This window comes from Caballeronia sordidicola, from assembly GCF_001544455.2.
Lineage (GTDB): Bacteria > Pseudomonadota > Gammaproteobacteria > Burkholderiales > Burkholderiaceae > Caballeronia > Caballeronia sordidicola.
The window spans coordinates 1-49,649 of record NZ_FCOC02000033.1; the positions used below are offsets into that span (position 1 = coordinate 1).

Annotated in this window: 52 protein-coding genes; 32 read left to right on the forward strand and 20 right to left on the reverse strand. The window is 59.6% G+C overall.

What is annotated here, in order from left to right; all coding sequences use genetic code 11:
• The coding region (locus AWB64_RS32105; protein WP_208603333.1) for a hypothetical protein at positions 1 to 295 on the forward strand (295 nt) is incomplete at its 5' end.
• Here AWB64_RS32105 and AWB64_RS29085 read toward each other — a convergent pair.
• The gene (locus tag AWB64_RS29085) at positions 282 to 1,058 is read right to left on the reverse strand and encodes an enoyl-CoA hydratase (protein WP_060858879.1); all 777 of its coding nucleotides are present in this window, start codon (positions 1,056 to 1,058) and stop codon (positions 282 to 284) included. The two genes, AWB64_RS32105 and AWB64_RS29085, sit on opposite strands and share 14 nt — an antisense overlap.
• Positions 1,059 to 1,188: 130 nt before the next feature.
• Between AWB64_RS29085 and paaN the strand changes: the two genes are divergently transcribed.
• From paaN to paaK, 4 genes are all read left to right on the forward strand, one after another.
• Entirely contained in the window at positions 1,189 to 2,898 is a 1,710-nt protein-coding gene (gene paaN / locus AWB64_RS29090) for a phenylacetic acid degradation protein PaaN (protein WP_060858880.1), read from the forward strand.
• Between the two features lie 118 nt (positions 2,899 to 3,016).
• Positions 3,017 to 3,814, forward strand: a complete 798-nt coding sequence (paaG, locus tag AWB64_RS29095; RefSeq protein ID WP_060858881.1) for a 2-(1,2-epoxy-1,2-dihydrophenyl)acetyl-CoA isomerase PaaG — start codon at positions 3,017 to 3,019, stop codon at positions 3,812 to 3,814.
• A 34-nt stretch (positions 3,815 to 3,848) separates the two neighbouring features.
• A complete protein-coding gene (gene paaI, locus AWB64_RS29100; RefSeq protein ID WP_060858882.1) occupies positions 3,849 to 4,280 on the forward strand; it encodes a hydroxyphenylacetyl-CoA thioesterase PaaI in 432 nt (143 codons plus the stop codon).
• Between the two features lie 90 nt (positions 4,281 to 4,370).
• Positions 4,371 to 5,675, forward strand: a complete 1,305-nt coding sequence (gene paaK, locus AWB64_RS29105; RefSeq protein WP_060858883.1) for a phenylacetate--CoA ligase PaaK — start codon at positions 4,371 to 4,373, stop codon at positions 5,673 to 5,675.
• A 54-nt stretch (positions 5,676 to 5,729) separates the two neighbouring features.
• Here paaK and mltA read toward each other — a convergent pair whose 3' ends face one another.
• The gene (mltA, locus tag AWB64_RS29110) at positions 5,730 to 6,896 is read right to left on the reverse strand and encodes a murein transglycosylase A (RefSeq protein WP_060858884.1); all 1,167 of its coding nucleotides are present in this window, start codon (positions 6,894 to 6,896) and stop codon (positions 5,730 to 5,732) included.
• Here mltA and AWB64_RS32580 point away from each other — a divergent pair.
• Positions 6,895 to 7,017, forward strand: coding sequence for a hypothetical protein (locus AWB64_RS32580; RefSeq protein WP_279616273.1), 123 nt, complete (start codon positions 6,895 to 6,897; stop codon positions 7,015 to 7,017). The genes mltA and AWB64_RS32580 overlap by 2 nt on opposite strands.
• Before the next feature lie 16 nt (positions 7,018 to 7,033).
• On the opposite strand, the gene apaG is transcribed toward AWB64_RS32580, so the two are convergent.
• On the reverse strand, positions 7,034 to 7,408 hold the full coding sequence (gene apaG, locus AWB64_RS29115; RefSeq protein WP_060858885.1) for a Co2+/Mg2+ efflux facilitator ApaG/CorD: 375 nt from the start codon (positions 7,406 to 7,408) through the stop codon (positions 7,034 to 7,036).
• A gap of 290 nt (positions 7,409 to 7,698) precedes the next feature.
• Between apaG and rpe the strand changes: the two genes are divergently transcribed.
• The 8 genes from rpe to AWB64_RS29155 all read left to right on the forward strand — a co-directional run bounded on the left by rpe (position 7,699) and on the right by AWB64_RS29155 (position 14,941).
• Positions 7,699 to 8,394 carry a ribulose-phosphate 3-epimerase gene (rpe, locus tag AWB64_RS29120; RefSeq protein WP_060858886.1) on the forward strand — a complete coding sequence of 232 codons (696 nt, stop codon included), beginning with the start codon at positions 7,699 to 7,701 and terminating at the stop codon, positions 8,392 to 8,394.
• Positions 8,391 to 9,140, forward strand: coding sequence for a phosphoglycolate phosphatase (locus tag AWB64_RS29125; RefSeq protein ID WP_060858887.1), 750 nt, complete (start codon positions 8,391 to 8,393; stop codon positions 9,138 to 9,140). Before rpe ends, AWB64_RS29125 begins: the two co-directional genes overlap by 4 nt.
• A 411-nt stretch (positions 9,141 to 9,551) precedes the next feature.
• Positions 9,552 to 11,048, forward strand: coding sequence for an anthranilate synthase component I (trpE, locus tag AWB64_RS29130; RefSeq protein WP_060858888.1), 1,497 nt, complete (start codon positions 9,552 to 9,554; stop codon positions 11,046 to 11,048).
• A gap of 14 nt (positions 11,049 to 11,062) precedes the next feature.
• Positions 11,063 to 11,647, forward strand: coding sequence for an aminodeoxychorismate/anthranilate synthase component II (locus AWB64_RS29135; protein WP_060858889.1), 585 nt, complete (start codon positions 11,063 to 11,065; stop codon positions 11,645 to 11,647).
• Positions 11,648 to 11,661: 14 nt separating this feature from the next.
• Complete coding sequence (trpD, locus tag AWB64_RS29140) at positions 11,662 to 12,693, forward strand: anthranilate phosphoribosyltransferase (protein ID WP_060858924.1); 1,032 nt, start codon at positions 11,662 to 11,664, stop codon at positions 12,691 to 12,693.
• Between the two features lie 11 nt (positions 12,694 to 12,704).
• Positions 12,705 to 13,490, forward strand: a complete 786-nt coding sequence (gene trpC, locus AWB64_RS29145; RefSeq protein WP_060858890.1) for an indole-3-glycerol phosphate synthase TrpC — start codon at positions 12,705 to 12,707, stop codon at positions 13,488 to 13,490.
• Positions 13,491 to 13,511: 21 nt separating this feature from the next.
• A complete protein-coding gene (locus AWB64_RS29150) occupies positions 13,512 to 14,168 on the forward strand; it encodes a CYTH domain-containing protein (protein ID WP_060858891.1) in 657 nt (218 codons plus the stop codon).
• Positions 14,165 to 14,941 carry a uracil-DNA glycosylase gene (locus AWB64_RS29155; protein WP_060858892.1) on the forward strand — a complete coding sequence of 259 codons (777 nt, stop codon included), beginning with the start codon at positions 14,165 to 14,167 and terminating at the stop codon, positions 14,939 to 14,941. The genes AWB64_RS29150 and AWB64_RS29155 overlap by 4 nt, the downstream gene beginning before the upstream one ends.
• 73 nt (positions 14,942 to 15,014) lie before the next feature.
• Here the strand turns inward: AWB64_RS29155 and AWB64_RS29160 are convergent, their stop codons facing one another.
• The 5 genes from AWB64_RS29160 to AWB64_RS29180 all read right to left on the reverse strand — a co-directional run bounded on the left by AWB64_RS29160 (position 15,015) and on the right by AWB64_RS29180 (position 19,840).
• Complete coding sequence (locus AWB64_RS29160; protein WP_060858893.1) at positions 15,015 to 15,611, reverse strand: FMN-dependent NADH-azoreductase; 597 nt, start codon at positions 15,609 to 15,611, stop codon at positions 15,015 to 15,017.
• Positions 15,612 to 15,757: 146 nt separating this feature from the next.
• Positions 15,758 to 17,557: a M61 family metallopeptidase gene (locus AWB64_RS29165; RefSeq protein WP_060858925.1), complete on the reverse strand. Its 1,800-nt coding sequence runs from the start codon at positions 17,555 to 17,557 to the stop codon at positions 15,758 to 15,760.
• Positions 17,558 to 17,672: 115 nt separating this feature from the next.
• Positions 17,673 to 18,404: a DsbC family protein gene (locus AWB64_RS29170; RefSeq protein WP_060858894.1), complete on the reverse strand. Its 732-nt coding sequence runs from the start codon at positions 18,402 to 18,404 to the stop codon at positions 17,673 to 17,675.
• 48 nt (positions 18,405 to 18,452) lie between these two features.
• Positions 18,453 to 19,625, reverse strand: a complete 1,173-nt coding sequence (locus AWB64_RS29175; RefSeq protein ID WP_060858895.1) for a UbiH/UbiF family hydroxylase — start codon at positions 19,623 to 19,625, stop codon at positions 18,453 to 18,455.
• A complete protein-coding gene (locus AWB64_RS29180) occupies positions 19,622 to 19,840 on the reverse strand; it encodes a hypothetical protein (RefSeq protein ID WP_060858896.1) in 219 nt (72 codons plus the stop codon). The genes AWB64_RS29175 and AWB64_RS29180 overlap by 4 nt, the downstream gene beginning before the upstream one ends.
• On the opposite strand from AWB64_RS29180, the gene ychF reads away from it, so the two are divergent.
• Entirely contained in the window at positions 19,839 to 20,933 is a 1,095-nt protein-coding gene (ychF, locus tag AWB64_RS29185; protein ID WP_060858897.1) for a redox-regulated ATPase YchF, read from the forward strand. The two genes, AWB64_RS29180 and ychF, sit on opposite strands and share 2 nt — an antisense overlap.
• A gap of 93 nt (positions 20,934 to 21,026) precedes the next feature.
• Here ychF and AWB64_RS29190 read toward each other — a convergent pair whose 3' ends face one another.
• Positions 21,027 to 21,428, reverse strand: a complete 402-nt coding sequence (locus AWB64_RS29190; RefSeq protein ID WP_060858898.1) for a type II toxin-antitoxin system death-on-curing family toxin — start codon at positions 21,426 to 21,428, stop codon at positions 21,027 to 21,029.
• A gap of 3 nt (positions 21,429 to 21,431) precedes the next feature.
• On the reverse strand, positions 21,432 to 21,602 hold the full coding sequence (locus AWB64_RS31780) for a hypothetical protein (protein WP_157766726.1): 171 nt from the start codon (positions 21,600 to 21,602) through the stop codon (positions 21,432 to 21,434).
• 216 nt (positions 21,603 to 21,818) lie between these two features.
• Between AWB64_RS31780 and AWB64_RS31200 the strand changes: the two genes are divergently transcribed.
• From AWB64_RS31200 to AWB64_RS29210, 3 genes are all read left to right on the forward strand, one after another.
• Positions 21,819 to 22,112 carry a DUF3761 domain-containing protein gene (locus AWB64_RS31200; RefSeq protein ID WP_075643371.1) on the forward strand — a complete coding sequence of 98 codons (294 nt, stop codon included), beginning with the start codon at positions 21,819 to 21,821 and terminating at the stop codon, positions 22,110 to 22,112.
• A 197-nt stretch (positions 22,113 to 22,309) separates the two neighbouring features.
• Positions 22,310 to 23,977 carry an energy-dependent translational throttle protein EttA gene (gene ettA, locus AWB64_RS29205; protein WP_060858901.1) on the forward strand — a complete coding sequence of 556 codons (1,668 nt, stop codon included), beginning with the start codon at positions 22,310 to 22,312 and terminating at the stop codon, positions 23,975 to 23,977.
• 70 nt (positions 23,978 to 24,047) lie between these two features.
• Positions 24,048 to 25,166, forward strand: a complete 1,119-nt coding sequence (locus AWB64_RS29210) for a DUF748 domain-containing protein (RefSeq protein WP_060858902.1) — start codon at positions 24,048 to 24,050, stop codon at positions 25,164 to 25,166.
• Here the strand turns inward: AWB64_RS29210 and AWB64_RS29215 are convergent, their stop codons facing one another.
• The 3 genes from AWB64_RS29215 to AWB64_RS29225 are packed head-to-tail and all read right to left on the reverse strand — an operon-like array spanning position 25,167 to position 27,933.
• Positions 25,167 to 25,790, reverse strand: a complete 624-nt coding sequence (locus AWB64_RS29215; protein ID WP_060858903.1) for an HAD family hydrolase — start codon at positions 25,788 to 25,790, stop codon at positions 25,167 to 25,169. It abuts the gene before it with no gap.
• Between the two features lie 18 nt (positions 25,791 to 25,808).
• Complete coding sequence (locus AWB64_RS29220) at positions 25,809 to 27,629, reverse strand: aminopeptidase P family protein (protein ID WP_060858904.1); 1,821 nt, start codon at positions 27,627 to 27,629, stop codon at positions 25,809 to 25,811.
• 40 nt (positions 27,630 to 27,669) lie between these two features.
• Complete coding sequence (locus tag AWB64_RS29225; RefSeq protein WP_060858905.1) at positions 27,670 to 27,933, reverse strand: hypothetical protein; 264 nt, start codon at positions 27,931 to 27,933, stop codon at positions 27,670 to 27,672.
• 203 nt (positions 27,934 to 28,136) lie between these two features.
• Between AWB64_RS29225 and AWB64_RS29230 the strand changes: the two genes are divergently transcribed.
• The 7 genes from AWB64_RS29230 (at position 28,137) to AWB64_RS29260 (ending at position 34,283) form a co-directional block, all read left to right on the forward strand.
• Entirely contained in the window at positions 28,137 to 28,898 is a 762-nt protein-coding gene (locus AWB64_RS29230) for a response regulator transcription factor (protein ID WP_060858906.1), read from the forward strand.
• A 52-nt stretch (positions 28,899 to 28,950) separates the two neighbouring features.
• Entirely contained in the window at positions 28,951 to 30,255 is a 1,305-nt protein-coding gene (gene hemA / locus AWB64_RS29235; protein ID WP_060858907.1) for a glutamyl-tRNA reductase, read from the forward strand.
• 100 nt (positions 30,256 to 30,355) lie between these two features.
• Positions 30,356 to 31,438: a peptide chain release factor 1 gene (gene prfA / locus AWB64_RS29240; RefSeq protein WP_060858908.1), complete on the forward strand. Its 1,083-nt coding sequence runs from the start codon at positions 30,356 to 30,358 to the stop codon at positions 31,436 to 31,438.
• Complete coding sequence (gene prmC / locus AWB64_RS29245) at positions 31,435 to 32,262, forward strand: peptide chain release factor N(5)-glutamine methyltransferase (RefSeq protein WP_060858909.1); 828 nt, start codon at positions 31,435 to 31,437, stop codon at positions 32,260 to 32,262. The genes prfA and prmC overlap by 4 nt, the downstream gene beginning before the upstream one ends.
• A gap of 154 nt (positions 32,263 to 32,416) precedes the next feature.
• Positions 32,417 to 32,728 (forward strand): Grx4 family monothiol glutaredoxin, encoded by a 312-nt coding sequence (gene grxD, locus AWB64_RS29250; protein WP_060858910.1) that lies wholly within the window; start codon positions 32,417 to 32,419, stop codon positions 32,726 to 32,728.
• A 28-nt stretch (positions 32,729 to 32,756) separates the two neighbouring features.
• Positions 32,757 to 33,353: a UbiX family flavin prenyltransferase gene (locus AWB64_RS29255; RefSeq protein ID WP_060858926.1), complete on the forward strand. Its 597-nt coding sequence runs from the start codon at positions 32,757 to 32,759 to the stop codon at positions 33,351 to 33,353.
• 96 nt (positions 33,354 to 33,449) lie between these two features.
• Entirely contained in the window at positions 33,450 to 34,283 is an 834-nt protein-coding gene (locus AWB64_RS29260) for a DODA-type extradiol aromatic ring-opening family dioxygenase (RefSeq protein ID WP_060858911.1), read from the forward strand.
• A gap of 42 nt (positions 34,284 to 34,325) precedes the next feature.
• Here the strand turns inward: AWB64_RS29260 and AWB64_RS29265 are convergent, their stop codons facing one another.
• The gene (locus AWB64_RS29265; protein WP_060858912.1) at positions 34,326 to 35,918 is read right to left on the reverse strand and encodes an APC family permease; all 1,593 of its coding nucleotides are present in this window, start codon (positions 35,916 to 35,918) and stop codon (positions 34,326 to 34,328) included.
• Between the two features lie 459 nt (positions 35,919 to 36,377).
• Between AWB64_RS29265 and AWB64_RS29270 the strand changes: the two genes are divergently transcribed.
• Positions 36,378 to 36,581 carry a cold-shock protein gene (locus AWB64_RS29270; RefSeq protein WP_060858913.1) on the forward strand — a complete coding sequence of 68 codons (204 nt, stop codon included), beginning with the start codon at positions 36,378 to 36,380 and terminating at the stop codon, positions 36,579 to 36,581.
• 139 nt (positions 36,582 to 36,720) lie between these two features.
• Here the strand turns inward: AWB64_RS29270 and AWB64_RS29275 are convergent, their stop codons facing one another.
• Entirely contained in the window at positions 36,721 to 37,971 is a 1,251-nt protein-coding gene (locus AWB64_RS29275) for an Hsp70 family protein (RefSeq protein WP_060858927.1), read from the reverse strand.
• A gap of 196 nt (positions 37,972 to 38,167) precedes the next feature.
• Here AWB64_RS29275 and AWB64_RS29280 point away from each other — a divergent pair, with 196 nt between their 5' ends.
• Entirely contained in the window at positions 38,168 to 39,646 is a 1,479-nt protein-coding gene (locus AWB64_RS29280) for an MFS transporter (protein WP_060858914.1), read from the forward strand.
• Positions 39,647 to 39,688: 42 nt separating this feature from the next.
• Here AWB64_RS29280 and AWB64_RS29285 read toward each other — a convergent pair whose 3' ends face one another.
• The gene (locus tag AWB64_RS29285) at positions 39,689 to 40,285 is read right to left on the reverse strand and encodes a nitroreductase family protein (protein ID WP_060858915.1); all 597 of its coding nucleotides are present in this window, start codon (positions 40,283 to 40,285) and stop codon (positions 39,689 to 39,691) included.
• A gap of 127 nt (positions 40,286 to 40,412) precedes the next feature.
• Positions 40,413 to 41,696: an MFS transporter gene (locus AWB64_RS29290; RefSeq protein ID WP_060858916.1), complete on the reverse strand. Its 1,284-nt coding sequence runs from the start codon at positions 41,694 to 41,696 to the stop codon at positions 40,413 to 40,415.
• A gap of 138 nt (positions 41,697 to 41,834) precedes the next feature.
• Here AWB64_RS29290 and AWB64_RS29295 point away from each other — a divergent pair, with 138 nt between their 5' ends.
• Both AWB64_RS29295 and AWB64_RS29300 read left to right on the forward strand, forming a co-directional pair.
• Positions 41,835 to 42,485 carry a TetR/AcrR family transcriptional regulator gene (locus tag AWB64_RS29295; protein WP_060858917.1) on the forward strand — a complete coding sequence of 217 codons (651 nt, stop codon included), beginning with the start codon at positions 41,835 to 41,837 and terminating at the stop codon, positions 42,483 to 42,485.
• Positions 42,482 to 43,036, forward strand: coding sequence for a DUF1415 domain-containing protein (locus AWB64_RS29300; protein ID WP_060858918.1), 555 nt, complete (start codon positions 42,482 to 42,484; stop codon positions 43,034 to 43,036). The genes AWB64_RS29295 and AWB64_RS29300 overlap by 4 nt, the downstream gene beginning before the upstream one ends.
• On the opposite strand, the gene AWB64_RS29305 is transcribed toward AWB64_RS29300, so the two are convergent.
• Positions 43,026 to 43,931: a class I SAM-dependent methyltransferase gene (locus AWB64_RS29305; RefSeq protein WP_082850677.1), complete on the reverse strand. Its 906-nt coding sequence runs from the start codon at positions 43,929 to 43,931 to the stop codon at positions 43,026 to 43,028. The two genes, AWB64_RS29300 and AWB64_RS29305, sit on opposite strands and share 11 nt — an antisense overlap.
• A gap of 452 nt (positions 43,932 to 44,383) precedes the next feature.
• Here AWB64_RS29305 and AWB64_RS29310 point away from each other — a divergent pair, with 452 nt between their 5' ends.
• Positions 44,384 to 44,704: a hypothetical protein gene (locus AWB64_RS29310; RefSeq protein ID WP_060858919.1), complete on the forward strand. Its 321-nt coding sequence runs from the start codon at positions 44,384 to 44,386 to the stop codon at positions 44,702 to 44,704.
• Positions 44,705 to 44,768: 64 nt separating this feature from the next.
• Here AWB64_RS29310 and AWB64_RS29315 read toward each other — a convergent pair whose 3' ends face one another.
• A complete protein-coding gene (locus AWB64_RS29315; protein WP_060858920.1) occupies positions 44,769 to 45,476 on the reverse strand; it encodes a FadR/GntR family transcriptional regulator in 708 nt (235 codons plus the stop codon).
• Positions 45,477 to 45,650: 174 nt separating this feature from the next.
• Between AWB64_RS29315 and AWB64_RS29320 the strand changes: the two genes are divergently transcribed.
• A complete protein-coding gene (locus AWB64_RS29320; protein WP_060858921.1) occupies positions 45,651 to 46,673 on the forward strand; it encodes a zinc-binding alcohol dehydrogenase family protein in 1,023 nt (340 codons plus the stop codon).
• A gap of 8 nt (positions 46,674 to 46,681) precedes the next feature.
• Positions 46,682 to 47,800 carry a mannitol dehydrogenase family protein gene (locus AWB64_RS29325; protein ID WP_060858922.1) on the forward strand — a complete coding sequence of 373 codons (1,119 nt, stop codon included), beginning with the start codon at positions 46,682 to 46,684 and terminating at the stop codon, positions 47,798 to 47,800.
• A 12-nt stretch (positions 47,801 to 47,812) separates the two neighbouring features.
• On the opposite strand, the gene AWB64_RS29330 is transcribed toward AWB64_RS29325, so the two are convergent.
• Entirely contained in the window at positions 47,813 to 49,426 is a 1,614-nt protein-coding gene (locus AWB64_RS29330; protein ID WP_060858923.1) for an NAD(P)/FAD-dependent oxidoreductase, read from the reverse strand.
• Positions 49,427 to 49,649 lie beyond the last annotated feature (223 nt).

A 49,649-nucleotide genomic window follows, 5' to 3' on the forward strand; every position in this document is an offset into this window, starting at 1 on the left:
AACACCAGCATTCCAACCCTCGGAACACCGCCGCTTTCGCGTCGCTGCGTTTGCAGCACAGAAACGAGATTATGTAGAACTCTTCGCTTTACGTCAACAGGTTTCTTACTCAACCCCTGACTTCCGATTTTGCTGCAACGCCCGTCCTGCTTGGCTCTGCGGCATCCTCTGTTACGCTGCGGCTCCTGCACTTTCTCGCTTCCCTTCGCCTCGTCGTGAAGCGAAGGAACGGAATTCTAGTGCCCGTTTCAACTCAGCGCAAGTCCTTCAGCAAAAGAATTTTAACGATGCTTAAAAGCGGGTTTCCGCTTCTCGACAAACGCAGCCATTCCTTCCTTTTGATCTTCGGTTGCAAACAGCGAATGGAACATCCGGCGCTCAAAATGAACCCCTTCCGCCAATGTCGATTCATAAGCGCGATTGACTGATTCCTTCGCCATCATCACTGCTGGGAGAGAGAAACCCGCTATTGTCGATGCCGCCTGCATGGCTTCGTCCAACAAGGCCGCCGCGGGAACGACGCGCGACACCAATCCCGCCCGCTCGGCTTCTTCAGCGTCCATCATCCGCGCCGTCAGACACATGTCCATTGCCTTCGCCTTCGATACAGCGCGCGGCAGCCGCTGCGTGCCCCCAGCGCCCGGAATCACGCCAAGCTTGATTTCGGGTTGGCCGAACTTGGCGGTATCCGCGGCGATGATGATGTCGCACATCATTGCCAGTTCACAGCCGCCACCAAGCGCGAATCCGGCAACAGCCGCGATGATCGGCTTGCGGACAGTGCGCACAGCTTCCCAATTGCGTGTGATGTAGTCACCTTTGAATGTATCCATGTAGGTGTAGTTCGCCATCATGCCGATGTCCGCGCCCGCTGCGAACGCCTTTTCGCTGCCGGTCAGCACAATGGCGCCGATGTTCTCGTCGGCATCGAATTGCTTGAGTACGGCGCCGAGTTCATCCATCAGCGCGTCATTGAGTGCATTGAGCGCTTTCGGTCGGTTCAATGTGATCAGGCCGACACGCCCGCGCACCTCGGTCAACAGATTCTCGTAAGACATTCACCTCTCCTGTTTGAAGTCGCGCGAAATCGCTTCGCGCACGCGTCTTGAAAATGCTAACATTCGCAAACCAACCGGTCGGTTAATTAATTATCCGAGCGTCCCTACCGCCACTGATCCCTTTGCCGCCATGACCCATCCGCTCTTCACGAAGCACGAAGCAACGCTTGATCAAGCGCTTGCCGCTATTGCAACGCGAGGCTATTGGAGCCCGTTTTCCGAAATGCCGAGTCCCAAAGTGTACGGTGAAACAGCGAATTCCGACGGCGAGGCGGCCTTCAAGGCGCACCTGAACCGGCCTTTCGAGCTGGATCAGCCCTTCAGTGGTGAAACGGTGGGTAACGAACGGTCTCCTTTTGGATTCGAGCTGGGGATTCGATATCCGAAAATGGACATCGACACATTGCTTGCTGCCTCCACTGCCGCGCAACGTCAATGGCGAGCCGCCGGCCCCACAGCCTGGGTTGGCGTGAGCCTCGAGATTCTGTCGCGGCTGAACAAGGCCAGTTTCGAGATCGGTTACAGCGTGATGCACACGACCGGCCAGGCATTCATGATGGCGTTCCAGGCAGGTGGACCGCACGCGCAAGACCGGGCGCTGGAAGCGGTGACCTACGCGTGGGATCAGCTTCGCCGGATTCCTGCCGATGCTCACTGGGAAAAGCCCCAGGGCAAGAATCCTCCGCTCGCAATGCATAAGCAATTTACTGTAGTACCGCGCGGCACCGGTCTCGTACTCGGATGCTGCACGTTCCCAACCTGGAACGGTTATCCCGGCATGTTCGCCGACCTGGCCACGGGAAATACTGTAATCGTCAAGCCGCATCCGGGTGCAATCTTGCCTCTCGCCATCACTGTCCGCATTGCACGCGAAGTTTTGCGTGAGGCCGGATTCGACCCCAACGTGATCACGCTTCTGGCCACGGGAGGGAACGACGGTCCCCTCGTGCAGGATCTTGCTCTGCGTCCGGAGATCAAGATCATCGACTTCACTGGCAGCACGCAAAACGGCAACTGGCTCGAATGCAACGCGCATCAGGCCCAGGTCTATACGGAAAAGGCCGGCGTGAACCAGATCGTGATTGATTCCGTCGACAACATCAAAGCCGTTGCCAGCAACATCGCCTTCTCCCTTGCGCTTTACTCCGGGCAGATGTGCACGGCGCCGCAAAACATCTACGTCCCTCGTGACGGCATTCGCACGAGCGAAGGCCAGATGAGCTTTGACGAAGTTGCGAAGGCGCTCGCGGCCGCCGTCGAAAAGCTGGTTGCGGATCCCGCCCGCGCTGTTGAATTGACCGGCGCGATACAAAACGAAGGCGTGATGAGCCGTATTGCCGAAGCCCGGCAACTGGGCGAAGTGCTTACCGATACTCAATCGCTTGCTCATCCTGTATTCCCCGATGCCCGAGTGCGCTCGCCCCTGATGCTGAAGCTCGACGTGCACGCTGACGCCAAGAACTTTACCCGCGAGTGGTTCGGTCCAATTTCGTTTGTCATTGCCACGGATTCGACAGCGCAATCGCTCGAACTGGCCGGATCCATTGCCGCCGAACATGGCGCCTTGACTTTTTCCATTTACAGCACGGACGATGCAGTCGTAGAAGCGGCCTACGCCACTGCCATTCATGGCGGCGTTGCCTTGTCGATCAACCTGACGAGCGGCGTCTTCGTGAATCAGACGGCAGCGTATTCGGACTTCCACGGCACGGGCGCCAATCCTGCAGCGAACGCGGCACTGTCGGACGCCGCGTTTGTCGCCAATCGCTTCCGCGTCGTTCAAAGCAGAGCCCATGTTGCGCCAAAGGCCGCAGCGCCAACAGTCGGCCAAACGGCCTAGTCCCGGCGGTTCCCGGAGCCGCGTCAACTCATAGGCCATTCGGCCGAATGGAAACCGGCGCCGGGCGCGATTAGTATCGAAGGCATGGGTATTCACACAGGCAGCCAAAGGAGACTTCATGTCCGACCACAACAACTCGATTGTCATCGACATAGACGACAACACGCACGTGGCCACGTTGACCTTGAATCGTCCTGAGAAACTGAATAGCTTCACGCGGACCATGCACGAGGCATTGAGCCGGGCGCTCGATGAAATTGAAGGAAGTCACGCCCGTGCGCTCGTGATCACCGGCGCGGGCCGTGGTTTTTGCGCGGGACAGGATCTTGCCGACCTGGACTTCACGCCCGGCGCAATGACAAATCTGGGTGCGCTGATCAATCAGTATTTCAATCCGCTCGTGCGTCGTCTGCAGGCGTCACGTCTGCCGGTCATTGCTGCAGTGAATGGAACGGCGGCGGGCGCAGGCGCCAATCTGGCGATGGCTTGCGACCTGATCGTAGCAGCACGTTCCGCGAGCTTCGTCCAGGCTTTCGTGAAGATTGGCCTGGTGCCGGATTCCGGCGGCACGTGGCTGCTGCCAAGACGCGTGGGCGAAGCGCGCGCCATGGGCCTTGCGCTGACTGGCGACAAGCTGGGCGCGGAGCAAGCGCACGCATGGGGTCTGGTCTGGAAGGTTGTGGACGACGCCGATCTGCCGAGCGCCGCGCAGGCACTCGCAGCGCAGCTCGCGCAGCAACCGGCAAAGGCGATCGCGGCGATCAAACACGCAATCCGTGCCGCCGCCAACAACACGCTGGATCAGCAGCTTGACCTCGAACGCGACGTTCAGCGCGAACTCGGCGACTCGCACGATTACGCAGAGGGTGTCGCTGCATTCAAGGAAAAGCGCCCACCACGATTCGAAGGTCTTTGAAAAACCAATCGCATTGATTTTGGAGAGGGCAGCCATGACGCCTCAGGAACTTGCCGATGCATCCGCGCAAGCCATGTACGAAGCGGACGCATGTAGTCGCGCGCTCGGCCTCGAACTGAAAGAAGTGCGCCCAGGCTACGCGCGCATGCAAATGAACGTGCGAGATGACTTTCTCAACGGTCACGGCATTTGTCACGGCGGACTGATTTTCACGCTGGCCGATTCAACATTTGCTTTCGCTTGCAACTCATACAACATCAACACGGTTGCAGCCGGCTGCTCAATCGAATTCTTGCGGGCTGTCAAGAGCGGCGACATGTTGACTGCTGAGGCAATCGAACAATCGCTCACGGGAAGGACGGGAATCTACGACATCCGGGTGACGAATCGTGACGAAGAAACAGTCGCCATGTTCCGGGGCAAGTCGTCCCAGATCAAGGGCAACCTCGTTCCCGTAAAACCCTGAACTGCGGCATAACCACTCAAACAACATAGCGCCCGGCAAATTCCATTCGGGTTGCAAATAGACGACTAGAAAACTGGAAGGAGACATTCCATGACCGCCCCGCTTCCACTGGACCCAATAGAGACAGCAAGCCGCGACGAACTTACCGCGTTGCAGCTTGAACGACTCAAATGGTCGATCGCGCACGCGTACGAGAATTCGCCGGTATATAGGCGCAAGTTCGACGAGGCGGGCGTGCATCCGGATGACGTCAAGAGTCTCGCCGACATCGCGCGCTTTCCCTTCACGACAAAAAAGGATCTCCGCGATAACTATCCGTACGGCATGTTCGCCGTCCCGCATGATCAAATTTCACGGATTCACGCTTCGTCGGGAACAACGGGAAAGCCAACGGTCGTGGGCTATACGGCAAAGGACATCGACACATGGTCAGATCTTGTCGCTCGCTCCATTCGCGCAGCCGGCGCGAGACGTGGCGACAAGGTGCATGTCAGTTATGGATACGGCCTCTTTACCGGCGGCCTCGGCGCCCATTACGGCGCCGAGCGGGCCGGCCTGACCGTCATTCCGTTCGGCGGCGGCCAGACCGAGAAGCAAGTTCAGCTCATTCAGGATTTCCGCCCCGACATCATCATGGTGACGCCCAGCTACATGCTGTCCATTGCCGACGAACTCGAGCGCCAGGGCGTTCATCCGGCCGACTGTTCGCTGCGAATCGGAATTTTCGGCGCTGAACCGTGGACCAACGATATGCGCGCCGCCATAGAGAAACGCATGGGCATAGATGCAGTGGACATCTACGGACTGTCGGAAGTCATGGGACCGGGCGTAGCATCGGAATGCGTAGAAACGAAGGATGGTCCAACGATCTGGGAAGATCACTTCTATCCGGAAATCATCGATCCGGATACGGGCGAAGTACTGCCGGACGGCGAGTTGGGCGAACTCGTATTCACGTCGCTGACAAAGGAAGCGTTACCGATCATCCGCTACCGGACGCGCGATCTCACCCGCCTTCTGCCTGGAACCGCGCGGACCATGCGGCGAATGGAAAAAATCACTGGCCGCTCGGACGACATGATGATCGTGAGAGGCGTGAATGTTTTCCCGACGCAGATCGAGGAGCTATTACTCAGGCAACACGCGCTGGCGCCGCACTATCAAATCGTGCTGACCAAGGAAGGACCGCTCGACGTGCTCACGCTGAATATCGAACCTTGTCCCGAGACAGCACCTGACGCCGTCTTGCTCAATCAAGCCAGCGCTGCGCTTGCTTGCGACATAAAAGCGTTGATTGGTGTGAGCGCAGTGATCCGGTTGCTGGATGTGAACGGGATCGAACGCTCGGTCGGAAAGGCGCGACGGGTGATCGACCGGCGCAACGCTGTAACCTGATCTTCGAATCCGCATCAGCAAGCAGCCGTTCACCAAGGAACGGCTGCGCAATTCCTAAGAATTCGGCAGCAGCAACCACATGCGGCCACCTTGCTTCATCCGGCCGGCGAGATCTCCCGCATCATCGCCCAGCCCCCAGAAATAGTCCGCGCGCACGCCGCCTTTGATCGCGCTGCCGGTGTCCTGGGCAAACACGAGCCGGTTCATCGGGGAGTTGCTCAAAGGACGCGTGGTCTGAAGGAAAACCGGCGTTCCCAACGGGATCGACGATGGATCGACTGCAATCGACCGCTCCGGCGTGAGCGGAACGCCCAATGCGCCAACTGGCCCGGTCCCCACGCCCGCGGCGAGCGTTTCCGTTCCCGGCATCTCGCGGAAAAACACGAAGCGCGGATTCACGTCGAGCAACGCATCGACGCGCGCGGGATTCGCTTTCGCCCAGGCCTTGATGCCCTGCATCGTGGCCTGCGCAGGCGTCAGTTCGCGCCGATCCAGCAGTTCGCGGCCAATTGATTTGTACGGCTGGTTGTTTGTTCCACCGAAACCGACGCGCATTGTCGTGCCATCTTCCATCACAACCTGTCCCGAGCCCTGGACCTGGAGGAAAAACGCCTCGATCGGGTCATCGACCCACACCAGCTCATTGCCGTTCAACACGCCCGAGCTTTCGAGTTGGGCGCGCGTCGGCAATGATGTGCCCGCTTTGAATCGATAAGGCCAACGATACAACGCGTATTGATACGGCCCATGCCGCGTGCGCGAACCCCGCAGCAACGGCTCGTAATAACCGGTCACGAGGCCATCCAGCGTACCGTCGGTGTTGGCCAACTGGAACGGTGTGAAGTAAGCCTCGAAGAATTCCCGGGCGGCATTCATGTCGAGATCGTCGAGCCGTTGGGCCGCTGCGCACGCGCGCCGCCATGTAGGCTGTTGCGCAAGCCGGCTGCAGTTCTGACGCATCGCCGCGGTTGCGCCCAGCAGGGAATCGTCTTGCCAGCCAGGAACCTGCTGCCAGCTCACGGCGGTCAGCCGGTTGGCCGCTCGCTGCCCCGTGATGATCGGCGCGCCGGTTGGCGGGGCTTGATATCCGGATTTGATCGCGCCGCCTCCACCGCATGACGCGAGCAAAACGGCCGTGGTGATGGAGAGGGCCCAAGCCGCCAATCCGGCGGCCGAGAAGGTGAAACGCTTACAATGTTCGTTCTTGATGGGAACCGCCATGTCAGATCTATTCGACGAATATCCAATGCTTGTTTTTGCGCTCGAGTCACTCGTGGCGCTGCTTTTGCTGGTTTTTATCGTCGCGTGGACGGCGTCCGGCAAAAAGAAAAACAGGCGCTAGGAGCGCGCAACGCTTTTCAATGCAGCGTGCGCGGCATGTGCAGCGCGAACTCGGCAATAGGCGCCTCGAAACGCTCGCCGTCCTCGGCCACACAAAAATACGAACCGCGCATGGTGCCAACTGGCGTCGCGATCACGGCCCAGCTTGTGTACTCGAATTTTTCGCCCGGCGGCAATAACGGCTGATTGCCCACCACGCCCAGCCCTTTCACTTCCTGAACCACGTTTTCACTATCCGTGATTATCCAGTGCCGCGAGATCAACTGCGCGGCAACCTGACCGGTATTCCGGATGGTCAGCGTGTACGCGAACGCAAACTGGTGAGCATCCGGTTCTGATTGGTCAGGAAGATATTGCGTCTGGACCGATACACTGAATTCATACTGGCTCATCGCTTTTCCAATTCAAGATGTGCTGAGCGCGGTGCGGCCTGAAGGCCGGCGACCGCGCGGTTACGCGAATTTGCGTGAACGTCAGGTGACGCATTCTGCTTCATGCAGCCAGCGCCCGCAACAGAACGCGGCGCTTCGCAAGGGCTTTGTCATGCCTTTGAAACCCCGCCGGAGTAGTACCGTGACGGGGAAAAGCGCAGGCGCGGGCCGCACGCGTTAGCCATTCGGTCAGCGGTCAAAAACGTCGCGTCGCGGTAAAATGCGTTTCCCGCTCGCAACCGGCCGACGTCATGACGCAATTCCGCTTGTCCCCCAGTATCTTGTCCGCCGACTTCGCCATTCTCGGTGAAGAGGTGCGCAATGTGGTCGCCGCCGGCGCGGACTGGATCCATTTCGACGTAATGGACAACCATTACGTGCCGAATCTGACAATCGGGCCCATGGTCTGCAAGGCGCTGCGGCCGCACACGACCGTGCCTATCGACGTGCATTTGATGGTGCGTCCGGTGGATCGTATCGTGCCGGACTTCGCCGAAGCCGGTGCGAATGTGATCAGTTTTCACCCGCAAGGTTCGGATCATATTGACCGGACGCTTTCGCTGATCCGCGATCACGGCTGTAAAGCTGGCCTGGTTTTCAACCCGGCGACCTCGCTGAGTCATCTTGATTACGTGATGGACAAGGTCGATCTGGTGCTGATCATGTCGGTGAATCCGGGTTTCGGCGGCCAGTCCTTCATTCCCGAAGCGCTCACCAAGCTGCGCGAAGCGCGCCGGCGAATCGACGAATATCGCGAGCGGACCGGAAGGGAAATCCATCTCGAAGTAGACGGCGGAGTAAAGATCGAGAACATCCGCGAAATCGCCGAAGCCGGTGCGGACACGTTCGTGGCGGGATCGGCAATCTTCGGCCACCATGACTACAGCGAAATCATCGGCAAGATGCGCGCGGAATTGGCGAAAGTGAACACCGGGGATGCACGATGAGCGAACTTACCGCCGAGCTTCCGGCATTTACCAACAAGACGTTGCGGGCGGCGATCATCGACCTGGACGGCACCATGGTCGATACCGCAGACGATTTCACCGCGGCGCTCAACGGCATGCTCGCGCGCATCGGCACGAAAGCGACTGACCGGGACGAAGTGACCGCGTATATTGGCAAGGGTTCGGAGAATCTGATCCGCAGCGTCTTGGCCGTGCGCTTTTCCGCGCTGGAAGCAAACACCAGATTCGACGACGCCCTCGCGATCTATCAGACGGAATACGCGCGCATCAACGGACAGCGCGCGACGCTGTTTCCGGAGGTGACGGAAGGGCTGAAGGCGCTGCGAAATCTCGGCTTGCCGCTCGCGTGCGTGACCAACAAGCCGCACCGGTTCGCGGTGGAACTGCTCACCAAATTCGGCCTGGCAGAATACTTCAAGGTCGTGCTTGGTGGCGACTCGGTCCCGCAGAAGAAACCCGATCCCGCGCCCATGCTGATTGCCTGCGAACGTCTTGACGTTCTGCCGCGGGAAGCGGTTGCTATCGGGGATTCGGAGAACGACGCGCTGGCGGGCCGTGCAGCCGGTATGGCGACGCTTACGGTGCCTTACGGATACAACCACGGCAAACCCGTGCACCTCATAAAATCCGATGGTATAGTTTCTTCCCTGCTGGCTGCCGCACAGGCAATAGCAGCAACCATGGCCGCGCCCGATGCATCCGGCGCGACAATACAGACTGAATAGTTCATTCCCTCATGTTTCTGAACAAAAAACGGCGTCTGAGCAGCATCGACCGGGGAGCCTGGCCCTGGCGTCGCTGGTCGCGCTAACCTCGCCCGAGGTCCGCTGAAGCGTGTCTTCGGCAACCGTTTTTTGTTTCGCTGCGCACTCCGCGCGCCGATCCCGCTGACTTGTTTTACCTTTTGATGCCCGGCTCAATGCGCATCACCCGCCGCGCCCGATTTTTCTCTTGCCTCTCGCGCCTCACGGTTTCGTGAACGGCCTTGAGACCTGATAATCGGACATGCAGCGCGTGAGGCCCCCAGCCGACGCACCAATCCAAGCGGGTTCGCGCCGCGCGGCAGAGTTTCCGCAGCGCCCCAATAAGTGCCCGATGTCGCAAAAACCAACGAGCGACACGCAAAGGATCAGAACATGACCGAACTCGAATTCCAATCGCTGGCGAATGAAGGTTTCAACCGTATTCCGATGAGCGCCGAGGCGCTTGCCGACCTCGAAACGCCGCTTTCGCTTTATCTCAAGCTCGCGCAGTCCGAGCGCAATGGCGCTAACTCGTTCCTGCTGGAATCCGTGGTGGGCGGCGAGCGCTTCGGCCGCTATTCGTTCATCGGCCTGCCGGCGCGCACGATGATCCGCGTGCAGAACGGCGTGTCGGAAGTAGTGAAAGATGGGCAGGTCATCGAAACGAGCGAAGTTGATCCGCTGACGTTTATCGAAACATTCCAGAAGCGGTTCAAGATCGCCCAACGTCCGGGATTACCGCGTTTTTGCGGCGGTCTGGCAGGGTATTTCGGCTATGACGCCGTGCGTTATATCGAGAAAAAGCTGGCGCACTCGGCCCCGCGTGACGATCTCGGCTTGCCGGATATCCAGTTGCTGCTGACCGAGGAAATGGCGGTTATCGACAACCTCGCCGGCAAGCTGTATCTCATTGTCTACGCCGATCCCACCGCGCCCGAGGCCTATACCAGGGCCAAGCAGCGCCTGCGCGAGTTGCGTGCGCGTTTGCGTACGACCGTGCAGCCGCCGGTAACGTCGGCGAGCGTGCGGACGGAGACGTATCGCGAGTTTGCGAAAGACGATTATCTGAACGCCGTGAGGAAAGCGAAGGAATATATCGCGGCGGGCGAGTTGATGCAGGTTCAGGTCGGCCAGCGCCTCGTCAAGCCGTTCCGCGATAACCCGCTTTCGCTGTATCGCGCGTTGCGTTCGCTGAATCCGTCGCCGTATATGTACTACTACAACTTCGGCGGCGAATTTCACGTGGTTGGAGCGTCGCCGGAAATTCTGGTGCGCCAGGAAAAGCGCGGCGAAGAACGCATTGTCACCATCCGTCCGCTCGCCGGCACGCGGCCGCGCGGCAATACGCCCGAGCGCGACGCCGAACTCGCAACCGAGTTGCTGAACGACCCGAAGGAAGTGGCCGAGCACGTCATGCTGATCGATCTGGCACGAAACGACGTCGGCCGGATTGCACAGACCGGCTCGGTGATCGTGACGGACAAGCTGGCGATCGAAAAATATTCGCATGTTCAGCACATCGTGAGTTCGGTGGAAGGCAAGCTGAAACCCGGTACGACGAACTTCGACGTGCTGCGCGCGACCTTCCCCGCCGGCACGCTTTCGGGCGCGCCGAAAGTGCGGGCGATGGAAATCATCGACGAACTGGAGCCGGTGAAACGCGGCCTGTATGGCGGCGCTTGCGGTTATCTGTCGTTCACGGGCGAAATGGACCTGGCCATCGCAATTCGCACAGGCCTGATCCACAAGGGCAATTTGTACGTGCAGGCCGCCGCCGGCGTGGTCGCGGATTCGGTGCCCGAATCCGAATGGCAGGAAACGGAGAACAAGGCGCGTGCGGTTTTGCGCGCCGCCGAGCAAGTGCAAGACGGCCTCGATAGCGACTTCTGATCCGGAGAAAGACCATGCTGCTGATGATCGACAACTACGATTCGTTCACCTATAACCTGGTCCAGTATTTCGGCGAACTGGGCGAGGACGTGCGGACGTTCCGCAACGACGAAATTACCCTCAGTGAAATCGCGAAACTGAATCCCGAGCGGATTTGCCTTTCGCCTGGACCGAGCAATCCCCAACACGCTGGCATTACGCTCGACGTGCTGCGCGAGTTTTCCGGCCAGATTCCCATTCTTGGCGTGTGCCTGGGTCATCAGGCCATTGGCGAAGCATTCGGCGGCCGCGTGGTCCGCGCGCAAACCATCATGCACGGCAAGGTCAGCACGATCGAAACGGACTGCCGCGGCGTGTTTGCCGACTTGCCGAAACATTTTAGTGTGACGCGTTATCACTCGCTCGCGATCGAGCGCGAATCGCTGCCGGATTGCCTGGAAGTATCGGCGTGGACGCCCGACGGCGAAATCATGGGCGTGCGTCACAAGGAACTCGCGGTCGAAGGCGTCCAGTTCCACCCGGAATCGATCCTGTCCGAACACGGTCACGCGCTGCTCGAAAACTTCATCAAGCACGCGAAGCAAGGCGAACGCACGTGAACCGGGATCAGAACATGACCATTACGGCCCAGGAAGCGCTGCAACGGACCATTGAGCATCGCGAGATTTTTCACGATGAAATGCTTCATCTGATGCGCACGATCATGCGCGGCGAGATGTCGCCGGTGATGTCCGCCGCGATCATCACGGGATTGCGCGTGAAGAAGGAAACCATCGGCGAGATTGCTGCGGCGGCGACCGTGATGCGCGAATTTGCGAATCACGTGACCGTGCCGGACAGCGAGAATCTCGTGGATATAGTGGGCACGGGCGGCGACGGATCACACACCTTCAACATCTCGACGGCCACCATGTTCGTGACGGCAGCAGCCGGTGCGAAGGTCGCGAAGCACGGAAATCGCGGGGTATCGAGTAAATCGGGCAGCGCGGACGTGCTCGAGGCGCTCGGCGTGAATATCGATCTGCAGCCGGAGCACGTGGCGCAATCCATCGCTGAAACAGGCATGGGGTTCATGTTCGCGCCGAACCATCATCCGGCCATGAAGAACATTGCGCCGGTGCGTCGGGAACTCGGCGTTCGGACCATCTTCAACATTCTCGGGCCGCTGACCAATCCGGCGGGCGCACCGAATCAGTTGATGGGCGTGTTTCACGAGGATCTCGTCGGCATCCAGGTTCGCGTGATGCAGCGTCTCGGGGCCAAGCACGTGCTGGTCGTGTACGGTAAGGACGGCATGGATGAGGTCTCGCTGGGCGCGGCGACGGTCGTGGGCGAACTGCGCGACGGCGAAGTGCGCGAGTACGAGATTCATCCCGAGGATTTCGGCTTGCAGATGGTGTCGAACCGGACGCTTAAAGTAGCCGATGCGCAGGAATCGAAAGCCATGCTGCTTGGCGCGCTCAACAACAAGCCTTGCGTTGCGCGCGAAATCGTCACGCTGAACGCGGGCACGGCGCTGTATGCCGCGAACGTGGCGGAATCGATTGAAGATGGCATGCGGCTCGCGAAGGAAGTGATCGCGAACGGTCGGGCGCGTGAAAAAGTCGATGAACTCGTGCGATTCACACAGCAGTTCGCCAAATAACGGAACCCAACATGAGTGACATTCTCGATCGCATCATCCAGGTCAAGCGCGACGAAATCCGGCTTTCGCAAGAAAGCGTTTCGGTTGAAGAGTTGCGTTTGCAGGCGAGTGCGCGCGACTCGCGCGACTTTGTCGGTGCCTTGCGCGCCAGGCACGCAGAGGGCAAAGCCGCGGTTATCGCCGAAGTGAAGAAAGCGAGCCCGTCAAAGGGCGTGCTGCGCGAAAATTTCATCCCCGCCGATATCGCGAAATCATACGAACGGGGCGGCGCCGCGTGTTTGTCGGTGCTGACAGACGTGCAGTTCTTCAAGGGCAGCGTGGCGTATCTGGAAGAAGCGCGCGCCGCGTGCAGCTTGCCGGTTCTGCGCAAGGACTTCATTGTGGATCCGTATCAAATCCTCGAAGCCCGCGCGATGGGCGCCGATTGCATCTTGTTGATTGCAGCCGCCCTGCAGCCGGCGCAAATGAGCGATCTCGAAGCGTACGCCCATTCGCTGGGTCTGGCTGTGCTCGTGGAAGTCCACGATCAGGGCGAGCTCATGCAGGCGCTCACGTTGAAAACACCGCTGATTGGCATAAATAACCGGAACCTCCGCACCTTTGAAACGTCGATAGAAACAACCATCGGCATGCTGGAAATGGTGCCGCAAGAGCGTATTGTGGTGACCGAATCCGGCATTTTGTCGCGCGCGGATGTAGAGCGGCTGCAATCAATGGACGTGCAGACGTTCCTGGTCGGCGAAGCGTTCATGCGCGCCGACGACCCCGGTACCGAACTGGCGCGAATGTTCTTCTGACGCTGTTGCACGGAGTTTATTTTGAGTATCGAACGCGAGATCAAGCTGGCGCTGCCAACGTCGAACCATGATGAAATTGCTAAGGATCTGACGAAACGAACCGGTCAGGAAGGTCAAAAAATCCATCTGACAAACGTTTATTTCGATACCGCCAATCGCGCGCTCGCCAAGGCGAAAAGCGCACTGCGTTTGCGAGGTGCGCCGGGTCAATGGCTGCAGACGTACAAGACGGCGGGGGAATCGGCGGATGGAATGCATAGCCGGCACGAATGGGAAATGCCCGTCGCGGGCGAAGCGCTCGAAGTGGACAAGCTGCTCGAACATTGCGACGACGAGCACGCGCGCAACGCACTCCGTAATGCGGCGCCGGAATTGACGGCACTTTTCCGGACCGATTTCGACCGTGTGATCTGGAACGTCGAAATCGACGGCGCGAGAATCGAAGCGGTCCTGGATCTCGGGGAAGTCATCACGGATATCAATGGCGCACGCCGCACCACGCCAATCAGCGAACTCGAACTCGAACTCAAGTCCGGCGAAGAAGCCGGCCTGACGAACCTCGCCGCCCAGATGCGCGGCGCATTCCTCTACCTCCAGCCCGAAAACGCGAGCAAGGCGCAACGTGGCTACGAATTGTGCAATCCGAAAGCGGAAGGTTCGAACGGTGGCGTGAAATGAATCAGGCGTCGTTGTTCGAGGCAGAAGACGCTTCGAAAAATCACCCGTTCACATCGCTCGAAAGCCAGTTCGCCGCGTTGCCGGCTGATTGGCGCAAGCATCTGAAGGCGTTTATCGGCAGCCCGCATTACGCCGCGTTATGCGCGTTCGTTGACAATGAACGCGCCGCCGGCAAGACCGTGTATCCCGCCGATGTCTTTCGTGCGCTGCGCCTGACGAGTCCCGCCGACGTGAAAGTCGTGATCCTCGGACAAGATCCGTATCACGGCGAAGATCGGGGCGCGCCGCAAGCGCATGGTCTGGCGTTTTCCGTGCCGGCGCCGGTTCGGCCGCCGCCTTCGCTGCGCAATATCTTCAAGGAAATCAGCGCCAGCCTTGGCTTCGCCGCGCCCAATCACGGTTGCCTCGATGCCTGGGCGCAGCAAGGCGTGCTGCTGCTGAACACGTCGCTGACCGTGGAACGCGATAAAGCCGGCAGCCACGCCAAACGCGGCTGGGAACATTGCACCGACACGCTGATTCACGAACTCGCGATGCGCCACGAGCATCTCGTGTTCATGCTCTGGGGCGCGCATGCGCAGGCGAAGCGCGGGTTGATTGCGTCGGCGGTGACGGCGGGAAAAGCGCATTGCGTGCTTGAGGCGCCGCATCCGTCGCCGTTATCGGCGCATCGCGGCTTTTTGGGCTGCGGGCATTTCGCTTCGGCGAATGCTTATCTGGAAGAACATGGACGGCCGGTTATCGACTGGCGTTTGCCTGATTTGCCAGACTGAAGCGTCAACAAAAAAGCCCGCTATGTCATGAAGACGCGGCGGGCTTTCCAGATTTTCAGCAGCTTAAAACAACTTACAGCGCTGCGATCGAATCCCGCGCCGTAGCCAACGCAGCGCCAGCGGCGTCCGGGCCCATTGCCAGGCCTTCTGCATACACGAAGCTGACATCGGTCATGCCGAGGAAACCCAGGAACGTCTTCAGATACGGCGTTTGCGAATCGTTCGGCGTGCCGCTGTACTTGCCGCCGCGAGCCGTCACCACAATCACCTTCTTGCCCGTCACAAGGCCTTCAGCACCGTTCGCACCGTACTTGAACGTAATGCCGGCGCGTGCAATCCAATCGAAATACGTCTTCAGTTGCGACGAAATGCCGAAGTTGTACATCGGCGCGGCGATTACAACAATGTCAGCCGCCTGCAATTCGGCGATCAGTGCTTCACTCTTCGCGTGGATCGCGTTTTGTTCGGCGGTGCGTGCTTCGGCGGGCGTGAAGAACGCGCCCAGCGTGGCGTCATCCAGATGCGGCAGGTTATCCGTGAGAAGGTTGCGAACCACGAGCTTCGCGCCCGCGTGCGATTGCAGCAGCTTCGCCGATACTTCGTCGGCCAGCAATGTGGATTGAGCGCCTTGCGAGCGGGCAGCGGAATTGATTTGAAGAATGGTCGTCATGACGACTCCTGTCCCTTGTTGAGTGTGAGCGCGGACGCGCTCTGACAGGACGCATTCTTCGTTTTTAATCGATCGGGAAAAAGCTGTGCACTCAAGACGGATCGTTGCACTGGTGAAACAATCCGCTTTTTGGTGTCGTCGCCGGGTCAACCTTTCAACCAGCGTTCACGCCGTTGCTTCGTTTGGGCGCTGGAATCGGTGGTTGAAAGGACGTAGCGCGAAACATCCGGCGCGTCGAGTTTGACCTGCGCCACGCGCAATTCGTCGCGACGAAACGCGTGCACTTCGACCTTTGCGCCCGGCAAATACCGCGAAAGCAGCGAATCGAGATTCGATCCGGTGACGCGCAAGCCATCGATTGCGACCAGCACATCTCCCGCCGATAAACCCGCCTTCTGCGCCGCGCTGTTCTCGTGAACGGCCGTGAGCACGCAATCCGCGCCAGTGCGAACCCGCGCGCCAAGCGACGGTTTGCCTGTCGTGCCATTCGTGGCGATATCGGCGGCGAGTTTGATGCCGAACGGTTCCAGCAGTGTCTCCAGCGGCAAGTCGCGCGTGCCATGGACGCCTTCGCGGAACAGCTTTTTCAGATCGGCGCCGGTGGCTTCGGCGAACAGCGCTTCAACCTCGCTCTCCTCTATGCCGCGCGCCTTTCCATGATAAAAATCGCGGCCATAGCGCTGCCACAAAAGACGCATGACGTCGTCAAGCGACTTCCTGCCCGCGGTTTGCGCGCGAATCGACAGGTCAAAGGCAAGCGCGACAAGCGAGCCTTTCTGGTAATAACTGACGATGGCGTTCGCCGCGTTCTCATCCTGCCGATAGTATTTGACCCATGCGTCGAACGAGCTTTCCGCGACGGTTTGCTTCAATCGCCCCGAACCGCGCAACACGCCGCCGATGGTTTTACCCAGCATCGCGAAATAATCGCTCGCGCTGATCGTGCCGCTGCGCACGAGCATCAGGTCGTCGTAATACGACGTGAATCCTTCGAACAGCCACAGCAGCGACGTGTAATTTTCCTGCGACAGATCGTATGGCGCGAACGCCACCGGTTTGATGCGCTTTACGTTCCACGTATGGAAATATTCGTGGCTGCACAAACCCAGATACGTCTTGTATCCCTCCGTCATCTCCGGCCGTCCGGTAACAGGAAGGTCCGAGCGATTGCAGATCAGCGCCGTCGATGCACGATGTTCCAGGCCGCCGTACCCATCGCCAACAGCAACGGTCATGAACACATAGCGATCAACGGGCGCCTTCTTCGTGCGCGGTTCGAACAGCGCGATCTGCGATTCGCAAATGCGCTTGAGATCGGTTTCGAGACGCCGCATGTCGAGCGCGGCCACGCGGCCCGAAATCACGATGTCGTGCTTCGCGCCGTGGGCACTGAACGAACCGAGCGCGAACTCGCCGAGCGTCACGGGATGATCGATCAGCGCATCGTAGTTCGGCGCTTCGTACGCACCGAAGCCAAGGCGTTTCGTGCCTCGCGCTTCGGGCAGCGCCGTGGCCACGCGCCAGTTTGCATATTGCGCGCCCGAAGGCTTTTGAATATCGACAATGCACGGCGCTTCTGCCTGCCCTTCCACGGCCAGGAAAACGCTCGTGCCGTTGAAAAAGCCGATGGTGTCATCCAGATGCGCCGCCCGCACCGACAAATCCCAGCCGTAGACCTCGTAACGCAGCGTGATCGGACCGTCGTGCGGCGCGGTTTGCCACGCATGCTTGTCGGTTTTATCGATGGCGATCTTTCGGCCGGCCGCGTTGAACGCCTGCAGCGTCACAATGTTGCGCGCGAACTCGCGGATCATGTAGCTGCCTGGAATCCATACCGGCAGCACGAAGCGCTGGCCGGACGGATCCGGCTCGCTCACGGTCAGCGTCACTTCGAACAGATGCGCGGCGGGATTTTTCGGGACGATGGTGTATCGGATGGCGTTCATGCGTCGAAGTCCTTTGTTCTTATCGCCGGCTTGGAGCCGGGCGCGGGCGGCGATGCCTGCTTGAAAGCGAAAGAGGCGCATCGCGCGCCTCCTTGGTCTGGATCGGCCGCTGATTTCAGCGAACCGCCGAGATTTCCTTTTCCAGCCGGTCAGCCGGAACGGCGCCCGGCAAACGGCGTCCGTCGGCCAGGAACACCGTGGGCGTGCCGGTGACGTTCATCGACTGGCCGAGCTTCAGGTTTTTATCGATAGCCGTTGTGTCGCAACTCGCTGCGGCAGTCGGCGCGGTGTGGTCGAGCATCCAGCCTTCCCAGGCGTTGGAGCGGTCCTTCGAGCACCAGATCGACTTGGACTTCGAGGCCGAATCCGGCGACAGGACCGGATACAGGAAGGTGTAGACGGTGACGTTATCGACGGACTTGAGCGTGGTTTCGAGCTGCTTGCAGTACGGGCAATTCGGGTCCGAAAACACCGCGATCTTGCGCGCGCCCGTGCCCTTCACGACCTTCACCGCGTTTTCGAACGGCAACTTGGCGAAGTCGATCTTGTTGGTTTCGGCCAGACGCGCTTCGGTGAGATTCGTGCGCGTGCGGGTATCGACGAGATCGCCCATCAGCAGATAGTTGCCGGTCGCGTCCGCGTAGACGATCTGCGAGCCGAGATTCACTTCGTACAGCCCCGCAATCGGCGATTTCTGGATGCTCTTGATGTCGGCGTCGCCAATGCGCGATTGCAGCGTGGACTTGATCTTGTCAGTGGTTTGATCGGCCTGGGCAGCAATGCCGATGCCAAACACCGCTGCCAGCGTGGCGGCAGCGACCAAAGCGCGGCGAAGAGTGATTTTCATTCGGATTCCTGTGATGCTGAAAGTATGTGGGTAGTTGCGCGCGTCTTCTTAACCGAGCGCCGCCGAAACAAGCCAGCGCTTGATGTGCGGCTGCGCGCCCACGAGCGCCATGCCGGTATTGCGCACCGCTCGGGCAAGCGTGCCGGGCATGGAGAAAAGTCTCTGCAGACCATCGCACGCAATGGTCAATTTCTGGATGTCCTCGCGGCGAGCGCGTTCGTATCGGCGAAGCAGGACTGGATCGCCCGCCGACCGGAAGGCTTCCTTGCCCGCGAGCGTTTCGGCAAGCGCGGCGACGTCGCGCAGGCCGAGATTCATGCCCTGACCCGCAAGCGGATGAATCAGATGCGCGGCGTCGCCGACCAGCGCCACGCGTGGCCCGATGAGCCGATCGACCGTTTGCAGCGCAAGCGGAAAACCTTGGGCCGGTGTCACACATTCCAGCGTGCCGAGCATGTTTTGCGTGGCTTTCTCGACTTCCGCCGCGAGTTGCGCCGGATCGAGTTTGAGGAGCGCGTCGGCATGATCGGTTTTCGCGGACCACACGAGCGACACGTAATCACCCGGCAGCGGCAGCAACGCGATGATCTCGCCATCGCGGAACCATTGATACGCCGTTTCGGCGTGCGGCTTTTCGCACTTGAAATTCGCGACTACGCCGGTCTGCCGATATTCCCGCCGATGCATCTTCGCACCCGTCTGCGCCCGCACCCACGAATGCGCGCCGTCCGCGCCGACCACGAGATCGGCTTCAAGCGTTTCGCCGTTGGCGAGCGTGAGATGCGCGGCGTCGTCGTGAATCACGAGACCTTGGGCACGAGACTCGATCCACGTGAGGTTCGGCTGGAAACGCAGTGCGGCATCGAGCGATCGCTCGATCAGCGACGACTCCACGATCCACGCCAGTTGCGGCACGGCAGCCTGGAATGCGGAAAAATGCAGCTCGGCGAAAGCGTCGCCGAAAACACGCATGTCCAGCACCGGTCCGAGCTTTTCGCGCTCGAGCGCCTGCCAGACGCGCAACCGTTCAAGCAACGCCTGCGAACTCGACGAAAGCGCGTAGATCCGTGAATCGAAGCTGCCGGCGGCGGGCGGCGGAGCAGCGGGCGATGCGAGCAACGCCGTGCGCAGGCCGGATTGCGTCAGCGCGAGCGCCGCCGTCTTGCCGACCAGGCCACCGCCAACCACGGCCGCGTGAAAATTTCGAGAGTGGAAAGTCATGCGGGCATTATAGCCGCCGGGGTATTTCGAGATTCGATGTACAACACGGTGTTTCGGCCGCAGATCCGGCGCTGCCCCGCCGCGCCCAGCGTACCGGGCCGCAGCGGTACAATATCGTTTTTTCCGGCCCGCCATGACGTGGCCGCCCGCTGCACCGCGACATGCAGCGTTGACCCACGCGGCGCACGCCGTTTCACCAGTTCGAAGGATTCCATGAGCCTCCAATGCGGCATCGTCGGCTTGCCTAACGTCGGCAAGTCCACACTGTTCAATGCACTGACCAAGGCTGGCATCGCCGCCGAAAACTATCCGTTTTGCACAATCGAGCCGAACGTCGGCGTGGTCGAAGTGCCCGATCCGCGTCTTGCGGCGCTTTCCGAAATCGTCAAGCCCGAGCGTGTGGTGCCGGCGATTGTGGAATTCGTCGATATCGCCGGCCTCGTCGCCGGCGCGAGCAAGGGCGAAGGCCTTGGCAACAAGTTCCTCGCGAACATCCGCGAAACCGATGCCATTACGCACGTCGTGCGCTGTTTCGAAGATGAGAACGTGATTCACGTCGCGAACAAGATCGACCCGCTGGCAGATATTGAAGTGATCAATACCGAACTGGCGCTCGCGGATTTGTCGACGGTTGAAAAAGCGCATCATCGTTACGCCAAATCCGCGCGCTCGGGAAACGACAAGGAAGCGGCGAAACTCGTGCCCGTGCTCGAAAAAATCCAGGCGCAACTCGATCAGGCGAAGCCGGTGCGCGGTCTCGACCTGAGCGAAGACGAACTCCTGCTGATCAAGCCGCTGTGCCTGATCACCGCCAAGCCGACCATGTACGTGGCGAACGTGAAGGACGACGGCTTCGAAAACAATCCGCATCTGGACGCGGTGCGCAAGTACGCTGAAGCTGAGAAAGCGCCGGTGGTTGCGGTGTGCGCGGCGATCGAAGCGGAAATCGCGGATCTGGACGACGCCGACAAGCAGGAGTTTCTAGCCGATATCGGCATGGACGAGCCGGGGCTAGATCGCGTGATTCGCGCGGGTTACAAGCTGCTGGGATTGCAGACGTATTTCACGGCGGGCGTGAAGGAAGTGCGGGCGTGGACCATTCACATTGGCGACACTGCGCCTCAGGCTGCCGGCGCGATCCACACAGACTTCGAGCGCGGCTTTATCCGCGCGCAGACAATCGCCTTCGATGACTTCATTACATTCAAAGGCGAGCACGGCGCGAAGGAAGCCGGGAAGATGCGGGCCGAAGGGAAGGAATATGTGGTCCACGACGGGGATGTGATGAATTTCTTGTTTAACGTGTAGCAAAACACGAGCGTCAGGGCCAACCGTCTAAATCGCAAACCCCGCGTTACGCGGGGTTTTTTTTGAACATCACAATAAACGTCGCGTGGCCCGTCATTGCTTTAACGTTTCAAGGTCATCGAGGCCAAGAGCAAGGGAGGCCAGTCGATTTGCGAAAGTTGCTGCATCCGTCGCACCCTCGGCAACCGCAACCATTTCGTCTTCCAGGCTCGCGTCGCGGGGCACAGTAATATCTTGAAGCTTTAAGTAAGTTAATGCCGCAACAAGAGCCGTGCGCTTATTTCCGTCGTTAAAGATGTGCCCCCGGGCGATCGCAACCGCATACATAGATGCGATACCAAACACGTCGTTGAGATTGCCGTATGTGGACCAGTTCTCGATTCGAAGGAGCGCGCTTTCAAGGCCCGCGAATCCTGGACCGGCGAAGCCCGGCAAGCCCGGCTCCTCAATCAGGATTTCGTCGTGGATTTGAAGAACAAAGGCGGCATCCAGCATTCATCAGCGCTTTGCCAGCGCCTTGATTACATCACGATGTTCGGAGATAACCGCCCGAGCGGCAGCAACGACGATTTGTCGGTCTGATTCATTTGCCACGCGCACCGGATTTTTGGGTGCGATCATCGGCCGATCCTTTGCGCCGGGCTTGCTTCCCTTTTTGTCGGTGATCATTTCGTCGACTCCTGGAACTGCGCAGTATCTAAAGTAGGTGTATGGATTATACGCGCCTGCTGGACGTGTCAACGGACTGCTTCGGATGCCGAAAGCCCCGTTCCTCAAACGCTGTCCGGCACGATCCAATCACACGTTTAGGAACAATCGGATCGCATGAATCACGAACTGAGAGTAAAAACGGCAAACGTCAAGCGTGCGAGGCAAGCCTAAAACATGAGCAACAACGTCGTCCTTCGCCGTATCACACCAATCCTTCTCGTCACTCTTTTCATTCTGCATTCCCCCGCCGCTCACGCCTACGCCTACTCCGCCCCGAACGAATCCGACCTCGACAACCATCAGAGCTACCGCAACCACGACGGCCAAACCGTCCATTCCCCGGCACATTCCCGCTCGGGCGCTGCCCCCGACGGCGCCACTGCGCAATGCCGCGACGGCACGTGGAGCTTCAGCCGCCACCGCAGCGGAACGTGCTCGCGTCACGGCGGCGTAGCCGCCTGGCGCTGACTTGGCGCTTCGCGCGCCGACCACGCATATTCATGGAAGTACAATGTCGGCACGTTCCTGCTGCCTTGGAAACACGCATCGTCGCGAACTGAATCGAGGTGCATCGCCGTGGCGATCTGAATGTCAGCCGCCGCCGTCGACCGAAGCGCGCCTCGACAAGCAAAACCCGAAAACCTCAAGACAACCGAAATCCGCAAATGGCCCAATACGTCTTCACCATGAACCGCGTCGGCAAGATCGTGCCGCCGAAACGCCAGATCCTTAAGGACATCTCGCTGTCCTTCTTTCCCGGCGCCAAGATCGGCCTGCTCGGCCTGAACGGCTCGGGCAAGTCGACGCTGATCCGCATCATGGCGGGCGTCGACAAGGAAATCGAAGGCGAAGCCACGCCGATGCCGAACCTGAACATCGGCTATTTGCCTCAGGAGCCGCAACTCGATCCGCAGCAAACCGTGCGCGAAGCGGTTGAAGACGGCCTCGGCGACGTTTTTACCGCGCAGAAAAAGCTCGACGAAATCTACGCCGCCTACGCGGAACCCGACGCCGATTTCGACGCGCTCGCGGCCGAGCAAGCCAAATACGAAGCCATCCTCGCGACCAGCGACGGCGGCACGCCCGAGCAACAGCTGGAAGTTGCCGCCGACGCGTTGCGCCTGCCCGCATGGGACGCAAAGATCGAGCACCTTTCGGGTGGTGAAAAACGCCGCGTCGCGCTCTGCAAGTTGCTCCTGCAAAAGCCCGACATGCTGCTGCTCGACGAACCGACCAACCACCTCGACGCCGAATCGGTGGATTGGCTCGAACAGTTCCTGACGCGCTATCCGGGCACCGTCGTGGCGGTGACGCACGATCGCTATTTCCTCGATAACGCCGCCGAATGGATTCTCGAACTCGACCGCGGCCACGGTATTCCATGGAAAGGCAACTACAGCAGTTGGCTCGACCAGAAACAGGACCGGTTGAAGCAGGAAGAATCGTCGGAATCGGCGCGTCAGAAGGCGCTGAAGAAGGAACTGGAATGGGTGCGCCAGAACCCGAAGGGACGCCAGGCGAAGTCCAAGGCGCGTATCGCGCGGTTCGAGGAACTCAATAGCCAGGAATACCAGAAGCGCAATGAAACGCAGGAAATCTTCATCCCGGTCGGCGATCGTCTGGGCAACGAAGTGATCGAGTTCAAGAACGTGAGCAAGGCGTATGGCGACCGTTTGTTGATCGATAACCTCAGCATGAAGATCCCGGCGGGCGCGATTGTCGGAATAATCGGGCCAAATGGCGCAGGAAAGTCCACATTGTTCCGCATGCTGACGGGTAAGGAACAGCCGGATTCGGGCGAGATCGTGACCGGGCCGACCGTGAAGCTGGCCTACGTGGATCAAAGCCGCGACGCGCTCAATGGCAACAAGACCGTGTTCGAAGAGATTTCGGGCGGCGCGGATGTGCTGACCGTTGGCAAGTATGAAACGCCGTCGCGGGCGTATATCGGCCGGTTCAATTTCAAGGGCGGCGACCAGCAAAAGACGGTCGGCGCACTGTCGGGCGGCGAGCGCGGCCGGCTGCATCTGGCGAAAACGCTGATTGAAGGCGGCAACGTGCTGCTGCTGGACGAACCGTCGAACGATCTCGACGTCGAAACGCTGCGCGCGCTGGAAGACGCGTTGCTGGAATTCGCGGGCTCCGTGCTGGTGATCTCGCACGATCGGTGGTTCCTTGACCGTATCGCGACGCACATCATCGCGTTCGAAGGGGATTCGCAAGTGACGTTCTTCGATGGCAACTACCAGGAGTACGAAGCCGACAAGCGCAATCGTCTCGGCGACGAAGCTGCAAAGCCGAAACGCCTGCGCTACAAGCCGATCGTCCGCTAACACGCGTCATTTATAACAACCAGCAACGCATCGGCTCCGCCCGCGCGCGGCTTGATTTGGAGAGATCGGCATGGCGGGTTCGAAGGCGCAGCGCCTGATGCTGTGGGCGGGCGCGGTGGTCGTGGTGCTGTTACTCGCTGCGGGCGGCGGCTGGTTGTATGTCATGCACGAGATGAAGGCCCGCGTAATCGAGGCGCTCGGGCCGCTCGGATCAGTGGAGGACGTGGATGCCGGGTACGCGCGGATCACACTGAGCCGCGTTCGCATGCGCGGTCCGCAGGGCTGGCCCGCTGACGATGCATTGCGCGCCGAGCGCGTGACGCTCAACATCGACATGCGTTCCGTGTTGACCAGCACGCTGCATCTGCGCAACATCACGGTGGACGGTTTTTATCTCTCGGTAGCGCGTTTCGCCGATGGCCGCGTCGATTTGCTGCCGAATCTCAAGCAGTCGACGCGCGAGGCGCAAGCCAGCTCAACCGAAGCCGCCAGGCATGCACGCGAAGAGCGGCTGATCGATCATGTAACGTTTGAGCGCGGCGCCATGGAATTCTTCGATGAATCCGTGCAGAAGCCGCCCTACCGAATTCTGATTTCGAATGCGCACGCGACCGTGGACGACCTGCATCTTCCGGCGCTGACCAACCCGACCAAACTCGACATGACCGGCTCGATCAAAGGGCCATCGCATACGGGCACGGTTGCGTTCAATGGCTGGATGAAGATCGCGAGCAAGGATTCGCAGACGCACACCACGCTGCGCAACGTGGATATCGCCACGCTCGATCCTTATCTGCTCAAGAAAGTGGGCGCGCGCAGCACCGTTACGGGCGGCACGATCGACCTGACGCTCGACGCCACCGTGCAGAACTACACGATTCACGCGCCCGGATCGGTGGTGCTGAATCACTTGCAGCTATCGGAGAACGGGAACCCGCTCGACACGTTCCTTTCCATTCCGACCAAAGTTGCGATAGCCGCGTTGAAAAACCACGATGAGATCAAGCTGGATTTCGAACTCGATGGCAACCTGCGCGATCCTAAGTTTTCGCTCAACGAAAGCCTGACGAAGAAACTTGCCGTGGGCTTCGCGAAAGCGCTTGGCGTGAACGCGGAAGGCGCCGCCAGGAACGCCGGCGGCGTGGTCAAAAGCATTGGCGACGCGCTGAAGAATCTGTTTTCGAAATAATCAGACCGGCAAGCCGAGCGCCCTCAAACGCGCTTCGGTCTGCTCTGCGTTCGTGTGATGCACGGCGTTCCAGCCGAGCGCGGTCGCGGCGGCGATGTTCCTGGCGTTATCGTCGATGAAAACGACTTCCTGCGGCGCAATGCCCGGAAAATGCCGGTCGATTTCCTTCCACATCAACGCGAAAATCGCCGGATCGGGCTTGGCAACCAGCACGCGCCCCGACACCACCACTTCGCGAAAACGCTGCAATACCGGAAAACGCTCCCACGCCCACGGGAAAGTTTCCGCCGACCAGTTGGTCAGCCCGAATAGCGGAATACCAGCGGCTTCAAGCTTGTCAACCAGCGCCACGCCGTCTTCGAGCACGCCCGCGACCATCTCCTGCCAGCGCTCGTAAAACGCGCGGATCAAGGCTTCATGCTCGGGAAATCTGGCGATCAGTTCGGCGTTGCCGTCGGCAATGGTCTGCCCAGCGTCCTGCTGCAACACCCAGTCCATATGAACCACGTTGTTCATGAACCAGCGCCGCTCGGTCGCGTCCGGAATCAGGCGGCTATAAACATACTCAGGATTCCAGTCGATCAGCACGCCGCCGAAATCGAATACCACTGCCTTGATCGCCATGCGTTTCGTGCTCCGTTTTCAGATTGGCTGCGTACGGTTTTCGAGCCACGTTTTCGCCGCGCCCGACACATGCGGCGAGACGCGTTCGAGCACCATCGCGTGATAGTCGTTGAGCCACGCGCGTTCGTCGTCGCGCAGCAGGGCGAGGTCGATGCAGCGTGTATCGATAGGACAGAGCGTCAGCGTTTCGAACTTGAGGAAATCGCCGAATTCGGTCTTGCCGGCGGCTTCGTTCATCACCAGGTTCTCGATGCGAATGCCCCACTTTCCCGGCCTGTAAAGCCCCGGCTCAATCGACGTAATCATGCCTTCTTCCATGGCCGTGTAAGGCTCGGCGGGCGCGTAGTGCGAAATGACCTGCGGACCTTCGTGCACGTTCAGAAAGTAGCCCACGCCGTGCCCCGTTCCATGTCCGTAGTCCGCGCCCGCTTCCCAAATGGGCGCGCGGGCGATGGCGTCGAGCATTGGCGAACGGATGCCGCGCGGGAAACGCGCGCGCGATAGCGCAATCGTGCCCTTCAGCACGACCGTGAAATCGCGTTTGTGCTCGGCAGTGATCGTGCCGATGGGCACCACGCGCGTGATATCCGTCGTGCCGCTCAGATACTGTCCGCCCGAATCGATGAGCAACAAGCCGTTGCCTTCGATCACCGAATGCGAGTCGGCCGTGGCGCGGTAATGCGGCATCGCGCCGTTCGCATTGAACCCGGCGATAGTCGCAAAACTCAGCGTGACGAAACCCGGCCGGCGAGCACGCGCCGCCGTCAGTTTTTCATCGATGGTCAATTCCGTGATCGTCTCGCGCCCGAGCGCGTCCTCGAACCACGCGAAGAATTCGGCGAGCGCCGCGCCGTCCTGCTCCATGGTGGCGCGAATGTTGGCGGCATCGGCGGGCGTTTTGCGCGACTTCGCGAACGTCGACGGATTCACCGTTTCCACGATTTTTACTTTCGCTGGCACCTTTTCCAGCGAGCCGAACGTGACGCGGCGCGGATCGACGAGCAGCGCGGAACCGGCGGGCAACGCGGCGAGCGCATAACCGGCTTTGACGTACGGCTCGACATATACGCCGTCTTTCAGGAGCGACGCGTTCAACTCGGCGGAGATTTTTCCATCGCCGACGAACAACGCGGCGTCGTCCAGCCCGATCAACGCATGCGCGAGGAACACGGGGTTGTAGTTGACATCGGCGCCGCGCAGGTTGAAGAGCCACGCGAGGTCATCGAGCGTGGAGATGAAATGCCATTGAGCGCCTTTTTCGCGCATCACGCGGCGAACGTCGGCCAATTTGTCCGCGCGCGTGACGCTCGACTGGGGCGCAACATGCTCATAAACACTATCCGATGGCAAACCCGGCCGCTCCGGCCAGACGGCGTCGAGCAGATCGAGATCCGTGCGCAGCACGATTCCGCGCGCGGTCAGCGCATCTTTCAGCGTGCGCGCCGCAGCAACGCCGAGCACCGTGCCATCTACAGCAACCGTCTCACCCGCCGCAACGTTCTCGGCTAGCCAGTCCACATAAGGCGCCGATTGCTGGCCGGCCGTCATCTTCACGAGCGCGATGCCGGTCCCGGCAAGTTGCGCCTCGGCTTGCGTCCAGTAGCGGCTGTCGGCCCAGACGCCGGCGAAGTCGCGCGTCACGACCAGTGTTCCCGCCGATCCTGTGAATCCCGAAAGCCACTGTCTTGCCTGCCAGCGCTCGGGCAAGTATTCCGAAATATGCGGATCCGACGATGGCACCAGCACGGCAGCCAGCGCCTCGCGCGCCATGACGCCGCGCAGCAGTTCGATTCGCTGCGCAAAGGTCTGGGCATTGGGGGAATTCAGTCGATCGTTCATGGAATTTCACCTGCAGAATGAGTTACTTGGCGGCTTGTACCTAGCGGCGCGCGGTCAGGCAGACAGCGCCGGTTACCGCCGCGAGCGCAACCAGCGTGCACGTCAGCCACTCGAGAGAATCTCCGTCGTGAAAAGCGCCGGCAAGGTTGCCCAACATTTTCGCGATGATCGCTCCGAGAACGGCTGCGGCCACGGCTAACCAGAACCGGGCGGCGCGTTTCGCGCCCGAACGTCGCAGGGGATTCAGCCACCAACCGGCCACGCCGATCACAAATCCGAGAAAAACGATGCCAGGCCAACCCATCAGCGATCGGTTCCGGCCGAATTCAGACTAAACCTATGTGTCGAATCGGATGGGTGAACTAGCATTTTCGATCCCGTACTAATAGAAGGTCTGGAAGGCGCTCGCAGCGCAGCGGTTGAGTTTAGGGGGCTGGAATGGCGATGGCAAGCGCATGCCGCGCCAGCCTCCGCACCCACTCGGCGCACGCGGCAGCGTAAGAAATCATGCGAATCGCCATCATCGACGCGGACGTCCAGCACGCCGCACTCATCCGCCGGACTCTCGTCCTGGACGGCCATTTCTGCCATTTCTTCCCGACTCCGCCGGCGCTGCTCGACCGTATGCGGCACGACACGTTCGACCTGCTGATCGCCGCCAATGAAACGCGCGACATGATCGGTGCCGAAATCATCGAGCGCGTCCGGCATCTGGCGCCTCAGCTTCCCATCGTCTTGCTGGCCGCGAGCCAGAACGAAGCCGACGTGGTCGCGTGCCTGAAAGCGGGCGCTGACGACTGCGTCTCCAAGCCCGTTCGCGTCGATGAACTCGCCGCCCGCGTGGAAGTGCTGGCACGGCGCAGCATGGTGCGCACGCCCGCAGCGGAGCATTTCGGGGACTATCGATTCAATTCGTCCGAACTCAGCGTCAGCTTTGCGGACCAGCGTGTTTTGCTCACGCCGAAGGAATTCCGCTTCGCGCGGCTGTTGTTCACCAATTTGTCGCGCGCCGTGTCGCGGGCGCACATCATGGAAGTGGTGTGGCCGCGTGGCAGCGACATGGCGTCGCGCACCCTCGATACCCACGCGTCGCGCCTGCGCTCGAAATTGCATTTGCGGCCGGAAACCGGATACCGGCTGACGCCGCTCTATGGCTACGGTTATCAACTGGACCGCATCGAGGCCAGCGAGATGCCCGGCGGCATGCCTGGCATGGGTTTCGCCGGTGGTCAGCAGGGAGGAACTGAAGGATTTCGCGAAAGGCTATAATATCGGGCTAATTCTTAGGCATTTTTAAAGGCCATCAGCTCAGGCCCACAACATGCAGCTCCTCGCGATCGGAATCAACCACCACACTGCGCCTGTCGCCCTGCGCGAACGCGTGGCGTTTCCGCTCGAACAAATCAAGCCGGCCTTGGGCGCGCTGAAGGATCTGTGGCTCGGGTCGATGGGTCGTGGCGCACCGGAAGCCGCAATCCTCTCCACGTGCAACCGCACGGAGCTTTATTGCGCAACCGGCGAAAAAGCCGCGCGCGATGCCGCAGTCCACTGGCTCTCGAAGTATCACAATCTTCCGGTCTCCGAACTCGCGCCGCACGTCTACGCGCTGCCGCAGTCCGAAGCGGTGCGGCACGCGTTCAGGGTGGCATCGGGGCTTGATTCCATGGTGCTTGGCGAGACGCAGATCGTCGGACAAATGAAAGATGCGGTGCGTACAGCGGCCGAAGCCGGCGCAATGGGCACGTATCTCAACCAGTTGTTCCAGCGCACCTTTGCGGTCGCCAAGGAAGTCCGTACGACGACCGAAATTGGCGCGCAGTCAGTTTCCATGGCGGCCGCTGCCGTGCGTCTTGCACAGCGCATCTTCGAGAACATTTCCGGCCAGCGCGTGTTGTTCATTGGCGCAGGCGAAATGATCGAGCTGTGCGCAACGCATTTCGCCGCGCAAAAGCCGCGTGAACTCGTCGTGGCGAACCGCACGGCCGAGCGCGGCGAGAAGCTCGCCGATCGTTTCAATGGCCGGTCCATTCCCCTGTCCGAACTTCCCGCGCGCATGCACGAGTTCGACATCATTGTGTCGTGCACGGCTTCCACGCTGCCAATCATCGGGCTGGGCGCAGTCGAGCGGGCCGTGAAAGCGCGCCGCCACAGGCCAATTTTCATGGTCGATCTCGCCGTGCCGCGCGACATTGAACCGGAAGCGGGCGAGTTGCAGGACGTGTTCCTCTATACCGTCGACGACCTTGGCGCGATCGTGCGTGAAGGCAGCGCGTCGCGGCAGGCGGCGGTGGCGCAGGCGGAATCGATTATCGACACGCGGGTGCAGAACTTCATGCAATGGCTCGATGCACGCAGCATCGTGCCGGTGATCCGTCACATGCACACGCAAGCCGACGCCCTGCGCCGCGCCGAAGTCGAGCGCGCGCGCAAGATGCTCGCGCGCGGCGAAGATCCGGCGGCGGTGCTCGAAGCGCTGTCGCAGTCGCTCACGAACAAGCTGATCCATGGCCCCACGCACGCGCTCAGCCGTGCCAGCCATGAAAATCGCGACCAGCTCATCGAATTGATGGGCGGACTGTACAAGCACGGCCATCCGGCGGGATCGAACGATCCTTCGGAAAATTAGCGCCCCTCGCCGCTACGCCCGCCGTCTCTTTTTCAGCAGCGCCGTTTTCCGGCCGCTTTCCTGATACGCAGTCTTCTCCGGAGCCTTGCTCCAGCACCCCATGAAAACGAGCATGCAAAGCAAGCTCGACCAGCTCACCACCCGGCTGGCCGAACTCAATGACCTGATGAGTCGCGAAGACGTGACCGCCGATATGGATCAGTATCGGAAGATCACGAGGGAACACGCCGAAATCGGACCAGTGGTCGAGCAATACGCGCTCTGGCGTCAGGCCGCCAACGACGAAGCCACCGCGCAGGAACTGCTCGCCGACCCCTCCATGCGCGACTTCGCCGAAGAGGAAATCGGCGAGACGCGCGAGCGGATGGTAACGATCGAGCGCGACCTGCAAGCCATGTTGCTGCCGAAAGATCCGAACGATGACCGCAATATCTTCATCGAAATCCGTGCGGGCACGGGCGGCGACGAATCCGCGCTATTCGCGGGCGACCTGCTGCGCATGTATCTCCGGTACGCCGAGCGCAATCGATGGACGGTCGAGATGATGTCGGAAAGCGTCTCGGATCTCGGCGGGTACAAGGAAGTGATCGTGCGGATCGCGGGCCTCAACGTGTATTCGAAGCTTAAGTTCGAGTCGGGCGGCCATCGCGTGCAGCGGGTTCCGGCGACCGAAACGCAAGGGCGCATTCATACGTCGGCGTGCACCGTCGCCGTGATGCCGGAAGCCGATGAAATCGGCGAAGTGGTGATCAATCCGGCGGATTTGCGTATCGACACCTTCCGGGCGTCCGGCGCGGGCGGCCAGCACATCAACAAGACCGATTCGGCTGTGCGCGTGACGCACTTGCCGACCGGCATTGTCGTGGAATGCCAGGATGACCGCTCGCAGCACAAGAACAAGGATCGCGCGCTGAAGGTGCTCGCCGCGCGGATCATGGACAAGCAGTATCACGAGCAGCACGCGAAGGAAGCCGCGACGCGCAAGAGTTTGATCGGATCGGGCGACCGGTCGGAACGGATTCGCACGTACAACTTTCCGCAAGGGCGCATGACGGATCATCGGATCAACCTGACGCTCTACAAGCTCGACGCAATCATGGACGGTGATATAGATGAACTCGTGGCCGCGCTCGTCAGCGAGCATCAGGCGGAGTTGCTGGCCGCGCTGGGCGATTCGGAATGACGACGGCCGCGGAGTTGCTGCGTTCGTCGACGTTGCCGCCGCTTGAAACGCGAATCCTGCTCGAGCACGTGCTCGGCTGGCGACGCACGGAATTGATCACGCGCGATGCCGAAGAACTGGACGCGCAAAGCGTCGGACGGTTTGAAGCGCTTGCGCAACGGCGCATGAACGGTGAGCCGGTCGCGCAGCTTGTCGGGACGCGGGAATTTTTCGGACTGCCATTCGATGTCACCCCCGACGTGCTGATCCCGCGCCCGGAAACCGAGTTGCTGGTTGAGATTGCCTTGGCGAAGATCGCGGGAATCAGTGCCCCTCGGGTACTCGATCTCGGCACGGGCAGCGGAGCAATCGCCGTAGCAATCGCATGTTCCCGGCGCGATGCTCAGGTCTGGGCCGTCGATCAATCGGCGAAAGCGCTAGAGGTCGCGGCCCGGAATGCAGCGAAACTGCTCGGCGGCGACAGGCCTGTCAACTTCCTTCAGAGCAACTGGACCGAGGCGCTGGACCCGGCGCTGCGTTTTGACGCGATTGTGAGCAATCCGCCGTATATCGCGCAACACGATCCGCACCTTTCAGAAGGCGACTTGCGATTCGAACCACGCACCGCACTCACCGACGAAGCCGACGGACTCAGCGCAATCCGTACGATCATCCAGAGCGCGCCGTTTTTCCTCGCGACAAATGGCGTGCTCTGGCTGGAACACGGCTATGACCAGGCTGCCGAAGTGCGTACGCTGCTGACGGCGCGCGGCTTTTCCGACGTACGCTCGGAGCGCGATCTTGCCGGAATCGAACGCGCCAGCGGCGGCGTTTTCGCCGCGTAAACCGTACGCGCATCACCGAGGGCGCGTCCAAGCTGCACCGATTGAAATCCGCTATCATTTCAGACACGTTGGCGTGCGAAATATCGCCTGTTAAAGCGTCCCGCACCGCCCAGCCCCAAATCAACCCGCATTACAACGCATCGCAGGAAAGACCATGGATACGCAAGAACGCATCAAGCAAATCGTCGACGCAGCGCCGGTCGTGCTGTTCATGAAAGGCACAGCACAATTCCCGATGTGCGGTTTCTCCGGCCGCGCCATCCAGGTCCTCAAGGCTTGCGGCGTCACCGATATCAAGACGGTCAACGTGCTCGAAGACGAAGGCGTTCGCCAGGGCATCAAGGAATTCTCGAACTGGCCGACCATTCCGCAGCTCTACGTGAAGGGCGAGTTCATCGGCGGCTCGGACATCATGATGGAAATGTACGAATCGGGCGAATTGCAGCAACTGTTTGCCGCTGCCTGAGCCTGCCTCCATCTTGCCGGACAGCTCTTTGTCCGCCGCGCACACGCCGCGGCGGCTGATCGTCGCGATCACCGGAGCGACCGGCTCCATTTACGGCGTCCGGTTGCTCGAAACGCTGCGCCGGCTGGGCGGCGTGGAAACGCATCTGCTGGTTTCGAGCGCGGGCTGGCTGAATATCCAGCACGAACTGGATCTCGATAAATCCGCCATCCATGCGCTTGCGGACGTCGTGCATAACGTCCGCGATGTCGGCGCGAGCATTGCATCCGGGTCGTTCGCAACGGATGGTATGGTCGTCGCGCCCTGCTCCATGAAAACGCTGGCGAGCATTGCGCTCGGGCTATCGGACAATTTGATTAGCCGTGCCGCCGACGTCGTGCTGAAAGAACGCCGCCGACTGGTTTTGATGGTACGCGAAACGCCGTTCAATCTTGCCCATTTGCGCAATATGACATCCGTGACCGAAATGGGCGGCGTGATCTTTCCACCGCTGCCGGCGTTTTATCATCGGCCGGCTTCTATTGATGAAATGGTCAATCAGACAGTGGATCGCGTAATCGATATGTTTGCAATCGGGCCGCCGGTCGCAGTGGCGTGGCCGGGATTGCATAACGCTGGACATTAGCAACAACCGCGACACAATTCATTGCCGCTGCAGCCGTTTATCAACTGGCTGCTGGATCTTATATTGGTTGCAATGACCTTTTAGAGGCTTGTTGCCATGTCCCGCCTTCCGACTGTTTTCATTTCCCACGGCGCTCCGACGCTGCCTATCGATCCATCGATGCCGTCCGCCGAGTTTGCTTCGTTCGCAACCCGGTTTGAGCGGCCGCGTTCTATCCTCATGCTCTCCGCCCACTGGGGCACGGCTCAGCCGGTGGCGAGCATCGCCGAGCAACCCGAGACCATTCACGACTTTTATGGTTTTCCACGCGCGCTGTACGAAATCCATTACCGCGCGCCGGGTGCGCCGCAGCTTGGAAAGCAAGCCGCGTCGCTGTTGACGCAAGCGGGCATTCCGTCGGCGGTGACCGATCATGGACTGGATCACGGTGCGTGGGTTCCGCTGCTGCTCATGTATCCCGACGCTGCAATTCCCGTCGCGCAACTATCGATACAGCCGCGCCTCGACCCGGCCCACCACTATCGCGTGGGTCAAGCGCTGCGGGCATTGCGCGACGATGGCGTCATGATCGTGGGCTCGGGCCAGATCACCCATAACCTGCGCACGGCGGATTTCGGCGCGCGGCCTGAGGACGGTGACCCGCGCGTTACCGAATTCACTGACTGGTTCGAAGAGCGGATGACGCAACGGGATATCGGCGCGTTGCTCGACTATCGGCGTCAGGCGCCGCATGCCGTGCTGATGCATCCGACCGACGAACATCTGCTGCCGATCTTTGGAGCCTTGGGTGCTGCCGGCGACGATTTCGATCTGGATATTCAGTCTCTTGGCACTTTTCAGAAAACGTTGGCAATGACGAATTACGTTTTCAGCGACGCCCGATTTGCACAGGACGCGTTAGCTTGTCGCAAAAACAAAAAACCCGCCTGAAATCCAAGCGGGTTTTATTTTCAGACTTTCAGTTCGCTAATTTCAGGCGCCGACTTCGTTCCGGATATCGTCGTGACTTTCGCGCTCTTCAAGATATTGCGTCCGATAACCGGTATGTACGCCCCAGTAATAAAACAGGAGCGCCAAAATCGCCACCAGCGCCATGTCCCAGCCATACGGCAATAATCCGCGGCCGCCAAACTCCTTGCTGCCAATGAGCGACAAAACCGCCATGGACGGCAAATAGGCCACCAGCCACCACGCCGCTTTCAGGTCATTTCCCCAGGAATCGAAACCGGTTTTCGACTGGTAATAAAAATAAACCGGCAACGCGACGATCATCAACAAGATGATTTCACCCGTCAAAGGCCATTTGGCCCAATACAGCACCTCGGATGCACAGACGAACGCGAACGGCGCAATGATGCTCATGCCGGGAATCATCAACGGCCGATGCAGGTCCGTCGCCGCCCGGCGCAGCGCCATCAGGCTCACCGGGCCGGTCAGGTAGGAAATCACCGTGGCGACCGAGATCACGGCCGCCAGCGAACTCCAGCCACGGAAGAAGAACATGAAGATGAATGCAACGATCAGGTTGAAGAACATGGCTGGACGCGGAACGCCGTAAAGCGGATGTACGCTGCCCAGAATCTTCGGCAGCGTATTGTTGCGCTCCATTGCGTAGATCATGCGGGAGGTGGTCGCCATGTACGTGGTACCCGTGCCGCTGGGACTCACGAACGCATCGACGTAAAGCAGGAATGCGAGCCAGTTGAGATTGAGCGCCAATGCAAGTTCGGCAAATGGCGACGCAAAATTAAAATGGCTCCAGCCCTTCATGACATCGCCCGGGCTGACCGCGCCAATATATGCGACTTGCAGCAGCACATAAATAACCAGTGCGAGCAAGATAGAACCAATCACCGCGAACGGAATACTCTTCGACGGGTTCCTTGCCTCGCCTGCCAGATTAACCGGACTTTGAAAACCATTGAAACTGAATACAATGCCGCTGGTTGCAACCGCGGTTAAAACCGCTGACCATCCATATGGCGCAAAACTCGATGTGGTGCCGAAATTCTCAGCATGAAAGCCCGTCAGCATCAATCCCAGAATTGTCGCGCCGGGAATGATGAACTTGAAGACGGTAATCGCCGAGTTGGCGCGGGCGAATAATTTAACGCCCCAATAATTCAGAAGGAAATAAACAATCACCAGCAAAGCAGATAAACCCAGTCCTAAGGGCGTAAGAGATTCATCGACATAAAGCGCATGCGCCCAGCCATAAGGCCATGTGCTCATGTATTGAATCGATGCCTCCGCTTCAATGGGAATGACTGAGACAATCGCGATCCAGTTGGCCCATGCGCTCACAAATCCGACTAACGCGCCATGCGAATAGCGTGCATATCGGACCATTCCGCCAGATTCCGGGAACATCGCGCCAAGCTCTGCGTAAGTCAGCGCAATGGCAAGTATCACGAGCGCGCCAATAACCCACGCCACAATCGCAGCCGGTCCGGCGATCTTGGCGGCTTTCCACGCACCGAATAACCAGCCGGAGCCGATGATGGAACCAAGACCCGTCAGCAGCAACGCTACCGGTCCGATGTTCCGTTGAATAGAACTTTTCACTCCATCTCCTTGAGTCAGCTAACTTCCAGTCGTCCAGTGCAAGGGAAATTGAGCTTATGTGATCTCGTCAGTTCAATCGCATCCCCGCACCAGCGTGGCGCGTAGTTTAACGGCTGTAGAAGCAATCTGTTGTATGAGGTTTGCGATGGCATGTGAAACGTGTCTGGGTCGACAAACATGCCGATACGAAAGACTTGTAAGAAGACAATTTGATGTCGGGAAAACGGCGTTCCACATTAGACCGACAGATGTCTCAAAAAACCCCAAATTCCGCTCGGCTATTATTTGACCTTGAGTTTGATTCGCCGTATAAACCTTCTTGCAGGATTTCAAGCGGCGAGTGAATTGGTCTTTCGTAGTTCGCCCATTACGGTACTCCGGTTGGTCCCATTGCCCCTTCCTTGATTTTCATGCACATTCTGGCTTCGGCCTTATTCAACATCTTTAGGAACAAGTAACATGGAAACCGGTACCGTCAAGTGGTTCAATGACGCAAAGGGCTTTGGCTTCATCACGCCGGACGGCGGCGGCGAAGATCTGTTCGCTCATTTCTCTGAAATCCGCACGGAAGGCTTCAAGACGCTTCAGGAAAATCAGAAGGTCACGTTTGAAGTGAAGACGGGCCCGAAGGGTAAACAAGCTGCAAACATCAAACCGGCCTGAGTTTCAGTCGGTTTTGATTCGACAAAAGAAAAAACCCCGCAATTGCGGGGTTTTTTCTTTCTAAGCCGTGACTTTATTCTCGCTTATTGAGATTTTACTTTAAATTGTTTCAGATTTCGGATATAGAAAATAATACCGATCAACCGAATAACTTGCGCGCATAAATACCGAGTCCAGTCGCCACACTTGCCAACCGGTCGCCGAATACCGCTTCTGCTTGCGGAAATGCGCTGGAAATAGACTGCGAGAGAAAGCTTAGTCCAGTTGAGCCGCCCGTAAAGTAGACAGCGCTGACATCGGCTGGCGCAATGCCGGCACGACGCACGGTTTCCTCGGCGGCCTGCGCAATCCGTCGCGTCTCCTCCAGACCTGCGTCGACGAGTTGCTGCGCGGTAAAACCAATACGCAGCGCCTCTTCCACTTCCTCCATGCCGATCGTCGTCTCGCCACCGGCAGCCACATCGATCTTCGCAGCTTCCGCATGAGAGGCGAGCGCGTGGCCCAGACGCCGGTCAACGACGCGCATCAACCGGTCGTGGTGGCGTTGATCGCTGTAGAGATGGCGCATGAGCTGGAGTTCGCCTACGCGCTTGGGCGCGTAGACGGTGTTGATCAGATGCCACGTGGCGAGATCGAAATAGACGCGGTTCGGCACTTCGCGGCCTTCCGGCGCTATCGATTGATAGCCAAGTTCGCGCAAGACCGTCGCGAGTTCGACGCGCCGGTCGAAGTCCGTGCCGGCTACGTGGACGCCATAGTGGGCCAGCACGTCGTCTTTACGCGACAATTTTTCGGCCCGCTCCGGCCCGACGCGCACGAGCGAAAAATCGGACGTACCGCCGCCAATATCCGCGACGAGAACCAGCGCTTCTTTTGTGAGGCTGGCTTCGTAGTCGAAGGCCGCGGCGATCGGCTCGTACTGGAAGTGGATGTCCCTGAGGCCAATGGCTTCTGCCGCGGCCTGCAACTGGTCTTGCGCCAGTTGGTCGGCGCGCGGGTCGTCATCGACGAAAAACACCGGGCGCCCCAGCACCGCGCGTGTGATCGGCCCGCTCGCAACGGCCTGCGCCTTTTGCTTCAGATGCTGGAGGAACAGCGTGATGACGTCGACGTAGCGGATGGCGGAACCGTCCCCCAGGTCCGTGCTGGTCTCGGCGAGCGGCGAACCGAGAATACTTTTCATGGAACGCATCAGACGGCCGTCGAAACCGTCGATGTACGCCTCGAGCGCCGCGCGCCCGTAGGCCTGCTCGTTCTCGTCAGTGTTGAAAAAGACAGCGGTGGGCAGCGTCGTGGCGTTGCCTTCGACCGGAGCAAGCCGGATCGACGCCCCGTCGGGCAATGCGACCGCTGAGTTCGACGTGCCGAAATCGATCGCGCAATAAGTCATGAGGTGAGCCACGCCAGCGTGAACCGCGCCGGGCATCGCAAACAAAAAGTGGAGCGCGTTTTTAGCACGTAACGCGCCGCACTTCAACCAGCAATCAAAAACATCGGCGACGGTACGCTTTTTGCTCGAAAAGCCGGTAATTAGTGCTCTACCGGCTTGCATCCCGCCGGTTTTTCCCACGTTCCCGGCGAACTGCATGAACGACACCACAACGGCACCTGACATTCATCGAGACGACCAGACGGCGGGCAAGATTATCGAAACGGATCTTCCCGGGCGGCTCGACAGGCTGCCGTGGGGACGTTTTCATACGCTGATAGTGGCGGCGCTCGGCATTACCTGGCTGCTTGACGGGCTCGAAGTCACGCTCGCCGGCGCGGTGGCGAGCGCGCTCAAGTCGAGCCACGTGCTGCAGTTTTCAAATGCCGATGTCGGCATTGCCGGCAGCGCGTACATTGCCGGCGCGGTGGCCGGGGCGCTCGGGTTCGGCTGGCTGACGGACCGGCTCGGACGCCGCAAACTCTTTTTCATCACGCTGTTCTTGTACGTGGCGGCCACGGCCGCGACCGCGTTTTCGTGGGATCTCGTCAGTTTCGTGCTGTTCCGTTTCCTGACAGGTGCCGGAATCGGCGGCGAATACACCGCCATCAATTCCACGATCCAGGAATTCACGCCCGCCCGCGTGCGCGGCTGGACCGATCTGGCGATCAACGGCACGTTCTGGGTCGGCGCGGGCCTGGGCGCCGCCGGGTCGATCGTGTTGCTCGATCCGGGGCTGCTGCCGCCCGATTATGGCTGGCGCGCGTGCTTTTTGATCGGCGCGATTCTGGGGCTGATGATTCTTTTCATGCGCATGTGGGTGCCCGAAAGCCCGCGCTGGCTGATTACCCATAATCGCGTGGATGAGGCGCGGGACATCGTGGAAGGCATCGAGGGGAAATTCCGCGAGCATGGCGTGACGCTCCGCTCCGACCCCATCAAGCCGTTGCGTCTGCACGCGCGCGATCACACCAAGCTTAGCGAGGTATTCCATTCGCTGTTTCATGCCCACCGGCGCCGCTCGCTGGTCGGATTGACGCTAATGACCGCGCAGGCGTTTTTCTACAACGCGATCTTCTTCACCTACGCGCTCGTGCTGACGGATTTCTATCACGTGCCCGGCGATCACATCGGCTGGTACGTATTGCCCTTCGCGGCGGGCAATTTCCTCGGGCCGCTCGTGCTCGGCCGGCTCTTCGATGTACTCGGCCGGCGCAAGATGATCGCCTTCACCTACGGCATATCCGGCGTGCTGCTGACCATCAGCGGTTATTTGTTCGAGCAAGGTTTGCTGACGAGCACCACGCAGACAATCTCATGGATGGTGATCTTCTTTTTCGCATCATCAGCGGCGAGTTCGGCGTATCTCACCGTCAGCGAAACGTTCCCGCTCGAAATCCGGGCGCTTGCCATCGCAATTTTTTATGCGTTTGGGACAGCGCTGGGCGGCATTGTGGGGCCTGCGCTGTTCGGACGACTCATAGATACCCATCAACGCGGCGCCGTGTTCACGGGCTATCTGATCGGTTCTGCGCTGATGGTGCTGGCGGCAGTCGTGGCGGGAGTCTGGGGTGTATCGGCCGAGCGCAAGTCGCTGGAGGACGTGGCGCGGCCGCTGTCGTCGGCGGAAGATTGATGTGTCCCCGGACGACCAGCGCCGGGAGACACGCCGCAACGCTTATTTGAACGCCTTGCCCCAGGCGCCATCGAACGCTATTTCTCCGAGCGCCACGCGCGCACGCGGCGCGAGTTCACGTTCGCGCAATGCGTCGTCGAGCGTGGCTGGATCGCCGGGATGGCCGACGGCGATCATCGCGATGACTTCCACGTCGTCCGGCGGCGAAAAAGTCTCGCGGAACGCGGTGGTATCGAAGCCGCTCATCTGATGGGCCACCAGACCCAGCGAATGCGCCTGCAATGTCAGCGACAATGCGCCTGCGCCCGCGTCGTAAGGCGCCGTGCGGTTCACTTCGCCCTTCGGTGTCAAGGTCTTCGCCAGCACGCAAACCAGCACCGGCACGTTGGCGTTCCAGCCTTGGTTGAACGGGACGAGCGTCGCGAACGCCTTGTCAAATGCGGCTTTGTCGTGGCTGCGATCGAACACCAGGAAGCGCCACGGTTGCATGTTGTACGAAGACGGCGCCCATCGCGCCGCTTCCAGAACGCTATGCAACTGTTCACGGCTCACGGCCTTGTTCGATATCGCCCGGGGGCTCCATCGGCCGGCCAGCAACGGGTCAATAGCAACTTCAGTAGGCGCGAGTTTCTCTGTCATACGAAATCCTGGTCGAGTTGGCGAAAATTGGGATGCGCGGCGCGTGTGCGTTGTGCCGCGAGAACCATAGGATAACCAAGCCCGCCAACCCGTGCTGCAGCACGGAATTCGTCGCCATTTCGAACCGTTACGTCGCGACCGCCTGCACGCGCCGCGACGCCCTGTTGATCCGCAATACCATCACGGCCGCGACAATGCACAAGCTGCCCGAGATCATGGTGGCCGCCGTGTAGGTGCCGAGACTCGCGCGCAGCATTCCGCCGCCGAGCGCCGCGAACGCCGCGCCAAGCTGATGCGCCGCTACCACCCAGCCAAACACGATAGGCGCCGATTCCTTGCCGTAGACATCGGTGGCGAGCTTGACTGTCGGCGGGACTGTGGCGACCCAGTCGAGTCCGTAGAACACGGCGAACACCGGCAAGCCGTAAAAATCGATACCGAACGCCTGCGGCAAGAACATCAGCGACAACCCGCGCAAGCCGTAGTACCAGAAAAGCAGCACGCGGGCGTTGAAGCGGTCGGATAGCCAACCGGAAAGTGTCGTGCCGAAAAGATCGAAGATGCCCATGGCCGCGAGAAGCCCCGCGCCCTGCACTTCGCTCATGCCGTGATCGGCGCACATTGCGATCAGATGCGTGCCTATATACCCATTCGTGCTCGCCCCGCAGATGAAAAAACTTCCGGCCAGCAGCCAGAAGTCGCGCGTCTTGCTCGCCATGCCGAGCGTTCCGAACGCGAGTGTGATCGGATTCTTTTGTGCGACAGGAATCGGCGGCGGCGCATCGGCAGGTTCGCCGAACGGACGCAGCACGAGATCCGACGGGCGTTCTGGCAGCAGCCAAGCGACCAGCGGCAACGCGATCGCGGCAGCGGCGGCCACGACGAGCACCACCGGCCGCCAGCCAAAATGCTCGGCAATCGCCGCGAGCACCGGCAGGAACACGAGCTGGCCGGTCGCCGAACTCGCGGTGAGAATGCCCATCGCGAGGCCGCGATGGGTCGTGAACCAGCGATTGACCACCGTTGCCGCCAGCGTCATGGCCGCAACGCCCGTGGCGCCGCCAACCAGCACGCCCCAGATGAGCACCATCTGCCAGGGAGCTGTCATCAGGGACGACAATGCCACGCCTGTTGCCAGTGTTGCGAGCGCGGCCAGCACGGTCGGGCGCACGCCGAAACGCTGCATGGCGGCGGCGGCGAAAGGTCCGGTCAGCCCGTACAGCGCCAGATTGATCGATATCGCCAGCGAAATCGTGGCGCGGCTCCAGCCGAATTGCTGCTCGAGCGGCAACATCATGACGCTTGGCGTTGCGCGCGTGCCCGCGGCGGCGAGCAGCACCAAAAACACCACGCCCACCGATATCCACGCGTAATGCATGCGGCCCGAAAGCCGCCGTGCTGCCCAATTCATGTTCGCTCCGATTTTTTGTGGTTTTCTGCGCAACCGACGACGTTCACACACCCATAACGTTACCGTTCAGTCACATTGAGGTTGCGAGCTTAGTGACTGATCGGTAACATGTCAAGAATCCCTTCGGATTCAGAGGTTATGAGCGTGGTACGAGCATCGACTGGAAACACTATCGCCGATAAAAAGCCCGCGCGCCGGCACATGGACGGCGCGACCGCGCAGGAGCAACTGCTCGACGCGGCGGAACGCCTGTTTTATCGCGACGGCATTCGCGCCATCAGCGTGGACGCCGTGGTGGAACGCGCCGGCGTGAACAAGATGAGCGTGTACCGGCAGTTTTCATCGAAGGACGATCTCGTGGTCGCGTACCTCACGCGCATGGACGAGCGATTCAGGGATCGAGTCGAAGGCAGCATTGCGAAGCATCCTGGAGAGCCGGCCAAAGCGCTCGTGCAAAGCATCGCGGATCTGGTCGAGCGCGCATCGCGGCCGGATTATCGCGGATGCCCGTTTGTGAACGTGGCGTGCGAATTCGCGGATCGCGAGCATCCGGCGCGGGTATCGGTTGCGCGCAACAAGGCTTATCTGATCGGGCGGCTGACGGAGTTATCGGCGGCAGCGAACGCGGCCGATCCCCAGCTGCTCGCCGACTCGCTCGCGCTGCTGGTTGAGGGCATCTATGCATCGAGCCAGACTTTCGGGCCTGGTTGCGGCGCGATGCGCAGTGCGCCCTTCACGGCGGAAATGCTGGTTCGCGCTGCGTGCGCTCAAAGCAAGGCAGGACAATGAATCACGAAATTATCGATTCAACGCGGCATTGGCTCACGCGCGCGGTCATCGGGCTGAATCTGTGTCCGTTCGCGAAGTCGGTGCACGTGAAGGACCAGATCCGCTACGCGGTGAGCGAGGCGCGCACCTTCGAAGACGTGCTGGCCGATCTTGAAACCGAACTGAAATATCTCGCCGAGACGGCCCCGGAAAAAACCGACACCACGTTGTTGATCGTTCCACACGCGCTGGCCGATTTTGCTGAGTACAACGACGCGCTCCATTTCGCCGATACCCTCTTGAAACAGCTCCGGCTTGAAGGTGAACTACAGATCGCGAGTTTCCATCCAGACTATCAATTCGATGACGCCGCGCCCGGCGACATCGAAAATTTCACGAACCGCGCGCCCTATCCGATCTTTCATCTGCTGCGTGAATCGAGCATAGAACGCGCAGTCGACGCCTTCCCGGACGCCGCCGATATCTATGAGCGCAACATGGCGACGCTGCGTCGTCTAGGGCACGCCGGTTGGCAGGAACACATGGCGCGCGGCGCCGGCATCAAGCCGTAAAGAAACGCTCGCGCATCTCTTCAAGACCGAGCGTTTCGAGTACATCGGACAAACGCTGCGCGGGTTTTCCTCGCGGCAAGTCCTTGAACTGCGCAATGATCAGCTCGTTTTTCATCGAGTGTTCCCAGCCGACGAGCTCCGTCACGCTGACTTGATATCCATGAGATTCCAGTTGCAGGCATCGCAGGACGTTTGTGATCTGGCTGCCGAATTCGCGCGTATGCAGCGGGTGCCGCCACATTTCCGTCAGCACATTTTTCGACAACGAATGGCCTTTGTTCTTGCGTAGAACAGCGGCTATTTCCGCCTGGCAACACGGCACGACCACGATCGTTTTCGCCTTCTTCTGCAAAGCGAAATGAATGGCGTCGTCGGTCGCGGTATTGCATGCATGCAACGCCGTCACGACGTCCACGGTTTCAGGCAAACGATCTGACGTAATTGATTCGGCCACCGACAGATTCACGAACGACATGCCTTCGAAGCCCAGCCGCGCGGCCAATTCCTCCGACTTTTCGACCAGTTCCGCGCGCGTCTCAATTCCAAAGATATGTGAGCGATCGCGCAGAGCTTTGAAGTACAGATCGTAGAGAATAAAGCCAAGAAAAGACTTGCCCGCGCCATGATCGACCAGCGTCACTGATCCCTGCTTTGCATGAATTTCCGCAAGCAACGGCTCGATGAATTGAAACAGGTGATAGACCTGTTTCAGCTTGCGGCGGCTGTCTTGATTCATCTTGCCGTCGCGAGTAAGGATGTGGAGCTCCTTCAAAAGTTCGATGGATTGTCCGGGGCGAATCTCGTGCTTGTCGCTCGCCGGACTAGCCTGCGGTTTTTGATCGGACGAATCCGGTGATGCGATGGGCGCGTTCGGCGCCCGGGACTTCTTTGCCATCGTCTGGATACCGTAGTGATTCTGGTGGCGGCGGATTCCGCGGAAAGTTCCGTGGATGTTTTCACGCGAAGTGCGCGGAAGTGTGCGCTAACCGCTGGTTGTATTGATGCAAATGAGCAAGTTTACCCAAAAGCGCAGAGACGCTCCCGCAGAACGCAGCGTCAGGAATTGGTAAGCGTTCGACACTCCCGTTCGACCTGACGGGAGCACCGGTTTCAGATGGAACATTTCGTGCATTTAGACGGGACAATCAACGGGACGGATGGACGCAACGACGGCAAAAGCCGCGACACGTAGCCAGCAACAAACTTGTACCAAGGCGAGCGCGATTGACCGATGACAGATGACCGGCGAGATAAACCGGATCTCGTCGCCACGCGCGGCCTGTTACGTAACACCCATGCACACAAGGCGAGTTCCCAAGGGAACACGCGAACGAAATGAGGACGGCGATGGACCCAATCCGAAACAGCAAGGCCGAACAGCAGTTTCAAGAAATGCTCGCGAAGCTCACCGCATTGCCGGAATGGAGCGAAAAGCAACAACTGGAACTGGAAATGGCCCGAGAAATTTCCGGTGAAATGCTCCGGCTTGCAGAAGCCATGCGCGACGGAACCACCGACATGGAAACGTGCCTGACAATGCTCAAGTACGCCAAGGTCATGGACTTCGTGCTCACCACGCTTGCATCGCGCCGCGAGATCGCTCCGCAAACGCTGCGCGTGATCTTCAAGCTCGCCGGGCTGAAAGTCGACGAAGCTTATCCCGGTTGATGCGCAGGCTAGGCGGTACTGTGGCCAGTTCGGTTTCTGCCTCGCCTGGCCTGAAGCAAACTTCTCAATGCTTGCGGCGCGTCATCAGCCGCTCGTAGGACGCTTTCAGGTGACGCTGCATGCAAGCCTGAGCTTGAATTGCATCGCGGGCTTCAAGCGCATCGAGTATGTCCTTGTGCTCGCTCAACGCGTCCGCCCACGTTTCTTCCCCTTCGAAGTGCCCACGCAGCGTCGATGACAGTGGGCTATGCCGCTCATCGAAAAGACTTGCCACCGTGCGCACCAGCACGTCGTTGCCTGACATTTGCGCCACGGCCAAATGAAACGCGCGGTCTGCGGCAAGCGGAATCTGACCGTTCGCGACCTGCTTTGCCATGTCTTCGTAGATGTCGCGAAGCGCCCGGAGGGCCTTCGGCTTGGCAAATGCCGCAACGCTCGCCGCAATCGCACCTTCGATCACCATGCGCGCCGTCGTGATCTCCAGTGGGCTTTCACCGAGTTCCGTATCGGCGAGCACGCCCGGACGTGAACCCGGCGCTGGCGCAGCGCAGATATAGACGCCCGATCCCATCCGGATTTCCACGCGCCCTTCCAGTTCGAGCGCCACCAGCGCTTCGCGCACCGATGGCCGCGAGACGCCGAGCATCAAGGCCAGTTCACGCTCGGACGGCAGGCGCCCGTTCGGCGCGAAACCTTTGTCGTCGATCAGCGCGCGCAGTTTATCGGCGATCTGAAGATAGAGACGGCGTGTTTCGATGGGTTTGCCAGCCACGAGGTTTCCTTGGTTTTGCAAATTTCGCCTGCCGTTTTTGCCGGCCGAACGCGTGAATTCTAAACATAGCCGAGCTGAATGGTCAGGCCAAACCCGTATTGCGGACTAATTGGCTTGACCAATTCACTTTTACGAAACTAACATGCATTCTGGTAAGGCCAAAACAATTCAACCATGAAAACTGTCATCTGCGAACAACCCGGCTCGCTCGTTCTGATCGATCGGCCGACCCCAGAGCCGGGGCCCGACGACGTGCTGATTCGCATTAGACGTGTCGGCGTTTGCGGTACGGACCTGCACATTTTCACGGGCAACCAGCCGTTTCTCGCTTATCCGCGCGTGATGGGACACGAGTTGTCGGGAATCGTCGAATCGGCGCCAGTCGGCGCGCGCGTCGCAAAAGGCGATCAGGTCTACGTGATGCCTTATCTCGCGTGTGGAAAATGCATTGCGTGCAGAGCAAGAAAACCCAATTGCTGCATGAACATTCGCGTCCTCGGCGTGCACACGGATGGCGGTTTCGTCGAACAACTCGCCGTGCCGCAAGCATTCGTATTCAAAGCGGATGGCGTCACGCTCGATCAGGCCGCGATGATCGAATTCCTCGCCATCGGCGCGCACGCCGTCGCGCGTGGTGACGTTCAGTCCAAGCAGCGGGCGCTCGTGGTAGGCGCTGGTCCTATCGGCATGGCAGCAACGATTTTCGCAAAGCTGCGCGGCGCCGAGGTAACGGTGCTCGATGGCCGCGAGGATCGGCTGCGGTTCTGCGAGACGCAACTAAGTGCCGATCACATCGTGCATCTGGACGCCACAGGCAACGCGACCGACGCCAAACAGCTTGCAGAATTCACGGATCACGAATTCTTCGATATCGTCTTCGATGCCACCGGCAACGTCAAAGCCATGGAACGCGGCCTGGAATTCGTTGCGCACGGCGGCAAATACGTGTTGATATCGATTGTTCGCGACCGCATTTCGTTTGCCGATCCCGAGTTCCACAAGCGTGAGACCACGCTGCTCGCGAGCCGCAACGCCACGCCCGACGACTTCGAAACCGTGCTGACCGCCATGCGCGCGGGCCTGATTCCCACCGCCGCGCTCAACACTCACACGCTGCAACTCAGCGACGTACCGCGTGATTTCCCGAAGCTACTGGATCCATCCGCGGGTGTGATCAAGGCGCTGGTCGAGTGTTGAGTGCATTGATGGGCAATCCCATTCTGCAATTCGGAACCAGCCGTTTTCTCCAGGCGCACGTCGACTTGTTTGTCGCTGAAGCGCTTCGATGCGAACCGCCGAAGGCGCTTGGTTGCATCACCGTTGTGCAAAGTACATCGAACGTAGAGAGCCGGAATCGGATCAACGCATTGCGTGCTTCGAACGTTTATCCCGTGCGAATCCGAGGCAGGCAAGCCGATACGACCGTCGATTCAACCGTGCACTGCAACGCGATCACCGAAGCGCTAACGGCCGACGATGACTGGCCAACGCTGCGTGACCGCATTCGGCATGACGTGAAAGTCATCGTGTCGAACACAGGCGACACGGGCTACGTTTCCTTTAGCGAGGACGTTTCTCGTGGATTCGAAGGTTACGCTGCCCCGCGCGGTTTTCCGGCAAAGCTCGCTGTGTTACTGCATAACAGGTTTATCGCAGGCGGTGAGCCGATCACATTGTTGCCGTGTGAACTGATCTCGCATAACGGCGATACTTTACGTGACGCGGTAATCGGCATTGCACGGCAATGGCACGCAAACGACGCGTTCATGCTCTATCTTCAGCACGATTGCGTCTGGATTAATTCACTTGTAGATCGGATCGTGTCCGAGCCCATTTATCCGGTCGGCGCTATCGCCGAGCCTTATGCGCTGTGGGCAATCGAACGCCAGGAAAACATGATCCTGCCGTGCGAGCACAAGGACATTGTGCTCACCAACGAGCTTTCGCACTACGAGCGGCTCAAGCTACTGCTGCTGAATCTTGGCCACACGGTGCTCGCTGAACTTTGGCTCGCCAATCAGTCTCCCGCCGATATGAACGTTCTGAACGCCATGCGCAACAATGCATGGCGCGAGATTTTGGAGGCGGTGTGGCAAGAAGAAGTGCTGCCTGTGTTCGCCGCCCTCGGCAAGCAAGACGCCGCACGCGCTTATCTCCTCGATGTCCGCGACCGGTTCGAGAATCCCTTCCTCGATCATCGGCTGGCGGACATCGCGCGGAATCACCTCGAGAAAAAGCAACGCCGGTTTAAACCAGCGATCGATCTCGCGCGCGAACTCGGGCTGAATATCGAGCAGCGGTGGCTCGTAGCTGCGCTGGCGTGATCGCGCGGCGAATTATTTCGCCATCATGTCGAGCGCCAGCGCTTCGGCGACCTCAATCCCGTCGATAGCCGCCGAATAAATGCCGCCGGCATACCCCGCGCCTTCGCCCGCTGGGTACAACCCGTCCACATTCATGCTCTGATAATTGTCCTTGCGCCGCACGCGTATTGGCGACGACGTGCGCGTCTCCACGCCTGTCAGCACGGCGTCATGCATGGCAAAGCCGGGAATCTTTTTATCGATTTGAGGCAGCGCTTCGCGAATCGCCTCGATCACGTAATCGGGCAAAGCCGTGCTCAGGTCGGTCATGCGCACACCAGGCTTATAAGACGGTTCGACAGAACCGAGCGCTGTCGATGCACGCCGCGCGATGAAATCGCCGACCAATTGCGCCGGTGCGCAGTAGTCACCGCCACCAAGCTCGAACGCCCGTTCTTCCCATTGCCGCTGAAACGCGATACCTGCAAGCGGACCACCCGGAAAATCCTCCGGCGTAATTCCAACGACAATGCCCGCATTCGCATTGCGTTCATTTCGCGAATACTGGCTCATTCCGTTCGTTACGACTCGACCGGGCTCTGAGGTTGCGGCCACCACCGTTCCGCCCGGACACATGCAAAAGCTATAAACCGCTCGACCGTTGCTGCAGTGATGAACCACCTTATAGTCCGCTGCACCCAGCAGCTTGTGCCCGGCGAACTTCCCGAATCGACTCCGATCGATCAGGCCTTGCGGATGTTCGATCCGGAACCCTAACGAAAAGGGTTTTGCTTCCATATAGACGCCACGACGATGCAGCATTTCAAAAGTGTCGCGTGCGCTATGTCCAACTGATAACACCACGTGATTGCAGGACAGGGTTTCACCGTTGGAAAGTGTCAGTCCGCGGACCTTGCCGTTTTCGATCTCGATATCTTCGACTCTCGTCTCGAACCGCACTTCACCGCCGAGCTGATGAATGGTCGCGCGCATTTTCTCGACCATACCGACCAGCCTGAACGTACCAATATGCGGCCGGCTCAAATAGAGAATGTCCTCCGGCGCGCCGGCGAGCACGAATTCATCGAGTACTTTGCGGCCGTAGTGCTTGGGATCTTTAATCTGGCTATACAGCTTGCCGTCGGAAAAAGTACCGGCGCCACCCTCGCCAAACTGAACGTTCGACTCGGGGTTCAACACGTTTTTCCGCCAAAGGCCCCAAGTGTCTTTGGTCCGTTCGCGAACCGCCTTGCCTCGCTCCAGGATGATGGGACGAAAGCCCATTTGCGCGAGAATCAGGCCGGCGAACAACCCACACGGCCCCATGCCAATCACGACGGGTCTCGCCGATGTCATATGTTCTGGCGCTTTGGCCACAAACTTGTACGCCATGTCGGGCGTGACGGAGCAATGCGGCTGATCGTTTAGATAGCGAAGTGCTGCAGTCTCATCCTCGACGTCCACATCGACAATATACGTGAGCTTGATGTCGGAGCGTTTCCGGGCATCATGCGCACGACGAAACACCGTATAGCGGATGAGGCTTTCGGACGGAACATGAATAAGCGCGAGGCGTGAGCGAATAGCCGACTCAAGCTCGCTTTCCGAATGCTCAAGCGGAAGCTTGATTTCGCTTAGACGTAACATGTGGACCTGGTTTTTTGCAGACGCCCTGGATTGCGGGCAGAGACGCTATTTTAGCGTGTTGATACTGTGGAAGCTGGCATACGGATGCACGGATAGATTCCGGCGTAGCTTGTATGTTGCTTGTATGTTTGAAGTTATCCGGTCTATAAACGCAAAAACCCCACCGAGTTGGGTGGGGTTTTTGCGTTTATGCTGAGTGTATTTCAGCGAATGGGGAGCCTGA

Coding starts and splice junctions, on each gene's coding strand:
- AWB64_RS29160 (WP_060858893.1), bottom strand. CDS start 15,611: ATGACGACCATTCTTCAAATCAATTCCGCTGCCCGCTCGCAAGGCGCT.
- AWB64_RS29225 (WP_060858905.1), bottom strand. CDS start 27,933: ATGGGTTGGCCTGGCATCGTTTTTCTCGGATTTGTGATCGGCGTGGCC.
- ettA (WP_060858901.1), top strand. CDS start 22,310: ATGGCCCAATACGTCTTCACCATGAACCGCGTCGGCAAGATCGTGCCG.
- AWB64_RS29260 (WP_060858911.1), top strand. CDS start 33,450: ATGTCCCGCCTTCCGACTGTTTTCATTTCCCACGGCGCTCCGACGCTG.
- AWB64_RS29300 (WP_060858918.1), top strand. CDS start 42,482: ATGAATCACGAAATTATCGATTCAACGCGGCATTGGCTCACGCGCGCG.
- paaI (WP_060858882.1), top strand. CDS start 3,849: ATGACGCCTCAGGAACTTGCCGATGCATCCGCGCAAGCCATGTACGAA.
- hemA (WP_060858907.1), top strand. CDS start 28,951: ATGCAGCTCCTCGCGATCGGAATCAACCACCACACTGCGCCTGTCGCC.
- paaK (WP_060858883.1), top strand. CDS start 4,371: ATGACCGCCCCGCTTCCACTGGACCCAATAGAGACAGCAAGCCGCGAC.
- trpD (WP_060858924.1), top strand. CDS start 11,662: ATGACCATTACGGCCCAGGAAGCGCTGCAACGGACCATTGAGCATCGC.
- AWB64_RS32580 (WP_279616273.1), top strand. CDS start 6,895: ATGTCAGATCTATTCGACGAATATCCAATGCTTGTTTTTGCGCTCGAG.
- AWB64_RS29270 (WP_060858913.1), top strand. CDS start 36,378: ATGGAAACCGGTACCGTCAAGTGGTTCAATGACGCAAAGGGCTTTGGC.
- grxD (WP_060858910.1), top strand. CDS start 32,417: ATGGATACGCAAGAACGCATCAAGCAAATCGTCGACGCAGCGCCGGTC.
- AWB64_RS31200 (WP_075643371.1), top strand. CDS start 21,819: ATGAGCAACAACGTCGTCCTTCGCCGTATCACACCAATCCTTCTCGTC.
- AWB64_RS29170 (WP_060858894.1), bottom strand. CDS start 18,404: ATGAAAATCACTCTTCGCCGCGCTTTGGTCGCTGCCGCCACGCTGGCA.
- AWB64_RS29220 (WP_060858904.1), bottom strand. CDS start 27,629: ATGAACGATCGACTGAATTCCCCCAATGCCCAGACCTTTGCGCAGCGA.
- AWB64_RS29085 (WP_060858879.1), bottom strand. CDS start 1,058: ATGTCTTACGAGAATCTGTTGACCGAGGTGCGCGGGCGTGTCGGCCTG.
- prmC (WP_060858909.1), top strand. CDS start 31,435: ATGACGACGGCCGCGGAGTTGCTGCGTTCGTCGACGTTGCCGCCGCTT.
- AWB64_RS29320 (WP_060858921.1), top strand. CDS start 45,651: ATGAAAACTGTCATCTGCGAACAACCCGGCTCGCTCGTTCTGATCGAT.
- AWB64_RS29180 (WP_060858896.1), bottom strand. CDS start 19,840: ATGGAATCCTTCGAACTGGTGAAACGGCGTGCGCCGCGTGGGTCAACG.
- apaG (WP_060858885.1), bottom strand. CDS start 7,408: ATGAGCCAGTATGAATTCAGTGTATCGGTCCAGACGCAATATCTTCCT.
- rpe (WP_060858886.1), top strand. CDS start 7,699: ATGACGCAATTCCGCTTGTCCCCCAGTATCTTGTCCGCCGACTTCGCC.
- AWB64_RS29330 (WP_060858923.1), bottom strand. CDS start 49,426: ATGTTACGTCTAAGCGAAATCAAGCTTCCGCTTGAGCATTCGGAAAGC.
- AWB64_RS29280 (WP_060858914.1), top strand. CDS start 38,168: ATGAACGACACCACAACGGCACCTGACATTCATCGAGACGACCAGACG.
- AWB64_RS29275 (WP_060858927.1), bottom strand. CDS start 37,971: ATGACTTATTGCGCGATCGATTTCGGCACGTCGAACTCAGCGGTCGCA.
- trpE (WP_060858888.1), top strand. CDS start 9,552: ATGACCGAACTCGAATTCCAATCGCTGGCGAATGAAGGTTTCAACCGT.
- AWB64_RS29310 (WP_060858919.1), top strand. CDS start 44,384: ATGGACCCAATCCGAAACAGCAAGGCCGAACAGCAGTTTCAAGAAATG.
- AWB64_RS29165 (WP_060858925.1), bottom strand. CDS start 17,557: ATGAACGCCATCCGATACACCATCGTCCCGAAAAATCCCGCCGCGCAT.
- AWB64_RS31780 (WP_157766726.1), bottom strand. CDS start 21,602: ATGATCACCGACAAAAAGGGAAGCAAGCCCGGCGCAAAGGATCGGCCG.
- AWB64_RS29230 (WP_060858906.1), top strand. CDS start 28,137: ATGCGAATCGCCATCATCGACGCGGACGTCCAGCACGCCGCACTCATC.
- AWB64_RS29295 (WP_060858917.1), top strand. CDS start 41,835: ATGAGCGTGGTACGAGCATCGACTGGAAACACTATCGCCGATAAAAAG.
- AWB64_RS29325 (WP_060858922.1), top strand. CDS start 46,682: ATGGGCAATCCCATTCTGCAATTCGGAACCAGCCGTTTTCTCCAGGCG.
- AWB64_RS29135 (WP_060858889.1), top strand. CDS start 11,063: ATGCTGCTGATGATCGACAACTACGATTCGTTCACCTATAACCTGGTC.
- paaG (WP_060858881.1), top strand. CDS start 3,017: ATGTCCGACCACAACAACTCGATTGTCATCGACATAGACGACAACACG.
- AWB64_RS29305 (WP_082850677.1), bottom strand. CDS start 43,931: ATGGCAAAGAAGTCCCGGGCGCCGAACGCGCCCATCGCATCACCGGAT.
- AWB64_RS29290 (WP_060858916.1), bottom strand. CDS start 41,696: ATGAATTGGGCAGCACGGCGGCTTTCGGGCCGCATGCATTACGCGTGG.
- AWB64_RS29215 (WP_060858903.1), bottom strand. CDS start 25,790: ATGGCGATCAAGGCAGTGGTATTCGATTTCGGCGGCGTGCTGATCGAC.
- AWB64_RS29175 (WP_060858895.1), bottom strand. CDS start 19,625: ATGACTTTCCACTCTCGAAATTTTCACGCGGCCGTGGTTGGCGGTGGC.
- trpC (WP_060858890.1), top strand. CDS start 12,705: ATGAGTGACATTCTCGATCGCATCATCCAGGTCAAGCGCGACGAAATC.
- AWB64_RS29285 (WP_060858915.1), bottom strand. CDS start 40,285: ATGACAGAGAAACTCGCGCCTACTGAAGTTGCTATTGACCCGTTGCTG.
- AWB64_RS29190 (WP_060858898.1), bottom strand. CDS start 21,428: ATGCTGGATGCCGCCTTTGTTCTTCAAATCCACGACGAAATCCTGATT.
- prfA (WP_060858908.1), top strand. CDS start 30,356: ATGAAAACGAGCATGCAAAGCAAGCTCGACCAGCTCACCACCCGGCTG.
- AWB64_RS29155 (WP_060858892.1), top strand. CDS start 14,165: ATGAATCAGGCGTCGTTGTTCGAGGCAGAAGACGCTTCGAAAAATCAC.
- ychF (WP_060858897.1), top strand. CDS start 19,839: ATGAGCCTCCAATGCGGCATCGTCGGCTTGCCTAACGTCGGCAAGTCC.
- paaN (WP_060858880.1), top strand. CDS start 1,189: ATGACCCATCCGCTCTTCACGAAGCACGAAGCAACGCTTGATCAAGCG.
- mltA (WP_060858884.1), bottom strand. CDS start 6,896: ATGGCGGTTCCCATCAAGAACGAACATTGTAAGCGTTTCACCTTCTCG.
- AWB64_RS29210 (WP_060858902.1), top strand. CDS start 24,048: ATGGCGGGTTCGAAGGCGCAGCGCCTGATGCTGTGGGCGGGCGCGGTG.
- AWB64_RS29125 (WP_060858887.1), top strand. CDS start 8,391: ATGAGCGAACTTACCGCCGAGCTTCCGGCATTTACCAACAAGACGTTG.